The organism is Paenibacillus assamensis DSM 18201 (assembly GCF_000422445.1).
GTDB lineage: Bacteria > Bacillota > Bacilli > Paenibacillales > Paenibacillaceae > Paenibacillus_B > Paenibacillus_B assamensis.
The window spans coordinates 57672-107493 of the sequence record NZ_KE383840.1; the positions used below are offsets into that span (position 1 = coordinate 57672).

49 protein-coding genes and 1 pseudogene (1 of these 50 running past the window's edge) are annotated in these 49822 nt (G+C 43.1%); 12 read left to right on the forward strand and 38 right to left on the reverse strand.

Annotated elements, in window-relative coordinates:
• The 8 genes from H580_RS0122060 to H580_RS0122095 form a co-directional block, all read right to left on the reverse strand.
• Positions 1 to 1094: the 5' portion of an MFS transporter gene (locus H580_RS0122060; protein ID WP_051217655.1), read on the reverse strand. Its footprint begins 232 nt before the window's first position; only the first 1094 of its 1326 coding nucleotides appear in the window; the start codon lies at positions 1092 to 1094; its stop codon lies beyond the left edge, outside the window.
• A 267-nt stretch (positions 1095 to 1361) separates the two neighbouring features.
• Entirely contained in the window at positions 1362 to 2189 is an 828-nt protein-coding gene (locus H580_RS0122065; protein ID WP_028596704.1) for an undecaprenyl-diphosphate phosphatase, read from the reverse strand.
• Positions 2190 to 2270: 81 nt separating this feature from the next.
• Entirely contained in the window at positions 2271 to 3005 is a 735-nt protein-coding gene (locus tag H580_RS0122070) for an ABC transporter permease (RefSeq protein ID WP_028596705.1), read from the reverse strand.
• On the reverse strand, positions 2998 to 3918 hold the full coding sequence (locus H580_RS0122075) for an ABC transporter ATP-binding protein (RefSeq protein ID WP_028596706.1): 921 nt from the start codon (positions 3916 to 3918) through the stop codon (positions 2998 to 3000). The genes H580_RS0122070 and H580_RS0122075 overlap by 8 nt, the downstream gene beginning before the upstream one ends.
• Positions 3919 to 4044: 126 nt before the next feature.
• Positions 4045 to 5082, reverse strand: coding sequence for a sensor histidine kinase (locus H580_RS0122080; RefSeq protein ID WP_028596707.1), 1038 nt, complete (start codon positions 5080 to 5082; stop codon positions 4045 to 4047).
• A complete protein-coding gene (locus H580_RS0122085) occupies positions 5072 to 5797 on the reverse strand; it encodes a response regulator transcription factor (protein ID WP_028596708.1) in 726 nt (241 codons plus the stop codon). Before H580_RS0122085 ends, H580_RS0122080 begins: the two co-directional genes overlap by 11 nt.
• Positions 5798 to 6535: 738 nt before the next feature.
• On the reverse strand, positions 6536 to 6778 hold the full coding sequence (locus H580_RS0122090) for a glutaredoxin family protein (protein WP_028596709.1): 243 nt from the start codon (positions 6776 to 6778) through the stop codon (positions 6536 to 6538).
• A 39-nt stretch (positions 6779 to 6817) separates the two neighbouring features.
• Positions 6818 to 7021 carry a heavy-metal-associated domain-containing protein gene (locus H580_RS0122095; protein WP_028596710.1) on the reverse strand — a complete coding sequence of 68 codons (204 nt, stop codon included), beginning with the start codon at positions 7019 to 7021 and terminating at the stop codon, positions 6818 to 6820.
• Between the two features lie 331 nt (positions 7022 to 7352).
• On the opposite strand from H580_RS0122095, the gene H580_RS0122100 reads away from it, so the two are divergent.
• Complete coding sequence (locus tag H580_RS0122100; protein WP_028596711.1) at positions 7353 to 7904, forward strand: helix-turn-helix domain-containing protein; 552 nt, start codon at positions 7353 to 7355, stop codon at positions 7902 to 7904.
• A 4-nt stretch (positions 7905 to 7908) separates the two neighbouring features.
• Positions 7909 to 8874 (forward strand): alpha/beta hydrolase family protein, encoded by a 966-nt coding sequence (locus H580_RS0122105; protein ID WP_036605651.1) that lies wholly within the window; start codon positions 7909 to 7911, stop codon positions 8872 to 8874.
• Positions 8875 to 8917: 43 nt separating this feature from the next.
• On the opposite strand, the gene H580_RS0122110 is transcribed toward H580_RS0122105, so the two are convergent.
• From H580_RS0122110 to H580_RS0122210, 21 genes are all read right to left on the reverse strand, one after another.
• On the reverse strand, positions 8918 to 9436 hold the full coding sequence (locus H580_RS0122110) for a VanZ family protein (protein WP_036605652.1): 519 nt from the start codon (positions 9434 to 9436) through the stop codon (positions 8918 to 8920).
• Positions 9437 to 9637: 201 nt separating this feature from the next.
• On the reverse strand, positions 9638 to 11029 hold the full coding sequence (locus H580_RS0122115; protein ID WP_028596714.1) for an aldehyde dehydrogenase: 1392 nt from the start codon (positions 11027 to 11029) through the stop codon (positions 9638 to 9640).
• 120 nt (positions 11030 to 11149) lie between these two features.
• Positions 11150 to 11452, reverse strand: coding sequence for an ArsR/SmtB family transcription factor (locus H580_RS0122120; protein ID WP_028596715.1), 303 nt, complete (start codon positions 11450 to 11452; stop codon positions 11150 to 11152).
• Between the two features lie 118 nt (positions 11453 to 11570).
• Entirely contained in the window at positions 11571 to 12716 is a 1146-nt protein-coding gene (locus H580_RS0122125) for a hypothetical protein (protein ID WP_028596716.1), read from the reverse strand.
• Complete coding sequence (locus H580_RS0122130) at positions 12713 to 14050, reverse strand: F390 synthetase-related protein (protein WP_028596717.1); 1338 nt, start codon at positions 14048 to 14050, stop codon at positions 12713 to 12715. The genes H580_RS0122125 and H580_RS0122130 overlap by 4 nt, the downstream gene beginning before the upstream one ends.
• Positions 14043 to 14894: an MBL fold metallo-hydrolase gene (locus H580_RS0122135; protein ID WP_028596718.1), complete on the reverse strand. Its 852-nt coding sequence runs from the start codon at positions 14892 to 14894 to the stop codon at positions 14043 to 14045. Before H580_RS0122135 ends, H580_RS0122130 begins: the two co-directional genes overlap by 8 nt.
• Positions 14891 to 15877: an NAD-dependent epimerase/dehydratase family protein gene (locus H580_RS0122140; RefSeq protein ID WP_028596719.1), complete on the reverse strand. Its 987-nt coding sequence runs from the start codon at positions 15875 to 15877 to the stop codon at positions 14891 to 14893. Before H580_RS0122140 ends, H580_RS0122135 begins: the two co-directional genes overlap by 4 nt.
• Positions 15874 to 17037, reverse strand: a complete 1164-nt coding sequence (locus tag H580_RS0122145) for an ATP-grasp domain-containing protein (RefSeq protein WP_028596720.1) — start codon at positions 17035 to 17037, stop codon at positions 15874 to 15876. Before H580_RS0122145 ends, H580_RS0122140 begins: the two co-directional genes overlap by 4 nt.
• Positions 17027 to 18016 carry a beta-ketoacyl-ACP synthase III gene (locus tag H580_RS0122150; RefSeq protein ID WP_028596721.1) on the reverse strand — a complete coding sequence of 330 codons (990 nt, stop codon included), beginning with the start codon at positions 18014 to 18016 and terminating at the stop codon, positions 17027 to 17029. Before H580_RS0122150 ends, H580_RS0122145 begins: the two co-directional genes overlap by 11 nt.
• A gap of 682 nt (positions 18017 to 18698) precedes the next feature.
• A complete protein-coding gene (locus H580_RS0122155) occupies positions 18699 to 19991 on the reverse strand; it encodes an ABC transporter permease (protein ID WP_028596722.1) in 1293 nt (430 codons plus the stop codon).
• A complete protein-coding gene (locus tag H580_RS0122160; protein WP_028596723.1) occupies positions 19984 to 20889 on the reverse strand; it encodes an ABC transporter ATP-binding protein in 906 nt (301 codons plus the stop codon). Before H580_RS0122160 ends, H580_RS0122155 begins: the two co-directional genes overlap by 8 nt.
• A 60-nt stretch (positions 20890 to 20949) precedes the next feature.
• Positions 20950 to 21828, reverse strand: coding sequence for an ATP-binding cassette domain-containing protein (locus H580_RS0122165; protein WP_036605653.1), 879 nt, complete (start codon positions 21826 to 21828; stop codon positions 20950 to 20952).
• A gap of 24 nt (positions 21829 to 21852) precedes the next feature.
• Positions 21853 to 22245, reverse strand: coding sequence for a GntR family transcriptional regulator (locus H580_RS0122170; protein ID WP_028596725.1), 393 nt, complete (start codon positions 22243 to 22245; stop codon positions 21853 to 21855).
• Between the two features lie 127 nt (positions 22246 to 22372).
• Positions 22373 to 23092 carry a hypothetical protein gene (locus tag H580_RS0122175; RefSeq protein ID WP_028596726.1) on the reverse strand — a complete coding sequence of 240 codons (720 nt, stop codon included), beginning with the start codon at positions 23090 to 23092 and terminating at the stop codon, positions 22373 to 22375.
• A 203-nt stretch (positions 23093 to 23295) separates the two neighbouring features.
• Positions 23296 to 23757: a DUF420 domain-containing protein gene (locus tag H580_RS0122180; RefSeq protein ID WP_028596727.1), complete on the reverse strand. Its 462-nt coding sequence runs from the start codon at positions 23755 to 23757 to the stop codon at positions 23296 to 23298.
• A 46-nt stretch (positions 23758 to 23803) separates the two neighbouring features.
• Positions 23804 to 24712, reverse strand: coding sequence for a cytochrome c oxidase assembly factor CtaG (gene ctaG / locus H580_RS0122185; RefSeq protein WP_028596728.1), 909 nt, complete (start codon positions 24710 to 24712; stop codon positions 23804 to 23806).
• Positions 24713 to 24885: 173 nt separating this feature from the next.
• Positions 24886 to 25209 carry a cytochrome C oxidase subunit IV family protein gene (locus tag H580_RS0122190; protein ID WP_028596729.1) on the reverse strand — a complete coding sequence of 108 codons (324 nt, stop codon included), beginning with the start codon at positions 25207 to 25209 and terminating at the stop codon, positions 24886 to 24888.
• Between the two features lie 3 nt (positions 25210 to 25212).
• Positions 25213 to 25833 carry a cytochrome (ubi)quinol oxidase subunit III gene (locus H580_RS0122195; protein WP_028596730.1) on the reverse strand — a complete coding sequence of 207 codons (621 nt, stop codon included), beginning with the start codon at positions 25831 to 25833 and terminating at the stop codon, positions 25213 to 25215.
• Positions 25830 to 27680 (reverse strand): cytochrome c oxidase subunit I, encoded by a 1851-nt coding sequence (gene ctaD, locus H580_RS0122200; RefSeq protein ID WP_051217667.1) that lies wholly within the window; start codon positions 27678 to 27680, stop codon positions 25830 to 25832. Before ctaD ends, H580_RS0122195 begins: the two co-directional genes overlap by 4 nt.
• 92 nt (positions 27681 to 27772) lie before the next feature.
• On the reverse strand, positions 27773 to 28873 hold the full coding sequence (gene coxB / locus H580_RS0122205; RefSeq protein WP_028596732.1) for a cytochrome c oxidase subunit II: 1101 nt from the start codon (positions 28871 to 28873) through the stop codon (positions 27773 to 27775).
• A gap of 735 nt (positions 28874 to 29608) precedes the next feature.
• Positions 29609 to 29797 (reverse strand): hypothetical protein, encoded by a 189-nt coding sequence (locus H580_RS0122210; protein ID WP_028596733.1) that lies wholly within the window; start codon positions 29795 to 29797, stop codon positions 29609 to 29611.
• 426 nt (positions 29798 to 30223) lie between these two features.
• On the opposite strand from H580_RS0122210, the gene H580_RS0122220 reads away from it, so the two are divergent.
• The 4 genes from H580_RS0122220 (at position 30224) to H580_RS0122235 (ending at position 33629) form a co-directional block, all read left to right on the forward strand.
• On the forward strand, positions 30224 to 31180 hold the full coding sequence (locus H580_RS0122220; protein WP_051217656.1) for a serine hydrolase domain-containing protein: 957 nt from the start codon (positions 30224 to 30226) through the stop codon (positions 31178 to 31180).
• A gap of 140 nt (positions 31181 to 31320) precedes the next feature.
• On the forward strand, positions 31321 to 32499 hold the full coding sequence (locus H580_RS0122225; RefSeq protein WP_028596735.1) for an MFS transporter: 1179 nt from the start codon (positions 31321 to 31323) through the stop codon (positions 32497 to 32499).
• A 61-nt stretch (positions 32500 to 32560) separates the two neighbouring features.
• Positions 32561 to 33169 carry a TVP38/TMEM64 family protein gene (locus tag H580_RS0122230; protein WP_028596736.1) on the forward strand — a complete coding sequence of 203 codons (609 nt, stop codon included), beginning with the start codon at positions 32561 to 32563 and terminating at the stop codon, positions 33167 to 33169.
• A 178-nt stretch (positions 33170 to 33347) separates the two neighbouring features.
• On the forward strand, positions 33348 to 33629 hold the full coding sequence (locus H580_RS0122235) for a hypothetical protein (RefSeq protein ID WP_028596737.1): 282 nt from the start codon (positions 33348 to 33350) through the stop codon (positions 33627 to 33629).
• A 104-nt stretch (positions 33630 to 33733) separates the two neighbouring features.
• On the opposite strand, the gene H580_RS0122240 is transcribed toward H580_RS0122235, so the two are convergent.
• Positions 33734 to 34510 (reverse strand): sporulation protein, encoded by a 777-nt coding sequence (locus tag H580_RS0122240; RefSeq protein WP_028596738.1) that lies wholly within the window; start codon positions 34508 to 34510, stop codon positions 33734 to 33736.
• Positions 34511 to 34919: 409 nt separating this feature from the next.
• Here H580_RS0122240 and mscL point away from each other — a divergent pair, with 409 nt between their 5' ends.
• On the forward strand, positions 34920 to 35414 hold the full coding sequence (gene mscL / locus H580_RS0122245) for a large conductance mechanosensitive channel protein MscL (protein WP_028596739.1): 495 nt from the start codon (positions 34920 to 34922) through the stop codon (positions 35412 to 35414).
• Between the two features lie 121 nt (positions 35415 to 35535).
• On the opposite strand, the gene H580_RS0122250 is transcribed toward mscL, so the two are convergent.
• The 3 genes from H580_RS0122250 to H580_RS0122260 form a co-directional block, all read right to left on the reverse strand.
• Positions 35536 to 35847 carry a hypothetical protein gene (locus H580_RS0122250; protein ID WP_051217657.1) on the reverse strand — a complete coding sequence of 104 codons (312 nt, stop codon included), beginning with the start codon at positions 35845 to 35847 and terminating at the stop codon, positions 35536 to 35538.
• Between the two features lie 139 nt (positions 35848 to 35986).
• Positions 35987 to 36781 (reverse strand): TrmB family transcriptional regulator, encoded by a 795-nt coding sequence (locus tag H580_RS0122255; protein ID WP_028596741.1) that lies wholly within the window; start codon positions 36779 to 36781, stop codon positions 35987 to 35989.
• Between the two features lie 229 nt (positions 36782 to 37010).
• The gene (locus H580_RS0122260; protein WP_157283067.1) at positions 37011 to 37850 is read right to left on the reverse strand and encodes a zinc ribbon domain-containing protein; all 840 of its coding nucleotides are present in this window, start codon (positions 37848 to 37850) and stop codon (positions 37011 to 37013) included.
• Between the two features lie 196 nt (positions 37851 to 38046).
• Between H580_RS0122260 and H580_RS0122265 the strand changes: the two genes are divergently transcribed.
• Together H580_RS0122265 and H580_RS25210 are read left to right on the forward strand one after the other, a co-directional pair.
• On the forward strand, positions 38047 to 40311 hold the full coding sequence (locus tag H580_RS0122265; protein WP_028596743.1) for an ATP-dependent helicase: 2265 nt from the start codon (positions 38047 to 38049) through the stop codon (positions 40309 to 40311).
• 118 nt (positions 40312 to 40429) lie between these two features.
• Positions 40430 to 41185, forward strand: coding sequence for a GTP pyrophosphokinase (locus H580_RS25210; RefSeq protein ID WP_425414144.1), 756 nt, complete (start codon positions 40430 to 40432; stop codon positions 41183 to 41185).
• A gap of 417 nt (positions 41186 to 41602) precedes the next feature.
• Here the strand turns inward: H580_RS25210 and H580_RS0122280 are convergent, their stop codons facing one another.
• The 4 genes from H580_RS0122280 to H580_RS0122295 form a co-directional block, all read right to left on the reverse strand.
• Entirely contained in the window at positions 41603 to 42454 is an 852-nt protein-coding gene (locus H580_RS0122280; RefSeq protein ID WP_028596744.1) for a M15 family metallopeptidase, read from the reverse strand.
• Between the two features lie 413 nt (positions 42455 to 42867).
• Positions 42868 to 44676: an oligoendopeptidase F gene (gene pepF, locus H580_RS0122285; RefSeq protein ID WP_028596745.1), complete on the reverse strand. Its 1809-nt coding sequence runs from the start codon at positions 44674 to 44676 to the stop codon at positions 42868 to 42870.
• Between the two features lie 167 nt (positions 44677 to 44843).
• Entirely contained in the window at positions 44844 to 46235 is a 1392-nt protein-coding gene (locus H580_RS0122290; protein ID WP_028596746.1) for a dicarboxylate/amino acid:cation symporter, read from the reverse strand.
• Positions 46236 to 46391: 156 nt separating this feature from the next.
• Positions 46392 to 46901 (reverse strand): DUF2062 domain-containing protein, encoded by a 510-nt coding sequence (locus tag H580_RS0122295; RefSeq protein ID WP_051217658.1) that lies wholly within the window; start codon positions 46899 to 46901, stop codon positions 46392 to 46394.
• A 229-nt stretch (positions 46902 to 47130) separates the two neighbouring features.
• Between H580_RS0122295 and H580_RS0122300 the strand changes: the two genes are divergently transcribed.
• Complete coding sequence (locus H580_RS0122300) at positions 47131 to 47889, forward strand: tryptophan-rich sensory protein (protein WP_028596748.1); 759 nt, start codon at positions 47131 to 47133, stop codon at positions 47887 to 47889.
• Between the two features lie 104 nt (positions 47890 to 47993).
• Here H580_RS0122300 and H580_RS0122305 read toward each other — a convergent pair whose 3' ends face one another.
• On the reverse strand, positions 47994 to 48323 hold the full coding sequence (locus H580_RS0122305) for a DUF1904 family protein (protein ID WP_028596749.1): 330 nt from the start codon (positions 48321 to 48323) through the stop codon (positions 47994 to 47996).
• An 810-nt stretch (positions 48324 to 49133) separates the two neighbouring features.
• Between H580_RS0122305 and H580_RS0122310 the strand changes: the two genes are divergently transcribed.
• Together H580_RS0122310 and H580_RS26490 are read left to right on the forward strand one after the other, a co-directional pair.
• Positions 49134 to 49442, forward strand: a complete 309-nt coding sequence (locus tag H580_RS0122310; protein WP_028596750.1) for a DUF6385 domain-containing protein — start codon at positions 49134 to 49136, stop codon at positions 49440 to 49442.
• Between the two features lie 3 nt (positions 49443 to 49445).
• Positions 49446 to 49822 (forward strand): annotated as a pseudogene (locus H580_RS26490) (DUF6385 domain-containing protein); the annotation flags it as partial.

The window sequence follows — 49822 nt, forward strand, 5'->3', positions numbered from 1 at the left end:
CCAACCGCGGCCATCACTCTACCCAATAAATGTGCTGGTATAAGATTTTGCATAAACACCATTGCGACGATATTTGTAATTGCTGTAGGCACCCAGCCCATTCCATATAAAAGAACGGCCAGCCACATGCTTGTAACTTGAGCAGCTGCGAACCATGCAACCCCGCACCATAGAAAAGCACCAATATACATAGCCCCCATAGGGAGCGTTTCCGGTCGTAGACGAGGAGCTAACAGCACCCCCAACATACTGAACACCGCTACAGATGCAAGCATCATTCCATACCAGTCAGAGCTTTGAGCCAAGTCAGGCAGGACTGCAAACACAGCGCCTCCCGCACAGTTAATCACAATCATTCCCGCTAACAAGCGTATAATATAAGGATGGCGAAGAACCGCTACACCTTCCATCAATTCTTTCACATACTGTCTGAAAGACAGCTTTGACGCAGTTCTACGAACAACTTCTTCTCCAGACTGACCATTCCCCTCACCCTTGCCCCCACTTTTCCCTTCCATATTGCTAGGAATAGGACGCAGTGTCATAAAAATAAGCGAAGCCAGCAAGAAAAGAACGGAATTCATCATAAACATACTTACGATCCCTATTAATGCAATCAAAACGCCACCTAATGCATTAAACACAGCTTCACTACCTTGGTTAGCAGCGCTAAACCACGCGTTGCCCGCAGTCAAATGCTCCTTTGGCAGTACTTTCGGCAGAGCTGACATCTGAGCAGGAAAGATAAATTGATTCAATACAGCAATAATCGGCATCAAAATAAGAACTAACGTTACAGAAATAAAATCAAGCCAATAACTAAGTGGTAAAATAAGCAGCAAAATGGCTTGGGTTAATTGAGTCACAACTAGCATGTTCTTCAACGGCCAACGGTCAATAAGCGGTCCATATAAAAACTGTACAATACGAGGAATCGAAGTGAGAAACACAGCCAAGCCTGAATAAAAGGTAGAACCACCTAAATCATAAACAAGCCACATCGCAGATAACATATAGAAGCTATCACCTATGTTAGAAATCAATCTTCCCGCGAGCAGCTTTGTAAAGTTAGCATATTTCAACGCCTGCAACATATTACTCTTCTCCCCCTCGGCCCTCCATGAGAGACCGCTTGACTTGTATCCATAGTTTAATCAACATTCATACACCTTCACCTCAGTCCCCAGCTGTAATTTGACTCAGCCCCTCGTTCATCCGTCGCTAGTTGCATAACAAAAAAACCTCGACTGCTCCAAGCGATGTTGGAGATTCGAGGTTCAATTCGTATCTATTTTCTTTTCATCAATACAGCCGGATGTAACTGCTCCGATTCAATTATGATACCCATAATGAACCTGCTCCTACAAAAACACGAAATAAATAACAGCGGCCAAAACGATACGATAAATCGCCAACGGAATAAGCTTAATGCGATTAATTAACTTCAAGAAGAAACGAATCGAAACAAGAGCAACCAGAAACGCGCTAATAAAGCCTACGACGAAAAATGGAATGACATCTGCCGTAATCGCATCCCAGCTTTTCACTAGAGACAAGAAGCTTGCTCCGCCAATAATCGGCACAGCCATAATAAAAGTAAAGTCAGCAGCCGCGCGATGACTCAAGCCTAGCAGTACGCCAGCTGATATCGTAGACCCAGAACGAGAGAATCCAGGCCACATAGCCAGACACTGCACGAGACCAATCGTTAACGCTTGCTTGTACGTAACTTGATCGACCGTCTCTACCTTTTTCACACGTGGTGCGAGCAAATCCGCTGCAATCATAAGAAATGCCCCAAGTACAAGTCCAATCACGACCGTTTGCGTAGAGAACAAATACGTATCAATAAAATCTTCGAATATAAATCCAAGTACCCCAAACGGTAAAATACCTACAATGACCTGGGTCAGCTTCAATCGAGGTTGCAAAGCCTGTTCCCCTGTTACCTTTTTCAGCCCCAGCATCGTCATAAAACGCTCCCACATCAAGACCACTACTGCCAGAATCGAACCGAATTGGATAACAACTTTAAAAGTATTCGCCACTTCGGGCGAGAACATTTCTTTCGTCTTGAACAACCAATCATCAACAATGATCATATGCCCTGTCGAGGACACGGGCGCAAACTCCGTCAAACCCTCTACGACACCTAATACAAGCGCTGCAAACAACTCCCACCAATCCAATAGACGAACCTCCTCAACTATTCGAAAATCTATTTGACTGATTCCACACCATCCACTCCATGGATAGTCAATCGTTACTTGTTAATCAATATCTGATCTCTTAAAATATACAATCGTTGCTGCGAGTCCAAGTACAGAAGTAGCAAAAATGATAGCATACGAATAGGAGACTGGATAAACGAATTCGGTACTGTTCGTTACTACCATATGTACAGCTGACCAAGGAAATAGACCTTGATAGTCTGTATCAATAACCGTAAGATTGGCCATCGTAACAACCGCAGTAAATATAATCGTCGGCACAAAATTTTTAAATAGCATCGTAATCCATATAATTGGGGTCGATAACAAGAACAATAGAAACGCTCCTACAAAAAACTGTCCAAGAGAATCGACGATAACCGCCACACTTAACCCTTCAAATTGGCCTACCAAACCTAGCAAGAGCGTCATCACCCAAGCAACTAACGTTAGGACAACAATCCATAGTAATAACAGCAGCCACTTACTCACGACGATACTCGTTTTGGAAACCGGGATCGTCAGCAAATTTTTCAACGTATCTTCCGTGTATTCACGACTAAACAAATAAGCCGCAATCACTCCATACAGTAGCGTGCCAATAAGCATGAGCACATTCAAATTCGTATTGTAAAATGACACATCGAACGTAAGGATCGTCTCTGGCTTCTCTCTTTTCATACTCAAAAAGGCGATAAACATCATAATAGGTGCTGCCATTGCTCCCATTACGCTGATCATAAACATCTTTGCTCGCTTCAACTTCAACAGCTCGGTATACAACAAGTTAACCAATCGTCCCACCGCCTATCAGCTTGATGAAGTAGTCTTCCAGCCTATCTTCGCTTATCGCTATTCTCGTTACTTCAATATCATGTTCGACAAGCATCTTGTTCAGCTTACCCTGCTGGCCCATATGTGAATAAACACGCAGGAAGCCTTCTCCATGCGCCTCATACTCTACTCCGTCAAAGTGCTGTTCTAACAGCATGGCAGCCTTGTTGTCATTCGACACTTGCAGCTCCATATAATTGCGATTTCTCGCACGCAGTTCTTCAAAAGAAACTTCCTCAAGCAGTCTCCCTTGATGAATGATCCCAATCTGATCAGCCAGTTGCTCTACTTCGGATAAAATATGGCTAGAAATAAGTACCGTCAGCTTTCTCTCCTCTGCGAGCGACTTGATCAGTCGGCGGACTTCCTTAATTCCGACAGGATCCAAGCCATTAGTAGGCTCATCTAAAATGAGCAGCTCAGGATGATGAAGAATAGCTCTTGCGATTCCAAGCCGCTGCTTCATACCCATAGAATACTTGCCAACAAGCTTCTTCGTTTCTTGTTCTAACCCTACAATTTCTAATGCTTCCTCAATCGCGGTTTTCTTGTGAACACCCATTAGTTTGGCATTGATAAGCAAGTTCTCTTTACCTGTCAAATTCTCATAGAAACCGGAATACTCAACCATAGAGCCGATTCTTCTTAGTATTTCTTTTTGATGCTTAAATAAGTTCTCGCCAAATATCTCAATCTGGCCTTCTGTCGGCTTGATGAGCCCTAACAGCATGCGAATCGTCGTCGTCTTGCCTGCACCGTTTCGACCTAGAAAACCGTAGATTTGACCTTGCTTTACATTAAGCTGAAGGCTGTCTACCGCCTTTTGCATTCCGTATTGTTTCGTTAAGTTCGTCGTTTGAATGACCGCTGTCATGTGAGCCTCCCTGCTAATAATTAAATGAATGTAACTCTATTGTAAGCAGTCGATTTTACATGCCTCTTAACGAGTTCTTAACGATTTCTTACATTCATTCTATCTTTATTGCTGACCTCACCCGACTTAGCTTGGTATATTCGAGTTACTCGTTATTTTAGGAATCGTAAAGCTAAATGTCGTTCGTATGCCGGGTTCACTTTCCACCCAAATGGCGCCGCCATTTTTCTCGACAAGCGCTTTGGTTATAGCGAGCCCTAAACCGCTGCTGCCATTCAGCGGACTCCTTGATCGGTCTGCACGGTACATTCTATTAAATATGTTCATCACATCTTGTTCGGCAATGCCCGCCCCTTTATCCCAAATACTAAACTGATAGCTATGAGACATTTCTATGAGTTCGATCCCGAGTACCTTTCCTTCTTTCCCATATTGGACAGCATTCTTTATCAGATTGTTCAAAATTCGCATCAGACTGAGTTTATCCACCAACGCCATGCACTTCTCCTCTGGCAGTCCAACCCGCAACTCTATTTTATGCCGATCCAACTCTGGTAAAAAGGAAATTACCGCTTCTCTGGCCATTTCCGCAGCATCTACCGACTCAACCTGCAATGGAATCTCATCGGCGTCCAATTTAGCTAAATGGAAAATTTCGTCGATTAATTCCTTTAAGGCAACTGCTTTATTCGAAATGACTTGGACAAACTGCTGTCGCTCCTCTGGCGAAGCTGGTATATTATCTTTCAGCGCATCCACGTAACCAATGATGGATGTAAGTGGTGTCCGAATATCGTGCGAAATGTTTGTAAGCAAACTCTTTCTTGCTGCCTCAGAGCGAACTGATTGAACTTGGACCTTGGCTACATGCTCAATCAATTCATTGATCGAGAAAATGACTTCATCAACGATCGGATCATCATTGGTTAATATCCGAGTGTTCGCATTCCCTTGAACAGCCCGCTTCAATGCCAGTCCTACGCTGCGAAGCTTTGATCTAAACTGAATTCGTATAAGCAGTAAGCTTCCCGTTACGAAAATGAGCGTACTAAATAAAACCCCACGCAGCATGCCTTGGGGCTGATTGGTCCATTCCACAATGAAAAGGGCTGCTAAGAGCAGCAATTGTACAATGATGAGCAGCATACTCTTATCACGATTCATCTTTTTCACCTACAAACTTGTACCCAATTCCCCATACGGTCTGTATCCACGATGGATGAGATGGGTCCGATTCTATTTTCAACCTTAATCTTCGAATATGTACCATTACGGTATTATCGTCTTCAAGGTATTCACTGCTCCACACTTGGCGGAAAATTTGCGTCTTCGTAAATACTTGTTCCGGATGCGAAGCAAAAAACTTCAACAGCTCAAACTCCTTAGCCGTTAACGCCACTTCTTCTCCATTCTTCTTCACGCTGTATTTTCGGATATCGATAAGCAGACCTTTATAGCGCAGCAAATCATCCGAGCGCTCACGTTGAACGATGTTCTCGCTGCTCCCTAAAACCATAAACCGTCGCAACTGTGCTTTAATGCGAGCAACCAGCTCATGAACGCTGAACGGCTTCGTCATATAATCATCTGCCCCGATACTTAATCCGATCACTTTGTCCATTTCTTGATCTTTCGCGGTCAGCATCATAATCGGCACATTCGTCTTCTGACGCAGTCTTCTGCATACTTCGATACCATCAAGCTTCGGCATCATAAGGTCTAGTAAAATAAAATTATAGTTATATTGATCACACAAGCGCAGCGCCTCTTCTCCATCAGCTGCTGTATCAACTTCATAGTTTTCACGCTGCAAATAAGTTCGAATTAACTCCCTTATCTCCTTATCGTCATCCGCTATTAATAGTCGGATATAATCCATATATGTACACCTGCTTTTTCTGTGTAATGAAAGACATGAATCTTAGAAATAAATATAAGAGTAACGACCATACCCCTTGTTATTATAACAACATAGATTGGACAATGCTGTAAACTGACTCTAGCTATCAGCTTAGTTTACCTACTACGGTTTCGAATGCAGCGCTGACTCTCAGCGAAAAAGTATTCTATCCTGCACCTTTCTGCTATCCTCGCCTTTTACAGTACTTTTGTCTGCTACAGGTGGAATAATGGCAGTATCCTTGTCCACTGTATATGGAGTTTCAGCAGTGAATGTCTTTCAAATAGTGGACACTTCTTTCAAAAATAAACATAGTACCCTCGGCGATACAAAACCCATATTTGGTATAAACGCACTGGTGTGCACGCCATATACAGTAATTTCTCACCAGTAATCAGCAGCTACGAGGTATCTCCCTGATGTCCACCTTTATAAGGACACTCTTACCACTTTTCCACAGTGGGAGGACAATTAAGGGGGCGAGAGGTTCAGGAATTCCAAGCACCCCATGATAATTCAGCAAAATATAGGACGCACTTGTTCAACTCTTCTGGTTTAACCTTGATTCATTTCTAATACGCTAATTACTTCACAAAAAATAGCCCGCTCGCTTAACCATTTTTATACAAACTGGCTATAACGAACTGGCTATCTTATTCAAAAATTTATTCCGTTACTAACTTAACTACCCATTACATGTATATATAGTAAATCCCATCAACCTTTTAACCGTTCACTAATTTCTTTAAGATTTTCGGCGAATCCAACAAACACCGTATTGCCGATGACTATTGTAGGAACGATTTGCTTGCCTGTTAGATCCATAACTTCTTTCGCATACTTTGCGTCCGTTTCACAGTCATATTCGATATACGAAATCTGATTTTCTTTGAAATAACGCTTGGCATGGTTACAGTCGCCACAGGTAGGTATCGAATAAATGATTACTGATTCGGTCATCTTGATACACCCCTCATTAGGTTATTGCAAGGTATGACATTAAACTGTCGTTCTATATCCTTTAGCTTGGATGCTTTCTTGAATATCCGAAATCTCCAGCTTGGCTTCGTCATATTTCACAAAAAGCGTTCCTTGTTCGAAGTTAACATGCCCTTCAACGCCGATTCCATCTAGAACTCCCTCAATTTTTTTGACACATGAGCGGCAGTTCATTCCTTCGATTTTCAACGTCACTTCTTTCATCTTTTCACCCCCTTCCTATACACACCTCTATATACCCCCATACCCTATATAAATTGACATCTTAAATATACTATACCCCCCCGGAGTATGTAAATGGTTTTTTAACTATTGCTGCCATAATTTTTTTTCTACGAACCACCAACTACCTTAAAAATAAACGGAATAATCAACCACTTAAAGCCAATTATCCGAATAAGCAACGAGCTAACCCATTTTCCTTATACTCCGCCCAATTAGATGTAAATACTTGACAACAATCACTTAGAGTAATATTATCAATAATGAAAATATAATCATTAATGATAATAATGAATACTAGGCGGTAATAAATATGAAAAAGAACAAAGCTGATCTGATCCTGCATCCGGTAAGACTAAAAATCATCCTTACGGTTATGCGCCAACAACGTGCCACTGCCTTACAATTAAATGAGCTATTGCCCGAGGTTCCACAAGCCACCCTTTATCGTCATATCAACAAACTTACAGAAGCGAACTTGCTAGCAATCGTTGAGCAGTATCAAGTTCGCGGTGTCATAGAGAAGGTATATGCATTATCCGATGAAGGAGCTCACTTAACGCAAGCCGATCTGGAAGAAGCGACGAAAGATGACCATATGCGCTACTTCACCACATTTGTTTCTAGTCTTATGAATGACTTTTCGCAGTATTTAGAGCAACCTGATATCAATTTGGAACGTGATCGAGTTGGTTATCGCCAACTTGCTCTTTATTTAAGTGATGATGAATTGGATGAAGTGATGGCTCCTTTTCGGGAAGCTGTCATGAAAGCAATGCAGAACAGTCCTGCACAAGGACGACGACGCCGAAATCTATCATTCGTTATTATTCCAGAGGCAGATACTATAAGCGAGGGAGAGTAAAAAGATGAATGTAAATCTGAACGAAGTCGAAGTGACGATTAACAGCACTTTTTCTTTAGCAGGTACACTTTCCATTCCAACCGGCACAACACATCCAATTCCTGCTATTTTAATCATTTCTGGCACAGGTAAAAATGATCGCAACGGTAACGGCAAGGGGCTGAATGTAAACATTTATAAGGACATTGCAGATATATTAGGGAAAATGGGATTTGCCACTCTCCGTTATGACAAACGCGGAACGCATGCCAGTGGTGGAGTCTTCAACGAAACTGGGCTGTGGGATTTGGTCGATGACAGTATTGCATGTGTTCGATTCCTGAAATCGAGGCCAGAAGTGGACCCCTATCGCATTTTTATATTCGGGCATAGCGAAGGAGCTTCGATTGCTCCAATTGTGCATACCAAAGAACCTGTGCACGGCCTCATGTTGATTTCGGGCGCTGTAGAAAATTTGGTTCACGATACGATTCCTCGTCAAACAGGCCAAGCGCTTGAGGAACTGGAACATGCAAAAGGAATTAAGGGATTTCTTATTCGTTTGCTAAAATTGAAAGACAAAGCCAAAAGGCAAAATGCCGCCTTTATCGAAAAGGTACTCTCCTCCACGACACCAACAATCAAATTTAAAGGCAAAAAAATAGGCGCCAAGTGGTTCCGTGAGCATGCCGAGCTGAACATTTTAGACTATGTAAGTCAAATATCCTGCCCTATTCTAGCAATAACAGGTTCCAACGACCTTCAGACGCCACCAAATCACGCTAGAAAATTCGCCGAAGCAGCCAAGGGCGAAGCCGAATGGCATATCATCCCCCACATGAATCATATTTTACGCAAATACGAAAAGCCCCACACCATGCTGGGGTTATTGAAAGAGTACAAATCACTGTTTACTACGCCGATAGACACAGAGTTTACTGAGCTTCTAGAGCAATGGCTGCGCAAACATACAACGAATCAACCTACTTAATCATTCCCTGCACAAGCGAAAAGCCAGTTAGCTCGAAGTGGAACTAGCTGGCTTTACATGTACGCTTAGAAGTACCTTTTTCCTCCATGACCCGCAATCGAATGAGGCAATGTCCTAATATGCCCCCAAGTGTATTTAGAATCAGATCATCAACATCAAAGTTTCCGATAGAAAATAGGAGCTGTGCACTTTCCAGACTCAAACTTATAGCCAAGGCACTAACGAGCACGATGAAGAACGTACCTTTTTTGTTTTTTAACAACAGCGTCAGAAAAATGCCGAGTGGCACAAATAGCCCGATGTTGCCAAACACCTGAATGAAATCATTCATTGAGTGACCTTCCATATTTTCAGATATTTGCTTAAACGGAACTAAATTACCTACTTGCAGCCTATCTATAATGGAACGAGGATCTTCTATATTCGACTGTAGTTGATGCATCATAAAGCTCAAATTAATAGAATGAAACTTAAATAAAATAATTTTGAGCAGTGTGTACAAGTATAAAGCAAATGCGCCTACTAGCAACCAATGACTATTCAATATTTTCGTCTGTTTCATTTCGCATCCCTACCTTTCATAATACAAAGATAAGGGATGAAGCTTAAAAAAGTAGTTGGGTAAAAATAAAATTTATATTAAGTTTGGTGAAGAAGTAATCCCTAGATGACGATAGGGTGCTCAACGACATGTCGACCCCCTAGTTCCTTCTGTTCAAACATATCTTTTTCACAAGCTCTTGCATCCAAGCAGCATTCCACTCTATTTAAACACTTTTTTAATCCACTTTAGTTTATTTTCATATGGAGGGAATAAGAAGCCTAGGTCAAATTTTGTACTCTTTTTCACAATACTCTTATGATGTGAAAATAGATCGAAACTAAACTTCCCATGATACGCACCAATTCCGGAATTCCCTACCCCGCCAAACGGCAGATGATGATTGACCACATGTGAAATCGTATCATTGACACAGCCACCACCGAAGGAAACTCGACTCAACACTTCTTGTTCAACCTGTTTATCTTCCGTAAACACATATAAAGCCAAAGGCTTAGGCTGCTTATGAATCGTCTGAATCGCATCTTCTAGCGTACTGTACTCCATAATCGGCAAGATCGGCCCAAAGATCTCATCCTGCATAGCTGCGTCAGACCAAGACTTTGCTTCCAGTAAAGTAGGTTCGATGTATCGTTCTTCTCTAACGGAATTTCCTCCAAATAGTAGATTGGATTTATCCGTCTCTATAATAGATACGAGTCTATCGAACTGACGCTCATTCACGATTCGACCGTAGTCTTTGCTTTGCATCGCATTTTCCCCATAATAATGTCGGATGACTTCTTTCATGTTTGAGAGGAATTGTTGCTTTACTTCGGAATGAACGAATAAATAGTCGGGTGCAACACAGGTCTGCCCTGTATTCAAAAATTTACCCCACACAATTCTTTTCGCCGCCATTTCTAAATTCGCAGTGCGGTCTACAATGACTGGACTTTTACCGCCAAGCTCCAGCGTTACAGGAACGAGATTCTTCGCAGCAGCCTCCATGACAATTTTTCCTACAGCGACACTTCCTGTGAAAAAGATATAGTCAAAAGGCGCATGTATGAGTTGAGAAGTTATTTCTCTTTCTCCCTCTACTACTCGAATATATGCCTCATCGAATGTTTCCTTTATCATTTTGTGAACGATAGCTGCTACATGTGGTGTATTCTCAGATGGTTTAAGCACCACGCAGTTCCCGGTCGCGATAGCACCAATAAGCGGATCGATTAACAATTGAAACGGATAATTAAACGGACCAATAATCAATACCGTGCCATAAGGCTCTTTCATAATGTAACTGCTAGATGGATACATGTAGAAAGGCGTTTTCACCTTTTCAGGCTTCATCCATTTTTTCAAATTTTTTATCATATACTGAATCGCGTTCAAGGCGAGTCCTACCTCTGTTGCATAAGCTTCAAACTCACTTTTACCTAAATCTTTATATAAAGCTTCATGAATTTGAGCTTCATAACGCTGAATAGCCGTTCTTAACTTCTCAAGTTGCTGCAATCGGAATTCAAAACTAGTAGTCGATCCTTTATGAAAAAATTGCTTATGCTCAGCAAGAATAGATTGTACATTAATGGTTTCTACTTGATTCATTATGATGTCCTCCTAAAGTTATGCTTATAATGAAATATACTAAAGAAATAGACAATAGATAATTTCTAAACGTTTAAACACTTAAACAAATAAAGTGTAAAAGAAACCTTTAGATATCCTCTAAAGGCAATCACGTTCAACAAATGATAGCAGTTCTTTTAATGATGCTACAGCATCTCCTAATGTTAAAGAATAATATCGCTCCGTCCCACGCTTCTCCACTTCCACTAAACCTTGCTGCTTCAACAACTGTAGATGATGCGAAACGGCTGGTCGTGAAAGGACCGAATGCTCCGTTATATCATTAACAGTCAGAGCATCGTGCTCACTAAGTAGTAAAATGATGTCTTGACGATTAGAGTCCATTAACAATTGAAAAAGGGGGGTACATTTGCGAAACTGCTCTAATGCTTGTTTTCCCACCATACTCCCTCCTTCCACAATACGTTTAAGTGTTTAAACGTTTCATTTATGTGCTTAATCATAGTACACGTATTGTACCTCTGTCAAAGTTAAGAGTTGCGGTCTATCTTCGACGAAGCTAAAAGCGATGTTTTCTTGCCATCGGTTCTATCCATGTATTCAATATCCAACGTAGTACTTTCCATACCCTTTGTTTCTTAGGTGGCAAATGATCATAATACACATAGCTGTATTCAATCTGCTGTTTGGCACCACGATTTCGCTTGAACTCCCCGGCCCCAGCACTACAATGACATATTAAATCTTTTTCGATAGAATCCATTGTAATAAGGAGGGAAAGAATACGGTATAAGCCATGCTGCTGATCAGAGTTTGTATCATAGCCAAGGATAGGCGTAGTCATCACTCCATCCCTAATAAAATAAGCAATGACACCATCTATGGTATCTCCTTTTTTTATGGCCTTTATCTCAAATAAATGATGCTTAAGAGCATTCCATAAATAAGCGGGTGTAAACATTGGGTTATGAACCGAATATTTTTTAATATACAGTTGGTTGTATAACTCGGAAATTTGGTAAATATCCTCTTCCGTAAATTCTTCATTCGTAATGATTTCATACTTGCTTTTCTTTAATAGACTTTTATCGTTTAATAAGTCTTTTCGCTTTTTTGAATTCATTTCTTTATAATGTTTTGGATCAAATAAGTAGATAGAACGAGACATCATGTTATTGTAACCTACTGCAGATAATGCTTGTGTAATGGTAGGATATAGTTTGTTATTTAAAGAACGAAATAGAATCGTATGCTCTGGATATTTCTCAACAAATAAATTCGTAATCTGTACGATTTGTTGTTCGTTGATAGCATGATAAAGATTCGTGGACAGCATCCAATTATTCACGGCGATAACCTTGTTCATATTCGTTCGTCGCAGCCAACTTCCCATAAGATGAATCGGATAGGTTAGCAGCTTCTCTAACCACGGTTTCTTCAATTCCCATAACTCTTCTAGTGCATAGGATACGTAATGTGTATAAGGAGAACATACATAAGAATTATCGAACTCCTCGTTATTTATGGTAACTGGCAAGATGAGATCATCCATTTCTAATAGAAATAGCTGCGTGTTAACATTTTCAATACATGCGGAAACACCCTTTTCGAAAAAAGGCAGGAAGCTGTCTCTTACATAGGCTCCATCTTTTTTGGAGTCCCAGTCAATGCTGTGCAGGGAATGAGCGTCGTGCAATTTAATCATATCTGCCCACCATGCTTTACAAGGCTTTCTATTCTTTTTAATTTTTTATCATGCAATTGAATATCGTAATGTGAAAAGAAAACATGCGGTATAACACACTTCTTAGCAGACCATAATGTATTCAGCTCTTGTATGACATTGGATTGACATAATGCAAGATGTTCAGGTGGTGCTTCAAGTTTAATTTCAACGTTGTCTATGCTGTGCTGGATCACTTTAAATTGTTGAATTTCATTGGATGCGAACATAATCGCTCTTCGAATATAATCAGGAAAAATAGATACCTCCCTATTATCCAATTCACTTCTACCAATAAAGATATCATCGCATCTGCCATCAATTCGTTCTAAGGCTAAGAAGGGAGACCCACAGGTACACGCTGTTTTTTTCTCAATCAAAATATCATTGAGACGGTAGCGTATAATGGGCTGTGTTTTCCGCATGAAATCGGTAATAATAGGGACGAATACCCCGTTTTCCTGATCTAAATACTCTTTTTCAATATGAACGAGATCTTCATTGATGTGTAAGGTCCCCTGAACGCAGGTCGTAGCAAGAAAACCTTCCGTACATTGGTACACTTGGTGTACCGTCTGTTGAAAAGCTGCACGAATAAACGCGCGATCCATATCTTCAAGCACCTCTGCTACAGAAATAATTTTTTGAGGACAAAGGCTAATAAGTCCTTCTTGCTGCCAGGAGGCAATCTTTCGCAACATGGACGGAGGTGCAATTAAAATAGATGGATTTACTTCATTTAATCGAGTGATATGCTGTTGAAACGAATCTAGTAAATCAAAAAAATGAAAGGAAATTCGCTTATTTTTGGTTGCTTCGTATAAATTGCTATTAGCACGCAAGAAAAAAGCAATCGTGTGTTTATGTAGAATGCTAGAAGGAAGCACCTTTCCAATAATCGAACCAGCCCACAACGTTTGTTCCTCCTCAGAAACGAGAAACACTCCACGATTTCCACTAGTGCCTGATGATAAGCCGACCGTTATATTACGAATGGTTGGAGAAAAATTCCGAGTCTTTTCTGCTTCAAATGCGACACGAAATGCTTCTTCCTTTGAAATATGAACGGTATTTAATGTATCGAAATGTTCCATCATTACTTCTTTATCAATGATAGGGAGCGCAGCCAACTGTCCCTGTTCAATTTCTTTTAAAAATGGAGCATATAACTGGCGATAGAAAGGAGACTTCTCCATCGTGAACAAAAGTTGTTTTTTTATTTGTTGTTTATGAAATTGTTCCAATTGTTCGCGATCGTAAAATCGTGAGCCGTATTTTGTTTTCAAATAGTGCTGGAGAATCCGAAATTTATTCATAGTATACTCCTGCTTTAATTTTATCCCATGTGTGCTCACAATGAGTGGGTACAATTTCAATTTCAGGTGATGCTTGAGATAAATGGTGCAGTTTCTCAATATTCTTTCGATAAGATTTTGGATCACTAGTTAAAAGGTTCGCAATTTTACTAGGAAGTACAAGGTTTTGATACGTTTTACTTAGCCATACTGCGTCTGCACAAAGAAATACAATTTTATGACTATGTAATTGGACGAATAGGCCAAATTGTCCCGTTGCATGTCCTGTTAAGTCAACAGCGAATAATGAGCCATCACCAAACACATCGTAACCCTCTTCGAATTTTCCATATGCAGGCGAAAGTTTAAGCAATGGATTGTGATCGATGAATATCATCCTTTGCTCTAAATCAATCGGCAGTGTATCTTTTAAGCACCCTTTTAATAAGGCACCAAATTTACTTCTCTTCTTTATATCCTCATAAGCTTTTGCGAAGGTTAGTATTTTGGCTGTCGGAAAGTCGAGCAGACCAGCTGTATGATCGCCATGAAAATGAGAAATAATAATATATGTAATATCCTCTGGTTGAACACCCTCAAGAAGCAGCTGCTGTTTCATAGATTGGTCTTCCGTAAAATGAACTGGGGTTAGTTTGGCATATACAGAGTACGGAAAGCTTTTTGTTGCTTCTTTAAAGTGTCCCGCATATCCCGTATCAAATAAAATGTACCCTAAGGTTGGATGCTGAAGTAATCCTACTGTAGCTGGAAAACGGATTTGTTTCCAACTGCCCTTGGCGTATGCAATTTTTTCTGGATGTGTGCAATATCCGGTATCATATAGCTTTAAAGATTTCATTTTCATTGTATTTTCCACCAGTCTACAAACTTTGTGATTCCTTCTTCTATACTGATCTTTGGCGTATATCCTAGTTCTTTTTTAGCTTTCTCAATACATAATGTCTGGCTTTTGGACAGGACGCTAACCGTATATTTGGTGAGAATAGGTTCTTTTCCGAACAAAACCGTTTTTGAAATCCCTTCTAATATAGCGGCTAGTGTAAAAGCATTTTTGTAGGAAATGTTTTTATATTGTACCTGCTTATCGAGCCGCTTCATAACATGTTCAATGACCTCATATAAATCTACACGTTCGTCATTGGTTATATTGTATTTTTGCCCTAATGTAGGTGTAGGGGAATCCATACAAAGAAGTAAGGCATCTACCACATTCTCGACATAGGTAATATCAACAAGAACATGTTCTGTACCAATTCTCGGTAGGGCACCTTTTTCACACACTTTAATAAGCCGTGGAAGAATAGCGTTATCTCCTGGACCAAACAAAGCGCGTGGGCGTATCGTAATAACAGGTAAACCATCCGAGAAAGCTTGATCAACAGCCTGCTCAGCCATGTACTTCGTTTTGGCATAATGATTAACAAAGGTATCAGGAAGCTTCGCGTCTTCTACTACATCTTGTCGCTCATCATAATAGAAATAAATACTTGGTGTTGATACATGGATCAGGCGTGTTATACCGGATTTTTGACTTCCCTCGATAATATGCTTTGTACCTAACACATTCGCATTGTAAAAATCTTTATATTTGCCCCAAGGGGAAGAAAGGGCTCCGCTATGAAAGATATAATCTTTATCTTTACACACTTGCAGCACACGATCCCTGTCTTCAAGAGGACAATGCACAAACTCAACTCCATGTTGTTCTAAATAGGTACCGATTGCTTTATTTCTCCCGATTGCCGTTACTTCATAGCCCATATGCTTCAATCGCAAGGCGAGCTTTTGTCCTAGAAAGCCCGTTCCACCCGTTACTAGCATTTTCATAAAGGTTCACCATCCCATGCGATGTCATACGTTGTTTGCTCTAACATCGTCCGCTTATGTTTAACACTTTCACGCCATAGTTTATACATGCTAAAAAACTGATAAAAAAATGGTTTTCTATCCGCGCGGCTATAAATGATATCTGGATAGGAGCATAGAACTCGTAACCATCGCTTACGTTTTTGTTTACTTTTTAAATAAGGAAGTCCATATACAAGCATGGCTAACCGAATGGCACACTTAGCGTTTGCTTTCGGAATTAATGTCTCTTTTACGTTTGTATGAAAAAAAGAAGATACGATTTCCTCATCAAATAAATGTAACCCACTTGTGGCACGCGGATTACATTCAATGGGAATAGCCTCTCCGTCCTCTGTAACGATAAAATCAAAGGCAATTTGCCCAGAGAAATCTAGCTCCTTTACAATATGCTCGACAAACTGTTCCATTTTAGGATGATCAATAGGTTTAAACGCAATAGTAGCGCCTAAGCCTGCCGTGAATTCCGTTTTATAGGTAGAGTGGGCTAACACTTTCCCTGATTGTGCGATACTGTAGGAACAATGCTGTGTTCCTTGTATAAACTCTTGCAGGATATAGTTTGACTTGTCTGCCAACTTTTCTTTTATAGCAGCCTCTTTTGTAATAAACTCCACTTTATTAGAGAAACGGGAGAAAATCGGCTTCAGCACAAAAGAAGCAGTGTCTGGCACTTCGTGAACCATCGCTCTTATCGCTTGTTCATTATTGGTTCTATACGTTGCAGGAACTCGCCAACCTAACTTCGCTGCCAACTGAATGAACTCCCACTTATGATGTAGTAAGGAAAGCTTGTGAAAATCATCTACGAACACATGACAAAATGGGCTGAATGTTTCTTTATATCTAGCTATATAAAATATTTCTTCACAAGTCGGAATAAGCAAGTCCACATGATGGCGTTGAATTATCGATAACAGAACATCAATGCTTTCTTTTGTTTTCCACTTTGGAGAAGGAATTTCATAAAAATAATCCGTACTTATTGAAGCTTTACTTAATGGATAAGGAGTACTATCCGCAATAATAACGGTATGTCCAGTACTATGAAACAGTCTACACAAATGTAAAGCTGCTGGTGCACGTGCCCCTGTAATTAATACGGTTTTGTTAGTATTCAAGAAGAATGCCCCCGATAGAAAGCCCAGCAGAAGTACCTAACAATAATACTTTACTTCCGCGCTCTACTTTCTTTTGTCTAACCGCTTCGAACAGCGCGATTGGAATAGATGCGGAAATCATATTACCGTAGTCTTCAAAAATGGTCATGAAGCACTCTTCCTCAACGCCTAGTTTTTTGCGGATTAGACGCATAGCTGGTCCACTTGCTTGATGAGGTACAATCAAATCAATATCATCTAAAGTATAACCCGTATTCATAAGTAGTTTATCGATAAACTTCAACATATACGTAGAAGATAGTTTGAAAATAGCTCTGCCATTCATATCGAATAAGAAGTCTTCTTTTCGCTCTTCGCTATACTCTCTAGGATGAATCATCGTTCCGCCACCACGAATTTCTGATAGATGCGCTCCAGAGCTATAGGTTTCCATATGGGAAGCTATAATGGAAGAGGTATGGTCGCTTTTTGATACCACAACCGCTGCCGCACCGTCACCGAATAAAATGCTGCTTTCATTTTGTCCCCAATTTAACCCCACAGAAGAAATCTCAGAAGAAATAATAACTACATTGTTGTATCTCCCGCATTCCATTGCGTAAGATACGGTATCAAGTGCTGTTACGAAACTAAGGCAAGTTGAATTAATATCAAAGCAAGGAATACCAGAGTGCTGTAGTCCGAGCTGTTCTTGAATAAGTGATGCAGTAGAAGGGATTGCCTGTTGAACCGTCCCGCTTCCGCAGATAATACAATCGATATCAGCCCACTTTAGCTGAGCATCTTCTACCGCTTTTTTTGCAGCTTCAGCACCCATATAAGAAGAGGTTTCACCATCAACAAAATATCGTGTTTTTACCCCCGATTTTTTCAATGTCCAGCCTTCTGACACATTTAGCATACGATCTATTTCAAAAGAATCTACTTTTCGTTTTGGAAGATATGTGCCCATCCCTTTGATGCTAATATGTCTTCTCATGCTCTATCCCCTCTTAATCTTTTTATGTACATTTAAAAATTACGTAATAATCCAGATATTGTTGTGGAGAAACACAGGAATTTTTTTGTGAAATGTAGGTACTGCATTATACAGCTCTAATATTGTTATTCTGCAAAAATAGCAAGTTCTCAAGCAGATAATTTTACCCTTATACAGATGAGTGTTCCATTATCATTTAGAAAAAACTCTCAAATCAATCTAATCATATTAAACAATTATATGAAAGTATTTAATAGATTTTTCATAAATGAAAACAAGTATTTTCAACCACACGGCATCACCGCTAATGGGCTAACGGTTCTCACAGAGCATATTTCGCTCTTTTTCATCAATTTTGAATTTTAACGGTTATCAGTGAGCTTATTTGACGTTTTCGATGCTATTTCAGCTTATTTCTTTAAAATAAGCGCAACCAGAACCGTTAGATTTTAAATTTGCGCGTATACCTAGAAATAGCGTCAATGGCGACCTTTAGCGATCCTCACAATTATAGCTATAGCTATTAGTACACAAAAAAGCCTGATAAACCAATGGTTATGGCTTATCAGGCAGTAGTAGTACGTCGATTCAGAACAAGTCTTTTCGGTCTCTTATTTGTCCCAATCAGTAACATAAACTATTTTAACTATTTCTGTGCGTAATGTGCTGTGCGTCATAACCCTTAAATCTTATAAGCCTTCATCGCTTTGCGAACTTCTTTCCACGTAGGGCGCTTACCGTAGAGCAACACGCCTGTGCGGTAAATCTTCGCTGCCAACCAGCCGAATACAAGTACGGATAGAAGCAGGATCACAATCGACAACCAGAACTCCCACCATTGATATTCGCCCAAACCGATGCGAAGCAGCATCGAAGTCGGTGTGAAGAATGGGATAAACGATGTTACTTTTACAAGCATCGAGTTCGGCGTAGATACGCTGAACATACCGATGTAGAAAGCAGCCAAGCTTAGGAATGTAATTGGCAGTACCGCCTGCGCCAAGTCTTCTGTACGGCTCACGATAGAACCAACCGAAGCGTACAGCGTCGCGTACAAGAAGTAACCGAACACGTATAGAATCAAACCATAGATAACGAGCATCGGATCAAATTTGGAGATATCCAAATCAAGTCCTTTAAGCGCTTCTTGGTTATGCGGCAAGAGCAAGTTAATAACCGCTACTGCGATAAACGCCATAATTTGAATCATACCCAGGATAAACATCGCTAGTATTTTACCGAACATTTGCGCCAATGGCGATACGCTCGTAATCAAAATTTCCATGACACGAGAGCTTTTCTCCTGCGTTACTTCGGATGCAATCATATTTCCTGTCATTTGAATCGATGTAAAGAATAGAATGAGCAATGCAAATGTAACAACGAACGACTCAGCCTTGAACGCAGGCTCTTCTTCACCAGCTTCTTCTGCCAACTGACCACTGTCACTAGCTTTCAATTTCTTCGTATCGAAGGAAACGGGTTCATTCAACTGCAACTTCTTATCTTCTGATATAGAATCCTTTACAATCCAATGTGTCTTCAATACAGTGAGAACAGCTGTAATATCGCCTTGTAAACCGAAATCCAGATCTTCTTCACTATGATACGTCACTTTCGGGAATGCTTGCTCGCCGCCTTGTTCAGCAGCCTCAAACTTCAAGTACCCTGTAATAATGCCTTCTTTTACATCCTTCAACAGACCTTCTTCAGTTGCATTTTCATAAGGAACGAGAATGATATCATCTTGCTTCTGCTTAAATGCTTCTTCTAGCGACTTCTCAATCGCCGGGTAAGAAGAATTCACGAGTCCTACTTTGATCGCTTTGTTTTCTTCATCGAACAAAGAAATAATAAACGGCAAGTTCATTACAATCGTAACGATTAAAGCCAATATAGCTGTTGTCATTAAAAATGCCTTCGTCATTAGCTTCGTTCTCAGAGAGAATCCGATTACTGTCCACACATTACGCATTCGACTCGCCCCCTACCGCTTTAATGAAGATATCGTTCAACGTCGGTTCCTTCACTTCGAAGTGTTCTACCGTCGATTGGCTCATCGCCTGCTGCAAAATATGCTGTGCGGCAGACTCATCAGCAATGTTGATAATGTAGCCTGTTTCCGTACGATCAATCTGCTTCACGCCAGTAATTTGCTCCAAACCTACTACTTCACCAGTCGTACGCAGGATTACTTTTTCACGCGGGTATTTCGCCTTCAAGTCACGCACTGTTCCTTGCAGCACCGCCTGACCTTTCTTCAAAATCGTCGTTTGACGGCATAATTCCTCAACATGCTCCATACGGTGTGTAGAGAACAAGATCGTCGCTCCATTGTCGCGCAATTCTTTAACTGTCTCTTTCATCAATTCCACGTTGACAGGGTCAAGACCACTGAACGCTTCATCCATAATAATGAACTTCGGATTATGAACAATCGAAGCGATAAAGCCAATCTTCTGCTGATTTCCTTTGGATAGCTCCTCAATCTTCTTGTTATAATTCTCAGGCACTTGGAAACGTTCCAACCAATATTTCAAACTCTTGTCTGCATCACTGCGGGACATACCGCGCAGTTGTGCTAAGTACAGTACCTGATCGCTAACCTTCACCTTTGGGTACAAGCCGCGTTCCTCTGGCAAATAGCCAAACAATTGCTCCAAGCCTTTATGATATGGCTTACCGTTGTATAAAATTTGACCTGCATCTGGATAGATAAGGCCAAGCACCATTCGCATTGTCGTCGTCTTGCCGGCACCATTGGCACCTAGCAAACCGTAAATTTCTCCTGCTTCTACACTTAGGCTAATCTCATTGACTGCCGTCTTGTCGCCATATTGCTTCACGATTCGGTCAAGCTGTAACGTCTTCATCGTCCTAATCTCTCCTCTCATCGTTTACCCATTTACTCTCATTTACTCTATAAAAATAAATTACTTAACACCCTTAATCGATTGCAGCATAATCTCATCTAATGGTACGGTCTGAACTCGTATTGGCTGAATATTATGCCTTTGCAAGTAATCCTCAAAATTTGCAATTTCGTTTACGATTAGCCTTACGCTCACACCATCTTGAAGCGTATCTTTGATGCCTGGTGCATCTTTGAGCACAACTGCTTCAGAAATATTGAACCAATATTCCTTCCAAGCATCGAACAATTCATCTTTCTCCACGAATTGAACAAGTTGGCCGCGATGCAGAAACATAATGTAATCGGAGAGCCTTCTCACTTCATCAATGATGTGCGTTGCGATAATAATCGTCCGATCACCGTCGTCCATAAACTTCTGCAAATCCTCCATTACATAACGCCAACTGACAGGGTCCAACCCTGATGATGGTTCATCTAACAGCAGCACATCTGGACGATACGACAGTATCATAATCAACTCGCATTTACGCCGCATCCCTTTAGACATTTTGTTAAGCCTTGTCTTTGGTGGGATCTCGTACTTAGCCATCAGCGTCTGGTAGAGCTGCCAGTCCCAGTTCTTATACCAATAGGCATACACCGTAGCTAATTGATCGGGAGTCTTATAGTCATCTTCGCTGTTAGGCTGCTCTGGTAAATATCCGATCCGCTGCTTCCACTCATAATCATGATCAGCATCGACACGCTGCTGACCGAAATAGATACTCCCTTGGTTTGGATAAGCAAGCCCAATCATCATGCTGAGCATCGTACTTTTACCTGAACCATTCACGCCAACGATAGCTGTTACACAGCCACTTGGAAATTCAACATTTAACGGACCAACCCGTAGATGTTCACGGTACTTCTCAACTGCTTCCAGTGTATAGGCATTCATTATCAGTACCTCCTCCCCTCAATCTCAGTCATTTCGCATCCGTATTCGTACAATCTCATTAAAAATATCCCTTAACTCCTGTTCATCTATCTGCATCTGCTTAGCAGCATCTATGGCCGCTATGATAGCTTCTTCAACCGCCCGCTTACGGAATTGGTCGCGTTCACCTTGATGAACCGGCGCCACAAACGTACCTGTGCCCTGCTTCGTGCGCAGCAGCCCTTCTTGCTCTAAATCTTGATACACACGTCGTATTGTAATGACACTGCAACTTAACTGACCTGCTAGTTCACGAATCGATGGTAATAACGTTCCCGTCTCGATGTGTCCGCTCAAAATTAACGTCTTAAGCTGACTCTTAATCTGTGCATACAATGGTTCGGTGCTATTCTCATCAAGCTGTATCGGAATGAACATAGGCCGGTTCACCTCCTCTATCAATCTTGCAACTACACGGAGCGTGACACGTTAACCACCCAATGCGTCGATGACGCCAATCTATTTTATTTCTCAAATCTGAAAATTTCCTTCCTGCATATCTGATTCAAGACAAATCCGTTCGCCGCAGCACTTGTAAAGATGACTTCATTCCCCAAATAATTGCTTGGCTCAGCACCACGATCGTTACAATTACGGTTGGAAGCGGCCATTCATTTGTTATATAAAGTAATGACTTGAAGACCGAGCCTCCACATAAACTAATAATGATTGCCGTTATAGTTAAAATCACCATAACGAGGAACACGACCAACATATACATTTTGCCGCTCATTTTCCACTCACAATACGTAAACAGGACATTTATCAAAATGCTGAGTGTTAGACCTATCAGAACAAACAGCGCATAGGAAGCGGCATTCGTTACTTTATCCAATCCAATAATGAAGTAGCTAACGAAAAAGAAAGTCGTACCGTTCACTAGCGATAGAATACAAACTTGCAAGTATCTAGCACGCACAATGGTTTGAATGCCGATTGGCAAAATACGCTGCTTTATTACATATTTGCGATAAGAGTCCTCTGATAAATAGCGGGTAGATCTACGATTCATAAAAGTTCCTAGGCTTAAAAAAATGAGAAAAAGATAAAAATCCATAAGGATGGTGGAGATGATACCAACTTCCTTATCAAAAACCATCTGAGCCATCGGATAGGTCATAACTGAAAGATAGACCATGAACAATATCGTTAACAGCAACCCTATCGGTGATGTTCTAAATTCTTGCTTCACGATGAACCAAGCATCCCGCCAACCTCTTTTCATGAGGAGACACCTACTTTCCTTTCAATCGCACAGCTCACTATTCACTGTGATTACTGTGTATATTGTTATACACAGTATAATGACCTCTACACACAGTCGTCAAGGATTATTTTCCAATCCTTTTACTCACAAAAAAACAACCCTTATCCAAGCAGCCCTCAAGCTGTATGAATAAAGGTTGTCCCCATTAGAAAAATGGCATGTTAGCCAAAAATAGCATCAATCACTGGCTTCGTATGTCCGCCTGGATATAGAATATACAACAGTACATACACAGTCGCACCTGTAGCTGCTGTAATAAACCAGATCGTCGCAGTAACGCGTCCAAGCTTGCGGTGCTTGTCATACTTCTTCTTAAATCCTAAGTACAATGTTGTCAAGCCGAACACAGCTGCAACAGTCGCCAGCACGATATGGAAAAGCAGGAACACCAGGTAGATCGTCTTCAACGATTCTGGCCCGCCCCATGATGTGTTTCCTACAAAAATCGTGCGAGATACGTAAATAATGAAGAACAAAATAGCTGCGATTGCAGCTTGCTTCATCGTCCGCTCATGCTCTTTGCGCTTGCCTTTAATAATTTGGCGCCAACCGATCGCAACCAAGATGGCACTAAGTACAATAAAGAACGTACTGATCGTTGGGAATAGTGAGTACATATCCACGATGCATTATCCCTCCTTACAAGTTATCATTCCCATTATATCGAAATCATGCATTCTGCCAATCACTTTTCGGTGTCGAATCTCCGACATCATCATCTTTTCCTTCACGACGGAACCAACGAGAGAACACATAAGCTAGAATGATACCATACATTGTTTCTTGAACGAGCTTCATCAAAATACCACCAAGCTGCTGATCCTCTCTTACATCGAACCAACTAAAAAACTGCGGACCATCAAAGGCTGCCAGCAAGGCCTCTGGACTGCCAGACACACAATAGCCCATCGCCGCTGCCCATGTATTCGGATCATTATAGGTCGCGTATAACGATTCATCTGCAAAGATAAGAAGCGCACATGCAGGTGTAATCAGCAATCCATTTAAGAAAATATAGCCCATTTTTTTTACATCGCTAATCAGATTCCATTCTGGAACAGGATTAACGACAGGCCACCACATCATAAAGGCTGCAATATAAAGAGCAATATAGTACAACGTGTGTACACCGTAATTCAGCATAATGTAATCATGTACGACCGGAATATGATAGAACGAAAATAGCGCATTGAATAGTACTGCTGTCAGTATCGGGTGCATCATCCACTTCAATTTACGCAGCAGCCGACGATCCAAGAGAAACTTCCACATCCAGTCTGGAATCCCCTTCAGTAGCAGAGGAGGCGCTATAATATAGCACAATGACATCATGACCATGTGGAACGTGAACATCAGGTGGCCCATTAAATCAATTGGTCCGCCCTGTGACAAGTAAATAAGCACGACGCCTACAATGAAACTAACTCGTTGTCCCCCTGTTACAGGCTTGGAACCAGGGAACCGATCTCTAAAATAACCTGTTAAACCAAGATACAATACAATAACCAACAACGCGGCAACGAGAAACAAAGGGCTCCATAAATCGGCAAATGAAAAATACTGCTCCAATCCAAACATAGCTGCTTCCCCCTCTCATCAACAAGCTGTCATCGTTTCGCCACATTTGATCTTCTACGGAAAAAGAGGCGGTGCATCGCACCACCTCTTTCTATTATGCTATCGTTCCTGAATAAGCTCTGATTATACTCTACACGCGCTCAGCACTCATTCAACGTTAAACTTGAAATCGTCTACCACCATACCCAATATAGAGCCATGACGATACAGGTCAGTGCGACAAAGGCGCCGCCAAGCATAAACACGACAGGCAGTAAATGACCTTTGTCTTTCATATGCATCCAATAAGCCATCTGGATGATAACTTGAAGCACTGCCATAACAAGCAAAATAATGATGATAAAGGTTGCATTCACTTCAGCTACAGAAGCAACGGCAGCAAACGCAATCAGTGAAAGTACGATGGAGAAAATAAACGCAACAACGTGCTTTTGTCGCCCTTCGTGCTTATGACGACGATTTGAATGGCTAGAAGACGATTGTTGTTGTGACGCCATCGTCTACACCACCCTTCCCATTAGGTAAACAACTGTGAAGATGAATACCCACACAACGTCGATGAAGTGCCAGTAGATTGCAGACACATACACCTTCGGTGCTGTTACGAGATTCAGGCCTTTCTTCTTCACTTGAATAATCAACAATGTGATCCAAAGAACACCGAATGCAACGTGAGCACCGTGGAAACCAACTAACGTATAGAATGCGGTACTAAACGCACTCGTCGTAAAGTTGTGACCATGGTGGATATACTCAACGAACTCGTAAATCTCCAGCCCTAGGAAAGAGAAGCCCAATAGAACGGTTACGATAAGCCACTTAATCAGATCCTTTACTTTATTCTGGTGCAGCGCCTGAACAGCGAACACACTAGTAAGTGAACTGACAAGTAGGATAAGCGTTGCTGCTCCAACGATCGGGAGCTTGAACAGTTCGGCAGCAGTTGGCCCGTCACCGACTTGATCACGAAGAGCCAGGAATGTTGCGAATAATGTACCGAACAACACTGCCTCTCCGCCAAGGAAGAGCCAGAAGCCGAGTACTTTGTTGCGGCCTTCCAAGGTCGCATTTTCCGGTTGATGAGGCCATTCGCCTTCTACGTGATGACCGTGTGCACTCATGCTCTTCCCCCCTTGTCTTCAAGCTCTTCTACTTCAATATGATAGCCAGGATCATCATAGACGGAACGAAGGAACATACAACCAAACGTGATGCCCAATCCGATAATCGAGACAATATAGTTATTGAATAAGAATCCTAGTATTGCATTTTCAAACAAATCTCTTCCGTACATAAATCCGAAGCCTGCAATGAATAAGCCAACGGACATAAAGAACGGGAGAATCGTCGGAGAAGGCATATGGATCGAAGCGAGCGGCTCAGCAGGAGTCATCTCCTTGTTACCGTCCATCTTCTCTTTCCACCAAGCATCATAGCCGCGTACAAGCGGAGTTTGCTTGAAGTTGTATTCTGGAGGAGGCGAAGGAATCGTCCACTCCAATGTACGACCGTCTTCCCACGGATCATTTGAAGCATTTTTCGGCTGACGGGACGTAATAAAGATGTTCCACAAGAACATAAGCGTTCCGATCCCCATCATAATCGCACCAACTGTACTAATCATGTTCATCGTGTCAAAGCCTTGGTTCGGCAGATACGTTGCAACACGACGCGGCATTCCGATTAGACCTAGGAAATGCTGTACAAAGAACGTTAGTTGGAAGCCGATAAAGAACATCCAGAACGTTGCTTTACCAAGCCCTTCATACAAGGTGCGACCGAACATTTTCGGCCACCAGAAATGCAATCCAGAGAATAGGCCCAGCACCAAACCACCTACGATTACGTAGTGGAAGTGAGCAACAACGAAATACGTATCGTGGAACTGGAAGTTAGCTGGCGCTGACGCCAACATAACACCCGTAACCCCACCCATAACGAACGTTGGAATGAAACCAATTGCATACAAGTTCGCTGCTGTGAACTTAATGGAACCGCCCCACAGCGTAAAGATCCAGTTAAAGATCTTAATACCTGTCGGTACGGCAATTAGCATCGTTGCGATAGAGAACAACGCATTCGCCACGGGACCTAGACCTACTGTGAACATGTGGTGCGCCCACACCATGAAACCTAGAAAACCGATAAGAATCGTTGCGAACACCATCGAACTATATCCGAACAGACGCTTACGAGCAAATGTGCTGAGAACATCAGAAATGATACCAAATGCCGGTAAGATCAAAATGTAAACTTCAGGATGTCCGAATATCCAGAAAATATGCTGCCATAATACAGGGTTACCGCCCAAGGCAACGTTAAAGAAGTTTCCGCTGAATAAACGATCGAACATAAGCAAAATAAGTCCTACTGTAATAGCAGGGAATGCGAACAAAATAAGTGCAGAAGTAATGAAGGAGGCCCATGTGAACATCGGCATCCGCATGTACGTCATTCCTGGTGCACGCATGTTAATAATGGTAACCAAGAAGTTAATACCGCCTAAGAGCGTACCTAGACCGGATATTTGAAGACCAATTGTATAAAAATCGACCCCGTGATGCGGACTATATTCGTTACTGGCTAACGGAACATATGATGTCCATCCTGCATCTGGAACATCGCCTACGATCCAGCTCAAGTTGAGCAAAAGTCCGCCGAACAAGAACGTCCAGAAACCAAGGGAATTCAAGAACGGGAACGCTACATCTCGCGCACCGATCTGCAACGGAACGATCGCATTCATTAAGGCGAATATAATCGGCATGACACCAAGGAATATCATTGTCGTGCCGTGCATCGTAATCAATTCATTAAATGCTTGTTCACTCACTAAATCATTAAGCGGCTTAATTAACTGAATTCGGATCAAGATCGCTTCAATACCACCAATGCCGAAGAACAAACCGCCGGCAAGGAGGTACAAAATTCCGATCTTCTTATGGTCGACCGTCGTAAGCCAGTCCATAATACCGGTGTACCGCTTGACTGTATGTGCTGTATGAGCCAAGGCCGTAACCCCTCCCCTAGAAGATGCTTATTTCTGTTTCTTACCTGTGCTTATTCTTCGACGTTAGGAATACCATTGTTGATCTTTTCAAGTGAATCCAGCTTGTAATTAGCCAAATAGTCTACGATTTGATCGAGCTCTGGATCAGTCAATTTAATGACACCCATCTTATTGCCCGGTTTCACATCGTCCGTTTCTTTAATCCATTTACGCAAATGATCTTCGATCTTCGCTTGATCAAGAGATTCCGAAGCTTTCTCACGGTTAAGTAATATACCGGCTACCGCTTCCCTGCTTCCTATCCCTTTCAAGTTCGGCGCTGTCTTAGGCTCATTCTCTACAGCATGGCAAGACAAGCAGCTTTGCTTAAATACTTCCGCTACCGCTGCATCACCTGTAAATGGCTTAGCTGGAGCCTGCATCTCTTTCACCCAAGCATCAAATGTCTCTTGGCTGACTGATTTAACTTTGAAATCCATATACGCATGGGAAGGTCCACAAAGCTCGGCGCACTTACCACGGTAAACATTTTCTTCTGGTGCATCAAAGTGCATCTTGTTCTTGTTGCCTTTATCTAAGCTGTCTATGCGGTTGGTGTCCATCTTACCAGCAAGGGAAGGGATCCAGAAGGAGTGGAGCACGTCTTTCGTGCTGAGTTCTACTGCAATTTTCTTACCATAGGGAATAACTAAATCTTGTGCGGTTCTAATCTTGTACTCGGGATATTCGAATTCCCACCAGTACTGATATGCTGTTACCTTGACTTTAACTGCATTCTCGTCTTTGCTATAATCCTCGGCGAAGGCAAATACATATTTCAATGTTGGAACAGCCAGGATAACCAAAAGGATAATCGGAATAACCGTCCAAATGATCTCCAACTTGTGACTGCCTTCTACCTGCTTCGGAATCGACTTATCGCCTGGCTTCCGACGATAGCGCACGAGAACATAGACGGAAAGTCCGAATACGATCACCACTACGCCTGTCATAATACCAATCGACAGCTTCATCAAGTCGAACTGCGACTGTGCAATTGAACCTTGCGGGTTGAGTGTCGATAAATCCTCACGACCACAAGCGCTTAAAAGCAAGACGAGTCCGGCTAACAGCGGAAGAAGACGCTTACTAAACTGCCACCGTTTCATCATTCATCAACCCCACTTTGTCCTTTTTCGTTGATGCTGATTAGGGTATTGTTGCTCTGCATAAGCTTATCCTCCATTACTCCATACATGTGCTATTACATTAAATAGAAATAGACTTGCAATAGATGCAACAAACGATGAAGCTACTGGCTGATTCACGTAACTATCCGACCGTACTTCTACTCACTCTTAGCCGTTCCGAGCTAGCGGGAAGACACGATCAAATTCAGCGCGGATGTCACAACCCTGTCAATAAATGCAATCACTCACCTAAATATAATTTCCATATTTTTATTTGTCAACGATTACCTGCTAGTTCACAAAGTGTTCAAATATCGGATAATACCGCACAGCAAAAGACTTTGCAAGCGTTTACAAATTATAAAAATATCTATTATTATTCATGACGAAAGATCTCATTTCACGTCGAATGACTTCAACGAAATTTGTCAGCGAGTTATCTGATGATTCCCCGTTCGCTTTTTGTGCCACTATCGTCTCTTATTAATCGTTCTCCTACTAGTATATTTGAAGCTGTTCATCGATTATTCACTTTATGGATGGCGAAACATACTCACTTCACTACCTTTTCATAAAACGATCATTTTTTTGGTAAATGTCGCTGGCCCACCCTTTCTATAAAATGCAAAAAAAGACGTATCCACTGGATACGCCTGATACGACTAACCTATTCCTAGTTCACTTGCCATAATAAAAATCACATTCCATCTACACACTTTAGGATGCGCTTGTGTCCATCTTACCTAATTCATTTTCTACAAGCTGGGTTAGTTCGTCTTCATAGCCTCCCGTTATCCGATACTTCCGGATATATTCCTTCACGAACTTCCGTGGATTCTTGGGACGAAAAATTCGTGTCATCTCCAACAAGCTTTCTCTCACTTCGTTGTGACCTTTTGCTGCCATGAAAATTCCCTCCTAAAGCGTTGTAGATCAATCTCCCCGACGGAGAAGTAACGGACTTCGCTTATAACGCTGGAATTTACAACCTAATAGTCCCTATTATAACATATTCACACGAAGTGCAAAATCACCCACTCATAACTTGCACTTTCGTGCATAAGGGACAATTATATTGGATCATATTTAGAGTTATCGCTCTCCTATTCCCATAATTCCAAAATCGTTGCAAGCTATAATGGTTATGATATGAACAACGTTAAATCATGGTCATATGTTGCAAATAAACATGCTTGTTCCAAAACAAATAATGGAACAGCCAACTTTAACAACATTTCATTTATAGAGAGGATTTGCTTCATGTCTTTCACTCCCCATATTACGGCAAAAAATTCAAACTGGACAAGGTTCATTTGTCCTACAGAGGCAAGAATGGACGATGATTTATTCCAAACCGCTCTAGCGCAGCTCCCCGAACAGTGGCCAAAATTGCGCTGCTTTCTTCTAGCACGTGACGGCAAGCTCGTTCATGAGAGCTATTACCACGATACGGATGAACATTCGCTTCACGATCTGCGCTCTGCTACGAAATCAATAATGAGCCTGCTTATTGGCATCGCACAGAAGCAAGGGAAAATGATTGGTACACACGATCCAATCGCTCCTTTACTAGAGACCTTTATGCCGGCACCTACGCGCTCTAACACACTGTGGCAGCGCCTAACTTTGTATCATTTGCTCACGATGACTACAGGGCTGCAATGGGAAACGAACAGCCGGATGAGCGAGCGCTGGGTCCACCGCTTCCATAGTAGTCCAAGCTGGAGACGCTTTGCGACGAGGCTTCCGATTCAATCGAATATGTACGGTCGCTTTCAATACCGCAGCATTGACTCACACCTTCTATCCGTGCTGTTAACGCTGCAAACTGGAATGTCTGCCGATCAGTTTGCGGCACAATATTTATTTGGTCCGCTCGGCATATCCAACTATAAATGGGAACGTTCGCCTGACGGCGATGCAGCTGGCCATATCGGATTATCCTTAACAGGACGGGATATGCTGTCGATCGGACAGCTCCTGCTAAATGAAGGATGCGTGACCACAAATAACGTCGTAACATCATTAATACCCGCTTCTTGGGTTCGTGAAACGATAACTGCGCACAGCGAAGGCGCTTCCGGATATGGTGCATACGGATATCAGTGGTGGTGCCATCAATTGAATGGCATCGATGCTGCTTGTGCAATGGGATATGGCGGTCAGCTCATATTTGTTATCCCTAAACTACGTATCACAGCTGTATGGGCTGCCGATTCTAGAGTGAAGCGTTGGCGCCATCCTGCACAATGGCTGGAGCAATACTTGCTTCCAGCTGTTCAACCGTAACTGCCAATCGTCCCGTTCCCCAGTCATTGGAAAACGAGATTGGTACACGCTATAATGGAAAGGTTACAATTTAAGGTTGCCAATCCAGATTACATAGCAAATTTAAGCATCTTACAACATGTGAAAAGGGAGCGTCTCGTTTGAAATCAATCCGAAAGCTAGGACTATCATCTGACATCGCACTGTTAGCCGTCATTTTACTCCTTGTGGAATTTGTACGAGGTGCAACAGTGCTCAGCTTTATCCCGATATTCGGGGAGAAAGAGCTTGGTATTACACTAGGTATTATAGGTACTGCAATTACGGCGCATTATTTAACAGATACAGTACTTAAAATATTTATCGGTTATTTATTGGATCGTTTTTCATCCAAGTTAATCGTTATATGTGGGCTTCTGATTTCCTTAGGTGGTATCGGCTTGTTCCACTGGGGCAGTAATCCTTGGATATTCATACTAGCCTCCGCCATATATGGTGTAGGCATGTCCCCTGTATGGCTCGTCTGTCTTACAAAAGTAAATACCGAGCAGCGTGCAGCTCAAATGGGATTCCTATATACGATCTGGCTCGTTGGTATGGGTGCTGGTCCAGTCGTATTAAATGTCGTTCTCGACTATACACCACACCTTGCGTACGCAATGTTATTAGGACTAACTTTCATCGCGCTTGCACTCAGCTTTTTCTTACCAAGAGGAAGAAATAATGGTGAATCAGCTACTCCTGTTCCTTTTAAAGAACAGTTTGCCGTGCTGCGTGAGCGCCTATCAGCAATGAAACCTTTATTGCCAGGCATGATTTTGCAAACGTTAGGCGCAAGCATGCTCGTTCCAATATTGCCGAAGTTCGCAGAGCAATTCCTGTCCTTATCCAGTGGACAATATTCACTGCTCTTACTAATTGGTGGAGGGTGTACCGTAATCGGTCTCGTACCAATGGGCAAATGGTCTGATCGCGTAGGCCGCAAGCCTTTCCTTATCGTTGGCTTCGCTATCTTCGGACTTACGCTGGCTTCGCTATCGATGAAGCCAGGTGTCATTATGGCTTATGCACTAGCTGTTATTCTCGGTATTTCCTATGCGGCTGTACTGCCAGCATGGAATGCCTTGCTAGCCTTGTACGTACCTCCAGCACAAAAAGGACTCGGCTGGAGCCTGCTATCGACAGTTGAGAATATCGGCGTCCTGATTGGCCCCGTCGTTGGCGGATTAATTGCCGAGGCATTCTCCGTCTCTGCTGTTATTTGGTTCAGCGCAGGGCTATTCAGCATTATCGCTATCGTGTATTGGTTATTCCCTTCGAGATGGTTTGCAGAGAGATAAGAAACATATACAAAAATACAATGTGATCATGTAATGGAATGGGAGAGGTGTACGAACTATTATGTGGGATTGGTTTCAAGATTTTATTGCTTACGCAAAAGATATAGATATCGCGCAAGTAGAGATGTGGCTGCAAAAATATTCTGCACTTGGCCCTCTACCTGGCATTTTACTTCCATTTGGGGAATCGTTCGTTCCGGCGCTGCCTCTATTTGTATTCGTAGTCGCCAACGCTGCATCCTACGGGTTGTGGTTTGGATTTTTATACTCATGGATCGGGGTATGCCTCGGCTCATTCGCTGTCTTTTGGCTGGCTCGCTTGTTCGGTGGACGCTTTAGTATGTACATTCAGAAAAGAATGCCAGGCACACAAAAGTTTTTCAATTGGATTGAATCGAAAGGATTTACGCCTATTTTCTTATTGTTATGTTTCCCGTTCACTCCTTCTGTACTCATAAATGTCGCAGCCGGTATTAGTACGCTCCCGTTCCGCACCTTTATGATTGCCGTAATGGCTGGAAAGTCCGTCATGATCTTCTTGATGGCATTCCTTGGCCATGATTGGAAAGGATTCGTAGAGCAGCCTTGGCGCTTACTCCTTGTTGCGGCTGCCCTTTGGCTGTTGTGGTACGGCGGTAAAAAGCTTGAAGGACGTTATCAGCACAAATAATGATTAGTCACATAAATGAGCGTTGATGAGAATAAGAACGCATCTAAGAGACACATCGCTCTTAAAGAATAAGTCCTCACCGTAAAGGGCACGTTATGCTTAGCGATACAGTGTTCTCCATTGCAAATGTATGAGAAGTCAAGCTGTAGAGCGGATGGCTGAAAGGAGCAACGTGTCCATGAGCAAAGAACAACATGAGATGCACCCGATGTCCCGCGATCGTGTGGAGGTAGACGGTATTTACACGAACGAATGGGGGCGTGCGGAGACTCTTCACCGGGGACAACACTTCCCTACCGATCCGCAGCTAGGTGCTACCGAGTGGGAACTCAAGGAATTTTCGTATGATAATCATCATCAAGGTTTGACGGATGAGCGCTTAGTTCCAGAAGCGGACAAAGACATTCCACCGCCGAAGCAAGTCCATCCACGCAAGCATATTGATCGCGGCGACAAATAGCTAGTACCGTTCAGCTTATATGAAACAAAAAAAGAACCTTCAACCAATCGCTGTAAAAGCGACAGGCCGAAGGTTCTTTCTATTCCCACAACTATATGGCTATATTAAATATAGCGACGAATCATATTGGACAAGTGGTTTGAAGCACCATCAGGACCAAGACGCTTCCATTCATCATTTGGCAAGCTAAAGCGTACGAATGTCTCATCCATATCCATCGCTTCTGCAAGCCAGCCGCCGAGCCCTTTAGCACGTCGATCAATTTGTACGAGGATTTCCATCTCCTGCTCTTTCGGATAGAAAATAACTTCCAACTCGTCAAGGTCGCCTCTAAAGTACGTTGTCGGAACAAATTCGAACTCTTGCACGAAAGGAACAGCCCCACCAAGGCGTGGTGCATACTCACACTCTGCTTTGCGCAATCGGAAGCCAAGACGGTTCAACGCATCAATTACGATGCTCTGCTCCACCTTAGGCGCGATCTCGATCAAGTCGTTATCAGATGGATCAACCGCGTTAGCAATATCCAATTCTGTCTTCAACCATACGGGAGCACGACCAATCGTAAGCGGGGTATGCGGAGGCAGCACAATTGTAAATGGCAACTCGCGCAGCTCATTCGGCTGCAATGTGAAAGCACTGCTTACTTGGAAGCGTACCAGCTCATAGTTGACCTGATGTTTCGAATCATTCGATTCTTTCGTATATTGAGTCATAAGCTTAAGATGAATGGCGTCTACTTGCTGTTGAACTTGACCGCCTTGTATTTTGACGACTCCAGACACTTGCTCACCCGGCGCATAGCGATTGCGTTCTAACAGCGTGTCAACCTTTGCAGAACCGATACCTACACTAGCTAAAATACGGTTAAACAATGACATGATTACCATCCTCCGATTATTATAATAAACTTGAAATGGCGCCAGATTAAATGCATTGAGCCTTACCTTGTTTGTAATCCATGCAAACCAATACTACTATATACGGACTATCACTTCCAGTTGTTTCAAAAGATATTTCCCTCTCTAGTTACCAACAAATTTCCGATTATATCCAAGCCTTGAACAACCATGAATATAGTGATAAAGTGACAAAGCGACACTTTTGCTGCTCCCCTAAAAAGACTTCATTTATGAAGAAAGTAAGTGTTGGGTATGCTGTTGATAAACAATAGTCAACTACCTTGTTTAGCTTCTACAGGTACGGGGTAAGGAAATATGTTCGTTTGCGATTATCGATAACCGGTACAGGTTATTTCAATATAAATATTAAAATACTATAGGGGTTGAAATGATGGGTTCTCTTAAATCTTTTGCAAAAGAATTCAAAACGTTCGCAATGCGCGGTAATGTCGTCGATCTAGCTGTCGGTGTTATTATCGGTGCTGCGTTTGGTAAAATTGTAACATCGGTCGTTAACGATCTTATTATGCCGCCAATCGGTAAATTGCTTGGTGGAGTTAACTTTGCTGACTTGTTCATTAACTTAGATCCAAGCGTGACGATGCCAGATGGCTCTGCCATTACGTCGCTTGCACAAGCAAAGTCTGCTGGTGTGGCCGTAATTGCGTACGGACAATTTATTAACGTCGTAATTGATTTCCTACTTGTTGCATTTGCAGTATTTGGACTTGTAAAAGTCATCAACATGCTGCACCGCAAAGAAGAAGTGGCGGCAGATCCAACTACGAAATCCTGTCCATACTGTGTAACAGATATTCCTGTTAAAGCGACACGCTGCCCAAGCTGTACATCTCAATTGGTAGAAGCGAACGCGCAAGCTTAAGTTTATAACTCATTAACGATATAAAATAACATAAAAGGGGCTGCCTCCTGTGCTATGACCAGATTGAACTGAGTACATAACATTGCGGAGACAGCCCTTTTTTTACAGAACAAGCTCGAACCTACATCGGACGATGCGGCTTGCTCATTAGATTTTGCACAATCATTTTCATATGCGGGTCAATCGAGAATTCTTCTTCCCCATTGTCCATTTTACGCACTTCAATCTTCTTCACTTCTGTTCCAGCATCAACAGGAACATACACATAGTGCTCATTATCTTCCGCCGTCACCTGATAGCCCATCGAACGCAGCATATTTTCTACTTGAGAGATGGTTGGCTTCTCACCAGACTCTGCCATAATCAACCCTCGCAAATGAGAAATATCGCCATCCCGCTCCAGAACATCAAAGTGAACTATAACTTCCACCATCGTACTTCCTCCCTCAACTGTCATCCAGCCATTCTTTCTTACTACTTGTTTACGAATCAACGCAATTCATCGTTACATGTAAATGATGACATAATAGTGAACGATAACATTATTTAGGTATTTTATTTGCCATTTCACACTACATTTCCTTGTTCAAATAGGGTTCCCATAAGTGTGAAAAGTATGGGCCAAATTGCTGACGCTGCTCCTCAGTGAGCTGCTGTTCCAATTCAAACAAAATGATATCCTGAATGAATCGGCTAAGTACATACTCCGTCATAACCGGATGTTCCGTATATAACAGCTTCGCCTCCTCAGCCGCACTTCTCATTCCAATACAGGCGATTTTACGATCAATAATCATCGTAAAGCGTCTGCCTGCAAGATGCATGTCTACTTGCCCTTCACGAGAAGCAAGGAAGCCAGAGGCAGGCAACTGCTCCTCATTGGAGCTAATCGACCACAGTACTTTCACACCACGATTCTCCGCCTGCTGCAGCGCATGCTGCACCAGCATTCCGTCTCGTGAAGTCATTTCCACAATGATTTCCGTTTCAGCTGCGGCGATGACTTGTCCAATTTTCTCTGCGACCACTTTATCACCTTCTATGCTATAGAAAAATGATAGCTCCTGCTTAGGTGCAGGCATATGCTCCTCCACAAAACGCAGCGAAGCTTGCATTCTCTCCGCAATCGTCTTCGTAAGCTGTGCTGGCTCGATCGCAGCATAGTGCGACGGTTCCCCTACTGCATGCAGCACGAAGCTCTGATCCACAAGCCGCTGCAAAGCAGCATATACATTAGAACGCGATATTCCCAATTTTTTCGCTGCTTCATAGCCTGTCATTGATCCTTGTTCAGAGAGCAAAATTAACAATTTGGATTCCAACTCTGTAAATCCGACGTCACGCAGCTGCTGAATCAAGCTGTCCATCTCGTTTCCCCCTTCAGCCCATGCTGCTGGTGTTCTTCAAACGTTTTCGTAAACGCCAAAACAGCCGGAGTAAGCTATAGAAGCTTCCCGGCTGTTCGACGTAATTATTATAATCGTATCAACCCTATCAGATGCTGTCTTAACATATTATACCACGACCAATACGGGTCATAGTTAGATACAAATTATGGAACCAGAACTCGGCTGATTTATAATTTACGTAGCTTCTTTAAATAAATGGAGCTCCACAACGTTCACACCATTTTGCTTCTGGAGGAGCTGCCGCTGCACATTTTGAACAAGTTCGGCTACTAGCATCGTGCTCTACAGGCTGCTGGCGAATGTAACGCTCACTTCCGCGAATATTTACCTGTGGAGCAGGCTTTTTGATTTCCATCCTATCAGCATCGTCCTCATCCTCTTGACCATACTGGTCGTACGGACTATAGGGATGAATAGGAGCTGAACTTTCTTTGGTTGATGCAGCATATCTCGATAGTTGCTCATCATGGCCACTACGCTCATCAAGCTCATCTGTATGATTCAATGTTGTTGAAGTTGGCGTTTGATGAAGAGTAATATACGTTTTTTCCTTATCTTCAACCTTTGGATTAGCCTCATCCTCTAACTTATATGGCTGCATCTCGCTGGAATCACCAAGCTCACTCTCTACTTCACGAACAGGAGGATCTGGCAGCCTATCTCCACATGATGCACAATATTTAGAGGACCATGGTGCAATTTCACCACATGAACAGCGCTTTTCGTTGCGGAGCGCACAACGTTTCCATTCAAGCCTCTCCATCTCTTCTTCCAATATCACATTTGCTTGGGCCAATTCATCCATTTCGACGCCCAATGAAGCATAATCTTGATTCTTATAAGCTTCAAAAGCCAAACGGCCTATTTCATACGTATTATGTTCCCACTCTTTACGAAGCACATCAATTTGAGACTGGACTCGATTCAATTCCAATACATTCTGAGCTTTCTCAGAAGCTTTGGATGCGCCTTCTTTCACTTTTTGCAGAAAACGGTTCATCCCGGCTTCCCCTCTCTTCTTCCACATAAAATAATCACCCTTATTAACCTATACACGCTCCATGCGGACACGAAACGCGGAGTTCACAGGACAAAAACCTGGCAGCTCTATGGACAACGTATGCGCTTGGCAATACATGTATTCGGCAATGTTGACCTTGACCGTTATAATAGATGGGCACAGCAACTCATGAACGGATACCGGACCGAGAAAGGAGCACCCAATGCCAACACAACTAACGAAGCCTGCGGCTGCGAACATTCGCTGGCAGTCGCATCCTTATGGAATATCCGCTCAAGCCACATGCCCAACGGCTGAATCCGCGCAACCCACATTTTACATGAATGACGAGCGCACTGCTACCAACGTACCACACTCTACACCTGTCGAAAAGGGTCTCAAGCCACAAGTTAGTACCAGCGACCCTTTACCAGACAGCTGGTTCTTCGCTGCTCTTCGTGAACGCGGCTTAGATTTGCATGAAGCTCAATGTGCGGCTGTACGCCATCAGCACGGCCCTCTGCTATGCCTAGCAGGGGCTGGATCAGGCAAGACGTCTGTGCTGACAGCCAGAGCCGCCTATATGATTGCCGTCCATGAAGTGCCACCTGAAGCACTATGGCTTGTCACGTTCACGAATAAAGCAGCAGCTGAGATGCGTTCAAGATTAGCTCGGCTGCCTGGGCTTACGCCTGCTATAGCAAAGCGTGTACAGGCGCGTACGTTTCACTCCTTCGCTTTGACGCTGCTGAAGGCATATGCACCGCCATTTACGCTGCTGACAGAAGAGCGCGCACGCCACGGCTGGATGAGCCGTGTACTGCGAGAAATCGGTCTTCGCGATGCTGTCGAGGCAGAGACGGTGCTAGCCGCTTTATCTGCGCTGAAGTCACGTGGTGAATCCCCTTCCGATTGGCGCCCTGCTGATGAGGGCGAACGGAACTTGCAGCGTGCGATGATCCGATACGAGGAGCAGAAGCAAGCACGAGACGTCAAAGACTTTGACGATTTGATCGTCGATATTGTGAAATTGTTGGAATCCGATGCTGAGCTAACCGATAAGCTAAGAAGACGATTCCGCTATGTGATGGCGGATGAATTTCAAGATACAACGCCTATGCAGTTAAGATTGCTTCGCCATATTGCAAACGGAAGCAGCAATCTGGCCGTATTCGGTGACGATGATCAGACCATCTATACGTTTAATGGTGCAAATCATGAACATATTACTCAGTTTCATCGTCAATATCCAGATGTTACGCAAATTACGCTCGATTACAACTTCCGCTCTACTTCGCCGATTGTAGGACTTGGAAATGCGATTATTCGGTGCAATAAAGAGCGTCTGGTGAAAACGATGCGCGCTGCTAAAAAAAGTACAGAAGCCTCCATCCCTGCACAAGAGGCGAAACCGCAGTATAATCGCCCAACTACGACAGATGAAGAAGCAGAAACAGCGATTGCACGCATTCGCAAGTTAACGGCTAGCGGACAATATAAGCTTAGCGATATCGCAATCCTGTATCGAAGTGCTCATGCGAGTCGAGCAATCGTTGAATATATGACGATTCAAAATGTTCCATTCCGTCAATTCGGTGCAGAACCGCTCTTCTATGAGCATTTGTCCGTAAAGACGCTGATTGATCATATGCGCTTAGCCCTTCATCCACGTGATCCAGACGCATTGGCGAGCGCTGTAGCAGCCTTATATGTACCGAAGGAAGCTGGTATGACCTACATCAGACAAGCCGAGAAGACAGCTGCTAAAAAATATCCACTTGTTCATTTAGCAACCTGTCCGGGATTAGCACCTTTTCAGCAGGAGGCGATCAAGCCCCGAATCCGTTATTTGAAAAAGGTAGCGCAAATGAAGCCCAATCATGCGGTGCGTGATATAAGACGCGAATTCTATGATAAGTGGCTAACCGCGATGGCTGGAGAGCGAGCTACTGCTTATCAAGAAGGAACCGTCGATATGCTTGAGGAGTTGGAAACATCGGCACAGCGCTTTGCCACCATCGAGCAGTTTCTTAAGCATATTGATGATTTGGCAGCGAAGTACGCAGCGGCATCAACAAACAAAGAGGAGCAATCACGCTCTCGCCAAGCTCAATCTCGCCAGACTATGCAAGCAGATCAACAAGAGACCGAACCCGATGCAGTAACTTTAATGACGATTCACAGGGCTAAAGGGTTAGAGTTCCCCTGCGTCTTTGTTATCGGGGCTTCAGAGGGTGTACTTCCGCATCGAACAGCACTGCGCCAAAACCCGCCTGCTGAGCGGGAAGCCGCGTATCGCTCCAAATCTAAAGACCGCGAGGAGGTCAATATGGCGCTTGTTGAAGAGGAACGCCGTTTGATGTACGTCGCGGTTAGCCGTGCTAAGGAACAATTGTATATAAGCTCCCCTGCACAGATTCACGGCAAGCAGGCTGATGTTAGCCGCTTCATTACGGAGGCATGGTCCAATCCTCAATTAACGAAGTAGCAGACAGCTGACATGCTGCTTTGAAATTTTGCCCTCTTTTCCAGTATGATAGAGCTTAGGACGCAGTCAGGCGGGTAATAAATACGCGCGAACAACGACGATTGCAAGTAAAGGAGCAATGGATATGTCCGAATCTGATGTAATGTTAAAACAATACGAACAAGTGAACCAGCTCCCCACTCTTTATCAACTGGCATTGGAAGAGCTGGAGACAAAAATAAAGGTCATTCAAGCAGAGTGGAAAATACGAAACGGCTACAGCCCAATTGAGCATATTAAGACACGACTGAAGGAACCAAACAGTATTTTCAATAAAATACAGCGTAAAGGTTTCCCTCCTACATTGGATACGATTGTGAACAACATTTATGACGTCGCTGGCATGCGCATCGTATGTGCTTTTGTGAAGGATATTTACTTCATTCTCGATCATCTCAAAGTCCGTGATGACATCCGTGTAGTTGAAATTAAAGATTACATCGAGAAGCCTAAGGCAAACGGCTATCAAAGTGTACATGTTATCGTTCAAGTACCGTTGGTGCTGTTTGACGATGTCCGTTGGGTGTATGTAGAAATTCAACTCCGTACGCTTGCCATGGATTTCTGGGCAAGCATGGAGCACATTATTTACTATAAGTTCAATAAGCATGTTCCGCCGCATGTTGTGGATGAACTTGCAGAAGCAGCTCGTGCTGTTGATGAACTGGATCGCAAAATGCTTGATCTACGCAAAGAAATCCTCTCCTATAACGACGAGGATTGGGCGCAAGGAATGGCGAACATGTCTTTGCAGCAAACGTACAGCAGCAAGCTCACACTCGGCAATTTGGAACAGATGCTCAAACAGACAGCCGAGTCTGATCCGAAATCATAATTACAATCAATGAAGGATTCGGCTTTCAATGATGTGATGAATAACAAACACGTTATCAACACATAGTAGTACTGTGCTGGACGAAGTCTTTACGACACTGCCGAAATGGATCGTCTGGCGACCACCTACATGCCCTTGTTGCACATGCTGAACAAGCCAACTTCTTCAAAACAAGGGCAGAGCCTCTCATCGTATCTTATTCGAGATATGCGACAGGCTCGTGCAAGGCGATACCCTGACCGGGGTATCGCCTTTTCATTTTTACAACATACTCAACACGCAGCATTTCTACCATTTTTAACCTAACCATAAAAAGGCCACCCACAGCTCGTCCTAACACGGCTCATGGATGACCTCTTTTTGCTACTTACTGATTATCTAATCATCAATATTATCTCAATAAATGCGGTATGCTAACTATTGTAGAAACTGCTCCAACGTTGTTCTTTGTTCAAAAATGGCTTGTGCTGCCTCTTTCCCAACATAGCGGATATGCCATGGTTCGTACATATAACCTGTAATTGCTTCCCCATCCTTCGTATATCGGATAATGAAACCAAATTCGTGGGCATGTTCCGCCAACCATTGACCTTCTGTCGTGTCACCGAAAGATTGTTCTAACTCATTATTTGCACTTGGGCTGGATACGTCCATCGTTAAACCTGTCTGATGCTCACTTGTCCCCGGCTTGGCACTGACACGATTGGCATATTCTTCACCCTTCGTATTTACATGGTTATTGTATACCGAAGTTTGACGCTTGTAAGAGCGGTAGCCGGATACGGCATTCAGCTCGATCCCCTCCGACTCTGCTTGCTGGAACAAATGCTCCAACGCTGTCGCCGCTTCTTGGCGCAGCTGACGCTTCTCATGTGGTCCATCGAAAGAGAACTTCACTTGAGGCTCCACTAAGTCTGGTGGAATATATCCATCAGGAAGGAATCGCTCCTTATTCACAACTACATAGATCGAGTTTTCATTCGTCACGACTGTTTTACCATCTTGCTCCTTAGCGGTAGTGCTTAACGCGTGAGACTGCTGAATCGCTTGTATCGCATCTCCCGTCTCGTTGCTTGCCGCCCCTTCATTAGATCCGGCACTGTCGCTGCCTCCGTCTCCTGCAAGAGCAGGGTCTAGTTGTCCTGTCTGCACCCCGCCTTGAGCCCCCTCAGGCTTAGCCTGTGGCTTCTCAGAGGAACATCCGCTCAGCAGCATCGCCCCACTAAGTGCACTTACAAGGCATAAGATTGCCCATCGACGCTGTTTCATCTTTTATCAAACCTTTCCTATCATTTTCAACCATACATGCAGTAACTCTATCATCATGTCAGTTAGACAGAATCATGCTTATTCCCATAACAAACATGCTCTTACTAACGAACCTCGTCAAAAGAGCTGAATATTAAAGATTGTTTTGGTCGGCAACATACACCATCTACCTTATTACCCTTACTGAAACGAATGATATCAAAACTATTAAAAACAAAATGTAGAACTCTATTATAACGAATAGAAAGAAAGAGTTCACCTCCCATAAAGTCTGATTGAGAAGTAGTATCGTATCATCGAAGTTCCCCAATCGATCCCTAATAAGAAAGGACAGCCTCGTCATAATTAACGAAACTGCCCTCCACACACTGACATGCTGCTATGAAATAAATTGGACTTAGCAATTATAATTATTATTCCGCTTCAAACAATTGCTCAAGCTGATCAACCAAGCTGCCTACATAAGCGACAGCACTTCGAATCGGTTCAGGTCCTGACATATCGACTCCCGCTAGTTTCATTAACTCTAATGGCGACAACGTTCCGCCTGCTTTGAGTGCTTCCAACCAGCGATCTACAGCAGGTTGACCTTGCTCCTTAATGAGCTGGGCTGCAGCTGTAGATGCCGTCAATCCGGCCGCATAGGTGTATGGATATAAAGACATATAATAATGCGGTTGACGCATCCAAGTCATTTTCGCATCCTCATCCAGTTCAACAGCATCACCCCAGAATTGGGACAACACTTCACCTTTCAAGTCATTCAACTTCTTCGCATTCATCGGTACATCCTGCATCGCTAAGTCGTAGACGCGACGTTGAAGCTCACCTTCCAATAAATGTGTGACAAAGTTATGATAGTACGTATTTAGCAGTTGGGCGATAACCCAACGCTTCATCCGCTTGTCATCGGACTGCTTCACAATATGTTCAGCCAGCAGCAATTCGTTCATTGTGGAAGGAGCCTCGATAAAGTACAGGGATGGACGCGTGTTTACAAAGCGTTGATAACGTCCTGCCAACATGAAGTGGCCTGCATGGCCTACTTCGTGCGCAAGTGTGAAGGCACCACGCATATTGTCTGCCCACGAAACTAATACATAGGAATGCGCACCATAAATGGACGAGCAGAACGCTCCCGTTGATTTGCCCACATTGTCTGCATAATCAATCCAACGTTCCGTAAACGCTTCACCCATAATGTCGCTGTATTCCGTACCAAGCACTTGCAACGCATCTTGAACCAGCTTGCCAGCCTCATCAAATGTTATCGATGGACTAAAGTCTGCATCCAACGGTGCTTTCAGGTCACAGAAGCGCATCTGTTCCAATCCTAGCTCACGCTGCTTGAGTTTTGCATAACAGCGCATATGAGGCGCCAACTCCGCTTGAATAATATCTAAGATGTTATGGTACATCTCAAGCGATACATCCTGCGGCTCCAGCATCATATGGGTGACAGATTCATAGCCACGCAGACGAGACATAATAACCTGCTTCTTCACTTGCGTGGCATACGTCTCAGCAAATGTATTTTGATATTCGCGCAGCGTACTGGAGAAAGATGCGTATGCATTACGGCGCAGCGTCGTGTCCGATGACATTTCGTATTTATTTTCATATAGAGCAAAAGAAACAGGACGGGTACTGCCTCCCGCATCTTCTACCGAGTCAAATGACATATCTGACAACTTACCGCGCTTATAGATGCGAAACGGCGATTCAAGAACCTCACTCAAAGAAGCAAGCGCCGATTCTGTCTCAGGTGACAGCTGATGCGGCTTCTTCGCGAGCAGGTCCAACAACGTCTTACGGAACGGAGCCAATTCAGGCTCTTCTTCCAAATACGCTTCTATCGTTCCATCAGGCAATGATAAAATCTCGGAGCGAATAAAAGTCATCGCTGTCATAATCGATGCTCCGATATCCCCCATTCTCGCCGCATCTGTCTGATAATTTGGATTCGTGCTATCAACAGATAAATGCAAATGGGCGTAAGCATGTGCTTGGTATACGCGTACAAGCAGCTCTTCCTGAGCGATCAGCACACCGAGTAGCATACGAGCGCCTTCGTGCAGCTTACCACGATACTTCGTGACATTTGGGACATCTGCTTGAATTTTGCTCAAAGCCGCTTCCCAAGCATCCTGAGTCTCAAATAAATCTTCCAATCTCCACGTTGCTTCAACAGGTACTTCATTCCGTGACAATCGCTTCTCCATAGATGTAAATCTCCCCCCAAATTGGAATGTTAGCACAATATTCCATATGTTCACGATATCATATTATTGAACATAGTTAAAATAGTAAAGCAAGTGCAGACAATAACCGGTTAATGAAAAAAGAGCCTTGCCTGTTACGGCAAGACTCCTTTCTATCAGCTAGCAGATTAAGTTGCAGAAATAGCTGGCTTACCGCCTTCTACTTCTTTACCAAATGAAATATCGTCATCTTCGTCTTTATTGAACGCCTCACGATCGAACTCACCTTCGCTGTTGCCGACTAGCAAAGCTGCAACCGTCGTACCTGTTGCATTAACTGCTGTACGCGCCATATCCACGATAGCATCTACCGCAAGCACAAGTGCGAAGCCTTCGATTGGCAAGCCTGCTTGCACAAGTACTACGGTAGTCGAGATCGAAGCCGGACCAGGCACACCTGCAACTCCGATGGAAGCAATCGTAGCTACTGCAACGATAAGCACGTAATCGGTAATGCCCAATTCAATACCGAACACTTTCGCGACGAACACCGCAACGATCGCTGGATAAATACCGCCGCAACCATTCATGTTGATCGTAGCTCCAAGTGGAGCAACAAAGCTCGCAACACGCTCAGACACCTTAATTCGCTTCGTAATCACTTCCAAGTTAACAGGCAATGTCGCATAGCTGCTGCGTGTCGTAAACGCGACTGCAATCGTTGGATATGCCTTCTTGAAGAAGCGAATCGGATTAACGCGAGCCACAAATGTTACTAACAAGCCGTACGTTACGACCATATGAATCATGCAGGCAATAAACACGGCTGCTACGAACCATGCAAGCTGCTCTAGTGTATCGAGACCGTACCTTGCCGCCATTGATGTTACTAGGCCGAGCACCCCGTACGGAGTTAGGCGAATAACAAACTTTGTAACACGGAACATAATATGAGACAAGGACTCAAATACTTTACGAACAGGCTCCACTCGCTCAGGATGACGAGAACCTTCCCAAATAATTGCTACTGCAATAAAGACTGCAAATATAATAACCGGAACCACTTTACCTTCCGCCATCTCGTTAATCGGATTAGAAGGCACTAAGCTCAACAATACTTCCTTGAAAGTAGGAATTTCTCGTGCTTCAAACCCTTGCGCCGCTTCTGGTTGGTTAGCGATACCAGCACCAGGATCAATAACAAGCGCTGTTCCCAATCCAATAATTGCTGCTATCGCAGTCGTTATCAAGAAAATACTGATCGTCTTCACACCAAGTTTCTTCAATACGCCTACTTCTTTGACCGAAGTTAAACTTGTAATAATAGTGGAAAATACGAGCGGTATAACGACCATTTTAATGAGGCTTACATAAATGGAACCAATGATACCTACGTCCGCTGCATCCTTACCAAACACTGCTCCGACAATGAAACCGAACACTAGCGCCAACATGACGCGTGTACCGAAGCCCACTTTCTTTTTCGCCAGCCACCACAGTACGACGACTAGTAATAGGGCTGCTGCCCAACTTCCATATACGGACCAGTTCTGTACCGTTAACCATGATTGGTCTTTCATCTATAAGTCTCCCCTTCAATTATCTAATAATTCCTACCTGTTTAATAGGTATTATAAAAACAACGATGCTTTTCGTCAAACTTTTTTTATTTACACCCTATTTTCGCAACAAAAAAGACAGCCTGTACAAGAAGTAGACCGTCTCCAATAAGCCAGCTATGATTCTGTCTGCACTTGCTGCACACGTCGACGAGAACGAACCATTTGCAGCAGCTGCGGGCGAAACCGCTGGATAATTAATGTCCAGATCCAATAACCTAACAATGTGAATAGGACGCTATTTATTATTGCACCTAAAGTGAAGTTCAATCCTGTGCGCAGCCATACTTCCAGCCAACCTCCGCCACCTACAGCAATATCACCCGAATAAATATGCAAGAAATAGGCCAGCTTCATTAACCAATCACCTGTAAGGACGTTCATATAAAATAATGCAGGCCATACAACCGTTCCTATCGCAGCAGCGAATATGGAGCCTGCTATACTTCCACCGACCCATTTCGTTAGCCCAATGGATAAGACTGGCCCGATGCCGAATGTTGGGTACCAGCATGGAAGGAAACCAAATACGATACCTCGCGATATTTTAGAAGCACCCTGTCTAGAACGCAGCATACGGATGCTGTGATATCTCATAATTCTTAGCCATTTTAATACGATCATCATTTCCGTCCTCTCCAGGTTGTATGAATCACTTCTAAAGAACCAAAAGTATAATAACACACGATCTCTCTTGAAATTACATACCTTACTATAAGGTAAGATAAATGAAATTGACCATGTATAAGTGTCATATTTCTTAACTAGGTACCGTATGTTGATGGGGGAAAGAGTGGTTCAATCAACATAAATACTGTTAATGAACAATAGAATAGAACGATAAGGAGGGTTCTCTATGCACACATCCTCATGGAAATGGCTTAATCTCGTGGCGATAATTGCCGTCATTGCGATAAATGGGCTTGCCAACATCATCCCTTTCAACGGCGTTACGACAGGTGATGTATCAGCGATGTACCCCGTGCTCCTCACACCTGCAACGTATGCGTTTACCATTTGGATCCTCATCTACACCCTGTTAGTCGGATTCGCATGTTATCAGTTGCTGCCTCGCAGTGAAACGACGGTGCGTGCCATTGGGCCATTATTTGTGCTGAGCTGTCTGTTTAATATAACTTGGATTGTATTATGGCATTATCTTTATGATCAAGTGTGGCTGTCCCTTATTGCCATGTTTGGTTTATTTATCAGCTTAGTATTTATTTATCGCAGCGTTCGTAACCATCGTTACCCTACTACAGGACAGAAATGGCTCGTTCAATTGCCTTTCAGTATTTATTTTGGCTGGATTACCGTGGCAACTATCGTTAACATTGATGTCGCGCTATATGCAATAGGATGGAATCATTTCGGATGGAGTGACCAAGCTTGGACGCTTGCCCTGTTGGCTATTGGCACCTTCTTGGCATGGGTGATCGGTGGTCCGAATCGTGATGCGGCATTTGTACTCGTATTTGTGTGGGCCTATGTAGCGATTGCATGGAACAACAAAGATAGTGCTGCCATTTTTTATTCGGCGTTAGGATTCTCCACTTTGTTGGCATTGCTGGCTGTCGCTTTGCCATTCCGACCAAGGAAGCGGAGTGTAGATTAACTTTATTTACTTCTTTTAACTTAAGATCAAGAAAAAGGGTGGGCCTGTATGATGGAATCATGCAAGCTCACCCTCTTCTATATTACTCCAAATAAATGTAGTTCCTATTTACAAGGAACACCCTGAATATAGTAATGGCTTGGCTCAAATGTACGGAAAGCAACCTCTACTTCTTCAATCCCTGTTGCCAGCACATGCCGTGTCACGATCTCAGCAAAGCGATTCCTCACTTCTGTTCCTCTTTCAAACCAACTAACTTCCACGAAAGGATAGGGAGGAACCACTTTCCCCACCCATACTCCTGTCGTCTGTAAACATTCCAACGTAAAATTATCCGTTCCACACTGACACAATTGTGCCAGCTCCTCTGCTAGCTGTTGACTAACCGGAGCCAACTGTTCTGCGGCTACTCCTCGAAAAATTAAATGCGGCATTCTCTTCTTCCTCTCTACAGATGATTCACTAATTAGCATCATACATGGGGCTCACGCCGTGATCAACTCCTTCTGCCATGCATAAATAATATACATATACAAATTCTCATGGAGAAAGAAGGCGGATGTACGATGGATACCTATAATCGAAATAGATGGCCTACCGAAACTCATTCCGTACCCCGCTGTCTAAGTTCTGCACGCCTGAAGTCGCCAAATACATTTAGACTTCAGCGTAGAAGAGAACGTGGAATGGAAGCTTTTCTCTGGAAAGGACACTTCCCGTCCTCACGATATATATTCACCGTGTTTAATCACAATAATTGCGCACAGCAAGATATACGTCAGCAATCCCCTTCAATGAATTCTGTGAAAAGAAACAGCTCTTCGAAATCAGCTCATGAAAAAAAGAGAAAACGAAGACCTCCTTCTTCTTCCCTAACTAGCAAATCCCAGCATACTATCCGTCGTCGCAAGAAAAAGGCAGGGTGCACGAAAAAGAGAACCTACTCATCCCGATCCAATAATCCCTCCAAACAACGAAAACAGCGAGTGCAAAAATGCCATCGTAACAAAACTAAGTTATGTCATCCGATCAGTCCTATAAGAGTTCGTCGACCTCACAATTGGCGTTCTTGTTCATCTAAACCATCTCGCCAAATGAAATGGAAGTTATGCGTGGACCTTAGCTGTCGGCCAAGTCATCAACCTCATCCTTGTCCTCCCCCTAAACCACCCTGTCCGCCTGATCCTGAACCCCCTTGTGATTGTCTATGCGGCACTCAAACTATTTTTCAAGAAGAGAAATTTATGCAATTAACAATCCATCAACAATCCGTACTGCCTGCGCAAGATACGTCAGTAGCATCTGTTATTTCTTATGCCATTCATAATCACAGCTCAGTCCCATTGATAGCTGAATTAGAAATAAGTCCTAATGGGATAGATTATGCGAAAGACTCGACGTTAACCATTGAGCCTAAAACGATGAAAGTAGCAGTACCTCTCCGATTTTTGAGATGGATGCGGGTAAAACTATTAACGGCAGAAGGCGAATCAGGCACGGCTGATGTCTATTATCAAGCTCAATCATTAGGAAGTCAGGAGGAGGAGCAATAGCAAATGCCTAACTATAATGTTTTTCAGACGGATCCTGCGAATTTAACCACGTTAATATTCGGTAAAGACCCATCTGACAATAATGTCGCACTCCGAACGGATACAAATGGAAATCTGCTTAGTGTTCCGATGTATGGAACGATCAGCAGCATCCTTGGGGCAACCATTACAGCAGGGACACTATCTTCCGTTACTAATATCGGAACGATTACAAGTGTCCTGGGAGCAACGATTACGGGCGGTACATTAGCTGCTGTAGACAACATCGGGACCATTACCAGTATTCTCGGTGCTACCATTACGGGTGGAACCTTGTCTGCGGTCGGCAATCTCCTAAACGGCACCATCACCAGTGTCCTTGGCGCTACTATCACCGGAGG

What these genes read in the sequence shown, in the direction of transcription:
- H580_RS0122260 (WP_157283067.1), bottom strand. Translation starts at nt 37,850, where the DNA reads ATGTGGAAGAAGAGAGGGGAAGCCGGGATGAACCGTTTTCTGCAAAAA.
- ctaD (WP_051217667.1), bottom strand. Translation starts at nt 27,680, where the DNA reads ATGGACTGGCTTACGACGGTCGACCATAAGAAGATCGGAATTTTGTAC.
- H580_RS0122220 (WP_051217656.1), top strand. Translation starts at nt 30,224, where the DNA reads ATGGACGATGATTTATTCCAAACCGCTCTAGCGCAGCTCCCCGAACAG.
- H580_RS0122235 (WP_028596737.1), top strand. Translation starts at nt 33,348, where the DNA reads ATGAGCAAAGAACAACATGAGATGCACCCGATGTCCCGCGATCGTGTG.
- H580_RS0122115 (WP_028596714.1), bottom strand. Translation starts at nt 11,029, where the DNA reads ATGAATCAAGTAGAAACCATTAATGTACAATCTATTCTTGCTGAGCAT.
- H580_RS0122195 (WP_028596730.1), bottom strand. Translation starts at nt 25,833, where the DNA reads ATGAGTGCACACGGTCATCACGTAGAAGGCGAATGGCCTCATCAACCG.
- H580_RS0122165 (WP_036605653.1), bottom strand. Translation starts at nt 21,828, where the DNA reads ATGAATGCCTATACACTGGAAGCAGTTGAGAAGTACCGTGAACATCTA.
- H580_RS0122210 (WP_028596733.1), bottom strand. Translation starts at nt 29,797, where the DNA reads ATGGCAGCAAAAGGTCACAACGAAGTGAGAGAAAGCTTGTTGGAGATG.
- H580_RS0122130 (WP_028596717.1), bottom strand. Translation starts at nt 14,050, where the DNA reads ATGAATAAATTTCGGATTCTCCAGCACTATTTGAAAACAAAATACGGC.
- ctaG (WP_028596728.1), bottom strand. Translation starts at nt 24,712, where the DNA reads ATGTTTGGATTGGAGCAGTATTTTTCATTTGCCGATTTATGGAGCCCT.
- H580_RS0122230 (WP_028596736.1), top strand. Translation starts at nt 32,561, where the DNA reads ATGTGGGATTGGTTTCAAGATTTTATTGCTTACGCAAAAGATATAGAT.
- H580_RS0122265 (WP_028596743.1), top strand. Translation starts at nt 38,047, where the DNA reads ATGCCAACACAACTAACGAAGCCTGCGGCTGCGAACATTCGCTGGCAG.
- H580_RS0122150 (WP_028596721.1), bottom strand. Translation starts at nt 18,016, where the DNA reads ATGAGAAGACATATTAGCATCAAAGGGATGGGCACATATCTTCCAAAA.
- H580_RS0122175 (WP_028596726.1), bottom strand. Translation starts at nt 23,092, where the DNA reads ATGAAAAGAGGTTGGCGGGATGCTTGGTTCATCGTGAAGCAAGAATTT.
- H580_RS25210 (WP_425414144.1), top strand. Translation starts at nt 40,430, where the DNA reads ATGGATATGTCCGAATCTGATGTAATGTTAAAACAATACGAACAAGTG.
- H580_RS0122295 (WP_051217658.1), bottom strand. Translation starts at nt 46,901, where the DNA reads ATGATGATCGTATTAAAATGGCTAAGAATTATGAGATATCACAGCATC.
- H580_RS0122170 (WP_028596725.1), bottom strand. Translation starts at nt 22,245, where the DNA reads ATGTTCATTCCGATACAGCTTGATGAGAATAGCACCGAACCATTGTAT.
- H580_RS0122105 (WP_036605651.1), top strand. Translation starts at nt 7,909, where the DNA reads ATGAATGTAAATCTGAACGAAGTCGAAGTGACGATTAACAGCACTTTT.
- H580_RS0122310 (WP_028596750.1), top strand. Translation starts at nt 49,134, where the DNA reads ATGCAATTAACAATCCATCAACAATCCGTACTGCCTGCGCAAGATACG.
- H580_RS0122085 (WP_028596708.1), bottom strand. Translation starts at nt 5,797, where the DNA reads ATGGATTATATCCGACTATTAATAGCGGATGACGATAAGGAGATAAGG.
- H580_RS0122305 (WP_028596749.1), bottom strand. Translation starts at nt 48,323, where the DNA reads ATGCCGCATTTAATTTTTCGAGGAGTAGCCGCAGAACAGTTGGCTCCG.
- H580_RS0122100 (WP_028596711.1), top strand. Translation starts at nt 7,353, where the DNA reads ATGAAAAAGAACAAAGCTGATCTGATCCTGCATCCGGTAAGACTAAAA.
- H580_RS0122300 (WP_028596748.1), top strand. Translation starts at nt 47,131, where the DNA reads ATGCACACATCCTCATGGAAATGGCTTAATCTCGTGGCGATAATTGCC.
- H580_RS0122155 (WP_028596722.1), bottom strand. Translation starts at nt 19,991, where the DNA reads ATGCGTAATGTGTGGACAGTAATCGGATTCTCTCTGAGAACGAAGCTA.
- H580_RS0122080 (WP_028596707.1), bottom strand. Translation starts at nt 5,082, where the DNA reads ATGAATCGTGATAAGAGTATGCTGCTCATCATTGTACAATTGCTGCTC.
- pepF (WP_028596745.1), bottom strand. Translation starts at nt 44,676, where the DNA reads ATGGAGAAGCGATTGTCACGGAATGAAGTACCTGTTGAAGCAACGTGG.
- mscL (WP_028596739.1), top strand. Translation starts at nt 34,920, where the DNA reads ATGATGGGTTCTCTTAAATCTTTTGCAAAAGAATTCAAAACGTTCGCA.
- H580_RS0122095 (WP_028596710.1), bottom strand. Translation starts at nt 7,021, where the DNA reads ATGAAAGAAGTGACGTTGAAAATCGAAGGAATGAACTGCCGCTCATGT.
- H580_RS0122125 (WP_028596716.1), bottom strand. Translation starts at nt 12,716, where the DNA reads ATGATTAAATTGCACGACGCTCATTCCCTGCACAGCATTGACTGGGAC.
- H580_RS0122090 (WP_028596709.1), bottom strand. Translation starts at nt 6,778, where the DNA reads ATGACCGAATCAGTAATCATTTATTCGATACCTACCTGTGGCGACTGT.
- H580_RS0122240 (WP_028596738.1), bottom strand. Translation starts at nt 34,510, where the DNA reads ATGTCATTGTTTAACCGTATTTTAGCTAGTGTAGGTATCGGTTCTGCA.
- H580_RS0122255 (WP_028596741.1), bottom strand. Translation starts at nt 36,781, where the DNA reads ATGGACAGCTTGATTCAGCAGCTGCGTGACGTCGGATTTACAGAGTTG.
- H580_RS0122135 (WP_028596718.1), bottom strand. Translation starts at nt 14,894, where the DNA reads ATGAAAATGAAATCTTTAAAGCTATATGATACCGGATATTGCACACAT.
- H580_RS0122250 (WP_051217657.1), bottom strand. Translation starts at nt 35,847, where the DNA reads ATGGTGGAAGTTATAGTTCACTTTGATGTTCTGGAGCGGGATGGCGAT.
- H580_RS0122075 (WP_028596706.1), bottom strand. Translation starts at nt 3,918, where the DNA reads ATGACAGCGGTCATTCAAACGACGAACTTAACGAAACAATACGGAATG.
- H580_RS0122190 (WP_028596729.1), bottom strand. Translation starts at nt 25,209, where the DNA reads ATGGCGTCACAACAACAATCGTCTTCTAGCCATTCAAATCGTCGTCAT.
- H580_RS0122290 (WP_028596746.1), bottom strand. Translation starts at nt 46,235, where the DNA reads ATGAAAGACCAATCATGGTTAACGGTACAGAACTGGTCCGTATATGGA.
- coxB (WP_028596732.1), bottom strand. Translation starts at nt 28,873, where the DNA reads ATGATGAAACGGTGGCAGTTTAGTAAGCGTCTTCTTCCGCTGTTAGCC.
- H580_RS0122140 (WP_028596719.1), bottom strand. Translation starts at nt 15,877, where the DNA reads ATGAAAATGCTAGTAACGGGTGGAACGGGCTTTCTAGGACAAAAGCTC.
- H580_RS0122280 (WP_028596744.1), bottom strand. Translation starts at nt 42,454, where the DNA reads ATGAAACAGCGTCGATGGGCAATCTTATGCCTTGTAAGTGCACTTAGT.
- H580_RS0122110 (WP_036605652.1), bottom strand. Translation starts at nt 9,436, where the DNA reads ATGAAACAGACGAAAATATTGAATAGTCATTGGTTGCTAGTAGGCGCA.
- H580_RS0122160 (WP_028596723.1), bottom strand. Translation starts at nt 20,889, where the DNA reads ATGAAGACGTTACAGCTTGACCGAATCGTGAAGCAATATGGCGACAAG.